This is a genomic window from Staphylococcus sp. EG-SA-15, assembly GCF_017151895.1.
In the GTDB taxonomy this organism is placed as follows: Bacteria; Bacillota; Bacilli; order Staphylococcales; family Staphylococcaceae; genus Staphylococcus; species Staphylococcus aureus.
In genome coordinates this window covers 1-57671 of record NZ_JACVZN010000013.1, presented here as the reverse complement: position 1 = coordinate 57671, position 57671 = coordinate 1, and the positions used below count along the sequence as shown (strand labels likewise).

The following is a 57671-nucleotide window of genomic DNA, read 5'->3' as shown; positions in this document are numbered from 1 at the left end:
TTGGATTGAATTTCTTTAAGCCAACAGAAAAATTTAATGGGAATTGGTCGATCCTAGAAAGTAAAAGTAGAGAATGGGAAAAAATGTACAGAGAACGTTGGAGCCACGATAAAGAAGTAAGAACAACACATGGTGTTAACTGTACAGGCTCATGTTCTTGGAAAGTATTTGTGAAAAATGGTGTGATTACCTGGGAAAATCAACAAACTGACTATCCAAGTTGTGGTCCGGATATGCCTGAATATGAACCGAGAGGATGTCCACGAGGTGCGTCATTCTCTTGGTATGAATACAGTCCGCTTCGAATCAAATATCCATATATTCGTGGAAAACTCTGGGATTTATGGACTGAAGCATTAGAAGAAAACAATGGTAATCGCGTTGCTGCATGGGCGTCTATTGTTGAAAATGAAGACAAAGCCAAACAATATAAGCAAGCCCGAGGTATGGGAGGGCACGTGCGTTCAAATTGGAAAGACGTTACAGAGATAATCGCAGCACAATTACTGTATACAATAAAAAAATATGGTCCAGATCGAATCGCAGGATTTACACCTATTCCAGCGATGTCAATGATTAGTTATGCAGCAGGTGCTCGATTCATCAATTTGCTTGGTGGTGAAATGCTTAGTTTTTATGACTGGTATGCAGATTTACCACCTGCCTCTCCACAAATTTGGGGAGAGCAAACAGATGTGCCTGAATCAAGTGACTGGTATAACGCATCATACATTATTATGTGGGGCTCTAATGTACCTTTAACACGTACTCCGGATGCACATTTTATGACTGAAGTCCGCTATAAAGGTACAAAAGTCATTTCAGTAGCACCAGATTACGCAGAAAATGTGAAATTTGCAGATAACTGGCTAGCACCGAATCCTGGTTCAGATGCTGCAATTGCACAAGGAATGACGCATGTTATTTTACAAGAACATTATGTTAATCAACCTAATGAACGCTTTATAAATTACGCTAAACAATATACAGATATGCCGTTTCTTATCATGCTGGATGAAGATGAAAATGGATATAAAGCGGGTCGATTTTTAAGAGCGAGTGACTTAGGTCAAACAACAGAGCAAGGCGAATGGAAGCCAGTTATTCATGATGCAATCAGCGATAGTTTAGTAGTACCTAATGGCACAATGGGTCAACGTTGGGAAGAAGGTAAGAAGTGGAACTTAAAACTAGAAACAGAAGATGGTTCTAAAATTAACCCTACATTATCAATGGCAGAAGGTGGATACGAATTAGAAACAATTCAATTCCCATACTTTGATAGTGATGGAGATGGGATATTCAATCGTCCAATTCCAACTCGACAAGTCACTTTAGCAAATGGTGACAAAGTCCGTATTGCTACAATTTTTGACTTAATGGCAAGTCAATATGGCGTGCGTCGTTTTGATCATAAATTAGAATCAAAAGGATACGACGATGCAGAATCAAAATATACACCTGCTTGGCAAGAAGCCATTTCAGGCGTAAAACAAAGTGTTGTCATTCAAGTAGCGAAAGAATTTGCGCAAAACGCTATCGATACTGAAGGGCGTTCAATGATTATCATGGGTGCGGGTATTAACCATTGGTTTAACTCAGATACGATTTATCGTTCAATCTTAAACTTAGTTATGTTATGTGGCTGTCAAGGTGTGAATGGTGGCGGTTGGGCTCACTATGTGGGACAAGAAAAATGTCGTCCGATTGAAGGATGGAGTACTGTCGCATTTGCGAAAGACTGGCAAGGACCACCACGTTTGCAAAACGGAACAAGTTGGTTCTATTTTGCAACAGACCAATGGAAATATGAAGAGTCAAATGTAGATCGTTTAAAATCTCCATTAGCTAAAACAGAGGAGTTAAAGCATCAACATCCAGCTGATTATAATGTTTTAGCAGCTAGACTTGGTTGGTTACCATCATATCCACAATTTAATAAAAATAGTTTGTTGTTTGCAGAAGAAGCTAAAGATGAAGGTATAGATTCAAATGAAGCAATTTTAAAACGAGTGATAAATGAAGTTAAGTCAAAACAAACGCAATTTGCGATAGAAGATCCGGATTTGAAAAAGAATCATCCGAAATCACTGTTTATATGGCGCTCAAATCTAATCTCAAGTTCTGCAAAAGGTCAAGAATACTTTATGAAGCATTTACTTGGCACAAAATCAGGGTTATTAGCTACACCAAATGAAAATGAAAAGCCAGAAGAAATTACGTGGCGTGAGGAAACAACAGGGAAATTAGATTTAGTCGTTTCTTTAGATTTCAGAATGACAGCAACACCTTTATATTCTGACATTGTTTTGCCAGCAGCGACTTGGTATGAGAAGCATGATTTGTCATCTACAGATATGCATCCATATGTACATCCTTTTAATCCAGCTATTGATCCATTATGGGAATCGCGTTCAGACTGGGATATTTATAAAACGTTGGCAAAAGCATTTTCAGAAATGGCAAAAGACTATTTACCTGGAACGTTTAAAGATGTTGTGACAACTCCGCTTAGTCATGATACAAAGCAAGAAATTTCAACACCATACGGCGTAGTGAAAGATTGGTCGAAGGGTGAAATTGAAGCGGTACCTGGACGTACAATGCCTAACTTTGCAATTGTAGAACGCGACTACACTAAAATTTACGACAAATATGTCACGCTTGGTCCTGTACTTGAAAAAGGGAAAGTTGGAGCACATGGTGTAAGTTTCGGTGTCAGTGAACAATATGAAGAATTAAAAAGTATGTTAGGTACGTGGAGTGATACAAATGATGATTCTGTGAGAGCGAATCGTCCACGTATTGATACAGCACGTAATGTAGCTGATGCAATACTAAGTATTTCATCTGCTACGAATGGTAAATTATCACAAAAATCATATGAAGATCTCGAAGAACAAACTGGAATGCCGTTAAAAGATATTTCTAGCGAACGTGCAGCTGAGAAAATTTCGTTTTTAAATATAACTTCACAACCACGAGAAGTAATACCGACAGCAGTATTCCCAGGTTCAAATAAACAAGGTCGACGATATTCACCATTTACAACGAATATAGAACGTCTAGTACCTTTTAGAACATTAACAGGACGTCAAAGTTATTATGTGGATCACGAAGTTTTCCAACAATTTGGGGAGAGCTTACCAGTATATAAACCGACATTGCCGCCAATGGTATTTGGGAATAGAGATAAGAAAATTAAAGGTGGTACAGATGCTTTGGTACTGCGTTATTTAACGCCTCATGGAAAATGGAATATACACTCAATGTATCAAGATAATAAGCATATGTTGACACTATTTAGAGGTGGTCCAACGGTTTGGATATCAAATGAAGATGCTGAAAAACACGATATCCAAGATAATGATTGGCTAGAAGTGTATAACCGTAATGGTGTTGTAACGGCAAGAGCAGTTATTTCGCATCGTATGCCTAAAGGTACAATGTTTATGTATCATGCACAAGATAAACATATTCAAACGCCTGGGTCAGAAATTACAGATACACGTGGTGGTTCACACAACGCGCCGACTAGAATCCATTTGAAACCAACACAACTAGTCGGAGGATACGCACAAATTAGTTATCACTTTAATTATTATGGACCAATTGGGAACCAAAGGGATTTATATGTAGCAGTTAGAAAGATGAAGGAGGTTAATTGGCTTGAAGATTAAAGCGCAAGTTGCGATGGTATTAAATTTAGATAAATGCATAGGATGCCATACGTGTAGTGTGACATGTAAAAACACTTGGACAAATCGTCCAGGTGCTGAGTACATGTGGTTCAACAACGTAGAAACGAAGCCAGGTGTAGGGTATCCGAAACGTTGGGAAGACCAAGAACACTACAAAGGTGGTTGGGTACTAAATCGTAAAGGGAAACTTGAATTAAAATCTGGAAGTAGAATTTCAAAAATTGCTTTAGGTAAAATTTTTTATAACCCAGATATGCCATTAATAAAAGATTATTATGAACCATGGAACTATAATTATGAACATTTAACAACTGCGAAATCAGGGAAGCATTCGCCAGTTGCTAGAGCGTATTCAGAAATTACAGGGGATAACATTGAAATTGAATGGGGACCTAACTGGGAAGATGACTTAGCAGGTGGTCATGTTACAGGTCCAAAAGATCCTAACATCCAAAAAATAGAAGAAGATATTAAATTCCAATTTGACGAAACTTTTATGATGTATTTACCACGTTTATGTGAACATTGCTTGAATCCAAGTTGCGTTGCATCGTGTCCTTCAGGTGCTATGTATAAACGTGATGAAGATGGCATTGTATTAGTTGACCAAGACGCATGTCGTGGATGGCGTTACTGTATGACAGGTTGTCCATATAAGAAAGTTTACTTCAATTGGAAAACGAACAAAGCTGAAAAGTGTACTTTCTGTTTCCCGAGAATCGAGGCGGGTATGCCTACGGTATGCTCTGAAACTTGTACAGGACGTATGCGTTACTTAGGTGTTTTATTATATGATGCAGATCGAGTTCATGAAGCAGCTTCAGCAGTAGACGAGAAAGATTTATATGAAAAACAATTAGATATATTCTTAAACCCATTTGACGAAGAAGTCATTGCTCAAGCTGAAAAAGATGGTATTGGTTACGATTGGATTGAAGCTGCACAAAACTCTCCAATTTATAAGTTAGCAATTGAATATAAACTTGCATTTCCGTTACATCCTGAATTTAGAACGATGCCGATGGTTTGGTATTGCCCACCACTTAGCCCAATTATGAGCTATTTTGAAGGTAAAAATACAACTCAAAATCCAGATGCGATTTTCCCAGCCATTGAAGAAATGCGTTTACCTATTGAATACTTAGCTAATATTTTCACTGCAGGAGATACAGAGCCAGTAAAAGGAGCCCTACAACGTATGGCAATGATGAGAAGTTATATGAGATCTCAAGTTACTCAACAGCCATTTGACACGTCTCGATTAGAGCGATTAGGTATAACCGAGCGCCAAACTAAAGACATGTATCGTTTATTAGGACTAGCTAAATATGAAGATCGATTTGTTATTCCAACATCACACAAAGAAACCTATTTAGATACGTATCACGCACAAGGTAGTACAGGATACAATTATGGCGGCGAGCATTTTGGAGATAACTGTGAAGGCTGTGGTGTTGCAGTAGGTTCAGGGAAAACTGGTCAAGAAATTTATAATGAGAATTTCTATGGAGGGATTTTCCGTGATTAATTTCGATAATTTTAAAAAATATCAAGAAAGTTTTGGATATATGGCACAACAGTTATGTTTTCCAGAAAAATTAACTTTTCATCCAAAAACTTTTGAAGAAACAATTTCGACAGATCATCCAGCATATGAAGATTTAGTAGCATTTAGAAATGTAATGATGACATTTTCATTATCAGAAATCAAAGCGATTTATACAGATACATTTGATTTTACGAAAAAAGCGCCATTATATATGACGTATAACAAATTTGATACGCAAAAAGAACGTGGTCAAATGTTAGCTAAATTAAAGGTATTATATGAAATGTTTGGACTAGAAATGGTAGATAATGAACTTTCTGATTATCTACCGTTGATGCTTCAATTTTTGCAAGTGGCAGAATGGCGAAATGATCCAAGAGCTGAAGAGAATATTCAATTAATCATTATGATTATTGAGGATGGAACATATGTGATGGCGAATGTACTTGGTGAAGATAACAATCCATATGCCTATGTGATTCAAGCACTTAGAAAAACATTGAAATTATGTTTGACATCACCAAAAGGAGTGAAACATCATGCTTAATCAGTTTTTATGGGTTATATTTCCGTATTTATGTTTAGTTGTCTTTGTCGCAGGTCATATTGCACGTTATCGTTATGATAAATTTTCGTGGACAGCAAAATCTAGTGAATTAATTGAAAGAAAAAGATTGATGTGGGGTAGTTTATTATTTCACTTAGGTATTATTCCGGTATTTTTTGGACATGTTGTAGGATTATTAATACCGAAATCATGGATGGATGCTGCCGGTGTGTCTGAGCATTTATATCATATTGGTGCTGTTTATATAGGGAGTATCTTTGGTATAATTACATTGGTAGGGATGTTTTTATTAACAGCGAGACGTGTTACTACGAAAAGTATTCGCAGATTAAGTTCAGCGTCCGATATCTTTGTTAACTTCTTATTATTACTTATTGTATTTATGGGATGTTATGCAACATTAGTAACAAACGTACAGCATCCAGATTTTAACTATAGAACTTCATTATCAATTTGGTTTAGACAATTATTTATGTTGAAACCAGATGCATCATTAATGAGTGGTGTACCAATTGCATTTAAAATTCATATATTATTAGGTTTCACTATTATGGCTTGTTGGCCATTCACACGTTTAGTACATGTTTGGAGTGTACCTTTGACATATATAAATCGCAGATATATTATTTACCGTAAGAATAAAGTGTAAGTATAAGAGGTGAAAGGATTTGACACCAGAAGCAATAATTGAAGATCGTAGATTTCAAGAGACATTAGATAAAATACGCAAAGAAGAGGGTTATGATTTTGCGGCAATCGCTTTCTATGAATCTAACAAACCATCATCTCCAATAAAATGGCACTATGTTTCAGGTAATAAAAATAATCGATTTAAATTGATTATTTTAAGAAAAGGTCGTGGATTAGCTGGAACTGTTATGAAAACAGGAAAGCGTATGGTAATAGCCAATGTTGGTTTAGCTTTAGGGCCTGAAGAAAAGATTGACTATCCAATTTTATTAAGCGAATCATTAACAGCAGTTTTAGCAGTGCCGCTTTGGTATAAGAATCAAGTGTATGGCGTACTATTATTTGGTCAAAGAGATGGTCGTCCTTTACCAAAAATATTTGATAATGATGATATTCAACGTAAGTTTGGTATTTTCAATGATGATAAATAATGAGATGAATTAGGGTGTAAGTCATGATTAATGAGGACAGTATACAGTTAGATACTTTATTGAAAAAATATTATGAGCATTCAATCGAAAAGATAGTTTTTGCTGATGATAACGGTAAAATTATTGCAATGAATGATGCTGCTAAAGATATATTATCTGAAGAAGATAATTACAGTGCTGTGGCGAATGCGATTTGTCACAGATGTGAAGGGTATACAAATGCCTATGATGTGCAATCATGTAAAGACTGTTTCTTAGAATCGATGCAAGTACAAGCTACGAATTTCCAAGTATTTATGAAGACGAAAGATCAAAAAGTGATGCCATTTACAGCAACATATCAGTTGATTGATCAAGACAGGGGAATTCATGCATTTACGCTTCAAAATGTTTCATCACAAATTGAACAGCAAGAGAAATTACATCAACAACGTATGATGCGTAAAACAATCTCAGCCCAAGAAAATGAAAGAAAGCGAATTTCTAGAGAGTTACATGATAGTGTGATTCAAGAAATGCTCAATGTAGATGTTCAATTGAGATTATTAAAATATCAAGAAGATACAACTAAGCTTTTGGAAGACGCAGAAAATATTGAATATATTGTCGCTAAATTAATTGATGATATACGTAATATGTCGGTTGAATTAAGACCCGCTTCTTTGGATGATCTAGGCCTTGAAGCAGCTTTTAAATCATATTTTAAACAGTTTGAAGAAAATTATGGAATAAAAATCATATATACATCAAATATTAAAAATACTCGCTTTGATAGTGATATTGAAACGGTTGTTTATCGAGTAGTGCAAGAAGCTATTCTAAATGCGTTGAAATACGCTGATGTAAATGAAATAAATGTAGGTATCCGTCAAACTGGGCGCCATTTGGTAGCAGAAGTGATAGATGCGGGAAATGGTTTTGATCCAAGTTCTAAGCCTAAAGGTTCTGGACTCGGTTTATATGGAATGAATGAGCGAGCTGAGTTAGTCAGCGGTAGCGTCAATATTGAAACGAAAATTGGTGAGGGTACCAATGTTACATTGAACATTCCAATTTGAAACATACATTGGGGGAATAAAATTGAAAATAGTCATTGCCGATGATCACGCTGTTGTCCGTACGGGGTTCTCTATGATTTTAAATTATCAAAATGATATGGAAGTTGTTGCAACGGCTGCAGATGGCGTCGAAGCTTACCAAAAAGTAATGGAATATAAACCTGATGTGTTACTAATGGATTTAAGTATGCCACCAGGTGAGTCAGGTCTTATCGCTACGAGTAAAATTGCTGACAGTTTTCCTGAAACTAAAATACTAATATTAACAATGTTTGATGATGAGGAGTATTTGTTCCATGTGTTGCGTAATGGTGCGAAAGGTTACATATTGAAAAATGCACCTGATGAACAATTATTGTTAGCTATTCGAACTGTATATAAAGGTGAAACATATGTAGATATGAAACTTACAACATCTTTAGTGAATGAATTTGTATCTAATTCAAATCAGGACACTGCAAACACAACAGATCCTTTTAAAATCTTATCAAAACGAGAACTAGAAATATTGCCACTTATTGCCAAAGGTTACGGGAATAAAGAAATTGCAGAGAAATTATTTGTATCTGTGAAAACAGTAGAAGCACATAAGACGCATATTATGACAAAGCTTGGCTTAAAGAGTAAACCTGAGCTAGTTGAATATGCATTGAAAAAGAAATTATTAGAGTTTTAGAGTTTGAAATTAATATAATTCAGTATAAAAGCGCGAGAGGAAATGATTATCTTCTGGCGCTTTTGTATGTTTTATCATTAAATATATGCAGATAGTTATGACTAAGAATTAGGTTGATGAATGGAGAGGATGTTTGAAATTGAAAAGTATGTGAGTGTTCCTAAATAATATGATTAAAATGATGGCGAATAAGTGTCTAAAAGCATCTTAAAGGGACATTGTATAGGGTAAATCACTTCATAAATAAGGGAAAATCCTTATGTTCACTTTTTCACAATCATAATAAAATATATATGTAGTCAATACTTTGTCTATATTGAATGTTTTCATATAAATGAAAGCATTTTTAAATAACATTGACCTCTAATATATAGGCAGAGTATTGATATCTATTAAAAAATAAATGATTTTGATGAAGGTGAAACGTATGTACAAAACAAAAGGTGGCTTTCAACTTACATTACAAACATTAAGTTTAGTGGTTGGGTTTATGGCTTGGAGTATAATTGCGCCATTAATGCCCTTTATTAAACAAGATGTCAATGTTACTGAAGGTCAAATATCAATCATTTTAGCGATACCAGTTATTTTGGGATCGGTGCTCCGTGTGCCATTTGGTTATCTAACAAACATTGTTGGTGCTAAATGGGTATTCTTTACTAGTTTTATCGTATTGTTATTCCCGATATTTTTCTTAAGCCAAGCACAAACACCGGGTATGTTAATGGCGTCAGGATTTTTCCTTGGTGTAGGTGGTGCAATTTTCTCAGTTGGTGTTACATCAGTTCCTAAATATTTCCCTAAAGAAAAAGTAGGTCTAGCAAATGGTATTTATGGTATGGGAAATATCGGTACAGCAGTTTCTTCATTTTTAGCACCGCCAATTGCGGGTATTATTGGTTGGCAAACAACTGTTAGAAGTTACTTAATTATTATCGCTTTATTTGCATTAATTATGTTCATTTTTGGTGACACACAAGAACGTAAAATTAAAGTGCCATTAATGGCTCAAATGAAAACATTATCTAAAAACTACAAATTATATTACTTAAGTTATTGGTATTTTATTACTTTTGGTGCTTTTGTAGCATTTGGTATTTTCTTACCTAACTACTTAGTAAATCATTTTGGAATTGACAAAGTAGATGCTGGTATTCGATCAGGTGTATTCATTGCGCTGGCAACATTCTTAAGACCAATAGGTGGCATTTTAGGTGATAAATTTAATGCAGTTAAAGTATTGATGATTGATTTTGTTGTTATGATTATCGGTGCCATTATTTTAGGTATTTCAGACCATATCGCATTATTCACTGTAGGCTGTTTAACAATAAGTATTTGTGCAGGTATTGGTAACGGCTTAATCTTCAAATTAGTACCATCATACTTCTTAAATGAAGCGGGATCCGCAAATGGTATCGTATCAATGATGGGTGGTTTAGGAGGATTCTTCCCACCACTAGTAATCACGTACGTAGCTAATTTAACAGGATCAAGTCATTTAGCATTTATTTTCTTAGCGGTATTTGGATGTATTGCATTATTTACCATGCGTCATTTATACCAAAAAGAATATGGCTCATTGAAAAACGGTTGATATGTAATACATGACATTCATTTAGTTAAATACAAAGCCTTAATATCATGCGCAATATTCGTAGCATGACATTAAGGCTTTAGTAGTGTATTCATTTTAAATTTAACTATGAAATTGGAATAGATGTTGATGAAGTACTTTCATTGCTTGGTTTGATTTTAGGCAATGTAATGGTTAATAACCCATTTTCAAAACTAGCAGTAATATGTTGCTTATCAACAGCTTCAAAATCAAATTGACGCATTAATGATTCGAAGTTACGCTCATCTAAAATGAGTTGTTCAGATTTGTGTTTTGCGCTTCTAGTAGCTTGAATAGTGAGCGTATTATTATTGAAATCGATACTAATATCTTCTTTATTTACACCTGCTAGTTCAGCTTCTAAGTAATATAATTCGTCTGTTTCATATATATTCGTTACAAATGAAGGTGTTGAAAAGTAATTAAATACTTGTTTACCTAAATCTTTAAATGTATCACTTGGATTACCGTTAAAAAAGTTTTGATTCTCGAATTGATTGAAGTTCAATATCATCACTTCCATTATATAAATTTGTATTACAAAGCCATTATATGAGTAGTATTAAAAAAGATAAAGTAAAAGGGGAGATAAAAAAGTTATAAATGGGTAGATTTGTGCCTGATAAGGAATCAGGGCAAAAGAACTGAGCATCGAGATTTATACAAGCAATAAAGATAATGAATAAACATATCGATGCATACTTCTGCCCATCACCTTATGATAGGGAGTTATTTTTTGTCGGAATAGTCAAAATTTTTAGAAACAAAATTCCGCAAATTATTAATTATATCTGATGCTTCTCGTTCTGAAATGTTGAATTCATTAAAGACCTTAACAGAAATTTCAGCAAGAGGGCTTTTTATTGCTTTACCTTGTTCTGTTAGAGAAATTTGTAGGTTTCTTTCATCTTTCTCTTCACGTGTTCGAACAACGTAATCTTTCTTTTCTAATTTCTTTAGTAATGGTGTCAGTGTTCCAGAATCTAAGAATACACGTTCACCTAATTTTTTGATGTTAAGTTTTTCATCATTTTCAATCGCCATTAAAACAATGTAACCAGTATAGGTTAAATCATATTCCTTAAGATAGTTTGTGTATTTTTTAATTATTTCTTTTGAAGAAACATAAAATAAAAAACACAACTGTTTGCTAAGATAGCTGTTTTCTACATACATCCAATCACTCCTTGTTAAAATAAACAATATTATGAAGTGTAATAGTTGTCAAGTACTGATTTCATCGCAATTATTGAATTGTCTATAATTGAATTTAAATGTTAAATAATGCAAAACATATCGATATCTTAGTATTTTCATCGGTAATTACTGATATGACTGATTTTTTAAATTGAAAAAAATGTAATTGTATCATCCTTAATTGTTAAAAGTAGTCAATTATTTTGATAGATAGTAAAATGAAATTTGTTATTAAATTTTTTAAAAGCATCGTGTATGTAATTCGATTTCTATAATAATATTGAGAATAAAAAAATTTGTTACAATCTGGTAAAAACTCTTTATTAAATAAATTGATTCGTTCATACTGAATAGATAAGCAAAAAGGAGTTACATAATGAAGAAGAAAAAAAACGCGATTAAAGTTATCATTATATTATTTATTTCATTAATTGTTGCAGTAGCATTTTTCTTTGGTCTGAAAACATATCAAGGCCATAAGAATATTCAACTAATTGACAGTTACTTGGAAGAGAAAAATCTAAAAGATAAAATTAAATCAGAAAAAACAGAGTATAGTGCTAAAAAAGGTCTCTTCTATAAGGAAGTTACGTTTAAAGATGAACCTGGTGTAACTTATGTTGTCCAACCAATCAGTACTAATAAAGGATTATTTGTTGAAGGCTTTGATACAGAGACTAAGAAAAGTTTGAAAACTGCAAAGCATAAATATTTCAATCAAAATTATAAACCATCAAAATAGTGAAACGTTAAACTGGTGAAACAGTTTAGTGCCTTCAATTTTAATTATTTGAGGTAAACAGTTTTTGTATGGAAATTAGTGATTTTTGACATCTATAAAAGATAAATATTTTAATTTTTTATAGATAATTATCAATTTTCTGATATAATTGAGTGATGTCAGATGAAGGGGAGTTTGTACTATGGCTCTATTCAAGAGAAAAATTAGCCTACCTATGCAAGTTGTTATTGCATTAGTGTTAGGTGTTGTCGTAGGACTTTTATTATATGGACAAGAAAACGTAGCAAATTACATTAAACCATTTGGTGACGTATTTTTAAATTTAATTAAAATGATCGTTATACCAGTTGTATTTTGCTCACTAGCGCTTTCTATTTCGAACGTTGGGGAATCGAAAACTGTAGGGCGTTATGGCTGGAAAACAATTTTATACTTTGAAATTATTACAACAATCGCAATAGGTTTAGGGATTATCTTCGGTAACCTATTTAAACCAGGTGCTGGATTAGACCCAACAAAATTACCTAAAGGTGATATTTCTAAATATCAATCAACTGCACATGCAGCAGAACAATCTACATATGGAAATCATTTTATTGATACCATTGTACATATTATTCCGACAAACTTTTTTGAAGCTTTAAATAAGGGTGAATTATTACCTATTATCTTCTTCGCAGTATTCTTTGGATTAGGATTAGCTGCTGTAGGTAAAAAAGCAGAACCAGTTAAAGAATTTTTAAGCGGATCGCTTGAAGCTGTGTTCTGGATGATTAATAAAATTTTAAAATTAGCACCACTTGGAGTGTTTGCATTCATTTGTACTACAATTATTACATTTGGTGCATCCGCATTATTACCACTATTAAAATTAGTATTAGTTGTTGTCTTTGCAATGGTGTTCTTTGTATTCGCTATACTAGGACTAGTTGCATGGATGTGTGGTATTAATATCATGAATATTATTAGAATCTTGAAAAGTGAATTGCTTTTAGCATTTTCTACATCAAGTTCGGAAGCTGTACTTCCTGTAATGATGAAGAAAATGGAAAACTTCGGTTCTCCAAAAGAAATTACTTCTTTTGTTATACCAATTGGTTATACGTTTAACTTAGACGGATCAGCACTTTATCAATCTATTGCAGCATTATTCGTTGCACAGATGTATGGAATGCACTTAACATTATCAGAGCAAATTGTGTTGATGTTAACATTAATGATTACGTCTAAAGGTATGGCGGCAGTACCAGGAACTTCAATCGTTGTTTTATTAACAACATTAGGTGCCATGGGCTTACCGGCACAAGGTTTAGCATTAATTATTGGTGTTGACCGTATCTTAGATATGGTACGTACATGTGTAAACGTTATTGGTAACGCATTATCAACAATCGTTATAGCTAAATGGGAAAACGTATATGACAAAGCAAAAGGTCAAGAATATTTAAAATCAATTTAAAAAATACTATCTGACATTTAAAGCCCCTTACAACCTTTGGTTGTTAGGGGCTTTTATGCATGCGCAAAAGCGCAGGCGAACCGAAGCGAAGTGACCTCTGGTTGTTAGGGGCTTTTATGCATGCGCTAAAGCGCAGGCGAACGGCAAGTGGAGCTATTCAATATGAAAGTATTTCAAATATAAAAAGCAGCAGTAAAATGATTCCAAATTGGAAATCAACTTACCGCTGCTTTTACTCGTATATACCTTGATGGCAACTAAAATTTGTAATTTAAATTACAATTAGTGTTTCATGTGCATTTTGCCCATGTCATGAATTTTCATCATTAAACCATGTGGTACATCGTCATGATCAACTTTTTTTACTTTAACAATTTTATCTGAATCTGCTAATTTATAAACAATTACAAAATCACCTTTTTTAACTTTAACATCTGCATCTGAAGGTAATTTAACGTTCTTCTCAATGCTTTCATCTTTTTCACTAATCATTTTTTCAATTGTAGCATTGTCTTTCATAATTCCATAATATGTATCTTTCTTTCCGCCAGTCATCATCATGATTACTAATACAATACATACAATTAACATGATGGCGATTAAACTAATACCAAGACCAAAACCTTTTTTCTTTTTCATGGTTCATCAATCTCCTTAAATGTAGTTAATTCTGTTATACCTAAAAGTGCAACAGTTTGCAAATGCAGTATTTATATTACATAAAATTAATTTAAAAAGACACACCCTAATCACGTTAAATGTGAATAAAGTGTGTCTAAAAAACAATACATTGCAAATTGAATTGTAAACATATTAAACACTTTAATTATAGCGAGTTATTTTAAGTATTTAACATTGTTATATCTAGAATTCATAAAAGTTATTTCCTATATACACTTTGTGTTATAAATCGATTTTGATAGGTGTATCTAATGATTTGTCATTCATCAATTTAACAGATTGTGGTGTCACCTTTAAAACACAAAGTTCTGGATCTTCTTTTGAACTGAAAAAGCTTTTATCTTGAGTCTCCCATAACCAATCGATTACTTTTTGATCAGTAACTACTTCTATCGTGGCTTCCATTTCAACGAAACTGCGAGTTGTCGTATCATTGTAGCCTAACAAAACATATGCTGCTGGATTATCTTTAATTTCTTTGACCTTAGCAGAATGGATATTCGTTTTAGTATATAAAGTAAGACCATCATTATAAAAGACCATATATCTACTATTAGGTTTGTTATTATATGCAGTTGATAATACACCAACTTTTGACGTTGCTAACACGTTTTCAATTGCTTGAATTGCTTGTGAGTTACTCATTACATATCATCTCCTTATGATATAAATAGCCTTTAACGTAAGAAACTAAACACAAGAGGACTGTTAGTATTTAGCTTGGTTTAAAGCAAATATATTTAACCTCGTCGTGATTTAACTTGAGTTCAAATGTACGACCAGTTTCTTCTTGAACTGCAAGCTCCGTTTTAGGGTAATTCGTTTTGTCTAATTCATCTAAAATTTCTTTTTCTATATAAACAAGTTGATCGCTTATTGGAAGCAAATGTTGAATTGAACCATGTTCATGATTCAATGTTTTAATAATCATCAAAGAGTCTTGAGGTAATTCATTATGGAAAATGAAATCTTGTTTTACGTCTGACATATATCGATCATTAATTTTATTGAATAATAAGAAATGGTAGTTATTATCTTTACGACTCAATACATAATTATTTGTAATTTCAATATCTTCATTAACAAAAGGTCTAAACATTTTATATAAATGCATTAATGGTAGGGGGCTACCATATTTGTTGTACAAGGAAATATAATTTGAATGGTCATCTAATAATTGATAGCTAATGCCACCGCCATATCGTAATAATGCGATTAAGTGATACACTATGTCAGATAATTGAATTGGATTCTTACCATCATTAGTATATTTAAATCCGCTTACAGACAGGTTATTATATACAAATTGTGTTGATGATATACCTGAATCTAAAATAAATTTCTTATACTGTTCAAAATGAGTGTCAGTTTGATGATAGTGTTGGTTTTTAGTGATAAGATGTGTTGCAGTTTTTGAATTTTCAATATCAATAAAGTAATAATGGAATTTAAGACGCTGCATGACATCATAAACTTGTTCCACGGTTGAATAAGTTTCTAAAAAGCCATCGACTGTCACACTATATTTAATTTCTTTATTTTTGTTTTTAATTTTAAGATGACATAAATGAATTTCTTCTGCTGTCATAGAATTAGAGCAAAATACGAGCATAAATTTAACTAATTTCTTGCTTGTCTTATAGTCTTGATTGCCTTGTAAAAATGTTAGTATTAATTGCTTCATCGTTTCGAATTGTTGTGTTGATTTAATAGCGATTGCTAAACCTATATTTTTTTCGAAAAGCTTTTCAAAACATCTATTTAACAGGTTGTAATTCGTTTGGCTAATCTCAATATCGTGAATATCGTCAATGAAAACGACAGGTTTTGGTAAGTGCTCAAAGTTAATATCGTAATATTCATTGAAAATAAATTGAAATAGTTCATTGAAATTACTAAATCGAACAAATACTTTGGCACGCTGACTTCGATCTTTTGGATTAAAATCATCTATATGAATATCTGTTGTATTTGTAGCCAGTTGAGCTGTTAAATCAATTGTTGAAATTAACTCAGTGAATTGTGATACGTTATCTTGTTGGAAGTGTATTTGTGGTGGTTCAGTAATCTTGGAAACGAGTGAACGGAACTGTTTAGGACTAAAATGCAAGTAATTCTTAAATTGATTTGCAAAATTTGTATGACTGTTAAAACCGGCCAATTCAGAAACAGTTGTAATAGAATGTTTTGTAGAAAGTAATAAATTGATGGCGTTAACAAGTTTAATACTTGTAAAATAATCTTTAAAATTCATACTCAAATATCGAACAAAAAGATTAGAACAATATGATTCAGAGATGTTGCAATGCATCGCTATATCTTTTAAAGACAAGTGCGCATCAATATTGTCATGAATATAGTTTACACAGTCTATGAACACCGGATTGCTTAAAGCAATATTTGGTAAATATTCATGATCTATTCTTATAAAAGCTTCTTTAAGTAAAGTGTCTATAATACTTTGACCTATATTTTTCCCCATTAAAGAAGAACTTGTTGGTGTACTGATTAAATCGGCAATTAATGACTTAATATAATTACTTGATTGTAATAAATGACGATCTAAATAACCATTAAAGAAATCATCATCTTGTTGATAAAAATAAAAAACGGGTATCATTAATTCGATTATATTTTCGCCGTGGTTAATATTATAAATATCACCATGGTTAATTAAGATAATATAATTACTTACGTCTTTGGTTTCACCATTAATCGTAATATTGAGTTTACTTGTAAGTGAAAATAGCACCATAATATTATTAATATTACGACTGGGTATTGTCGATAATGTATGATGTATTTTAAGTTGGCATGTCATATTTCTCTCTCCTGCCTAATATATATTGAAATCTATCATTTAAATGTAAAACATGGAAATTTTTAAAATCATGGATAGTATACCTATTATAGTTGAATATTTTTGAAAAGGTAATAGTGAAAAATAAAAGAAATTAATGAAAACTCCTAGGAAAACGCTTGTTTTTATGCATTGTGCACAATATAAAAGTAAAATTAGAAAGATAGTAAGCAAAATTTGGAAATTTTCGATAGAGTCTAATTAAATTATTTGGTGCATAATTAATATAGATTTCAAACCTATGTATTTCAAAAAACAATACATAGCCATTTTGAACTAACTTGCTAATCTTTTATTGATATTCAACTATGTTATAAAAAAAGCAAATTGACCAAAATGGAAGTTTGAATCAAAAAACATTAAATGTACCCATGACTTAAATTTTATCGCCATTATTTAAGTTTGGACATACACTTTTGTCATCAAACGCTGAAAATTAGTACGATTGAAATCACTTCTTGTTATAAAAATTCTTAGTAGCCCTGTTACAAAATATTCGCTACAAATTATTCAAATCAACAACAATAACCATCAACTAAGAAATTTTAAACAATCTACTAAAAAATAAAGCGTTTAAAAGTTCTGTTTAGAAAACATCAAGATAAGTATAAACATCTAGAAAAGTGAACATCTAAGAAAATCCATCTAGTTATTGCCGTAACAATTAGAATAATCATTTGAAAAAGTGCATTAGACAACGAAATTCACCATCAAGATAATGAAGCAACAAGAAACAGCACACATCAATGAATTAACACCTTAGATTCATCATGAGAAAATGCATGGCACAACTAGATTTACCATCAAGATAATTCTTAAGCAGCGAAGAATTAATATCTAGAAATGCATAAACATCTTAGATTTTACATCAAGAGATGCGATAACTATAAACAACTAGAAACGTCACCAAGATAGTGCAACAACAAAGAATCAGCATCTTGAAATCGCACTAACATCTAAGAATCAACATCAAGTATTATATTAACATCATAGATAACTTCATCAAGACAGGCATCCACATCTAAGAAACTCATCTAGAATAGCTAACACCTAACATCAAAGAATATTCATCAAGAACAGTATCTAACAGAACTTTTTGACTATATATGAATTAATTATGTTACTAGCTAAATCATCTATTATTAACTTTCACACTCAATTTCTACATCTAATATCAATTTATTAACAATAGAATTAGCAGCAACAAGATATTACTTAAAATTACTCCCCCGAATTTAAAATATAAACAATGTAATAATTAAGGGTATAAATTGATTTATGCTGTAACTAATTAAATGTGTATGGTATCTTCTAACATCATGAAACGCATTTTAATATAGATATGTACATTTAAACCTTGAGAGATAGATTATAGTAAACTTTAGTACAAAGTATGAATTGCTGAACTCCAATGACTACTATTTGTCCGTTACAACTAAAGTTTCAATCTATCTCTTTCTTTTTGTGTTTAAAACACGACTTTGTAGTAAATATTGAACATCATATTTATTAGCAAGTTCTGCTAAAAAATCTAATAAAGTTTGGGTGTCGATCTTACTATTAATAAAATCAGCTTTAAGTAGTTTTGATTGTTTTCTTTCTTCTTCATTCGCACATTTTTTAAAATATCCCCACATATGATCAAAAGCATTACATACACTTCCTATACTCGGTTCAATTAACAAAGCATCATCAATCATTTGTTGGACTTGATGAAGTGATAAATCCGTTTTTAAAGCATTCCTTATCATTTGATAAGACTGTTGACTGTGTAACAATACATGATATTTTTCCTCACGCCAAAGCTGTTCGATATGGCCACGTTCTTTCATAAAATTACCTCCGATAATTAATGTTAATATACATGCATATAGTATAGCAATAAAAATGAATGCGCTATCAAAAATGTTGTAGGTGTTTATATAAAATGATAATAGAGTGTTGCAAATATTTTTGGAACCGGTTACAATAAAGTGGAATAAATGGAACCGGTTCTAATTAGGAGGCTAAATATATGAATTATAAGCAATCCGCAGAAGAAATTTTGAACGCGATAGGCGGAGAAGAGAATTTAGATGCAATGGCGCATTGTGCAACGAGACTACGATTAGTTTTAAATGATGAAAGTTTAGTAAATGAAGAGGCGCTAAACAATATGGATGTAGTTAAAGGGACATTTTCTACTGGGGGACAATACCAAATTATTATTGGGTCTGGTACTGTCAATAAAGTATTTAGTGAACTGGAAAAATTAACTGGAAAAGAAGCATCAACTACTTCGGAAGTCAAAGCACAATCTGCTAAAAATATGAATCCGTTACAGCGATTTGTAAAAATGCTTTCAGATATCTTTGTTCCGATTATACCAGCCATCGTTGCTGGTGGTTTATTAATGGGGTTAAATAACATTTTGACTGCGAAAGATTTATTCTTTTCAGGTAAATCATTGATAGATGTATATAGTCAATTTGCTGGATTAGCTGAAATGATAAATGTTTTTGCGAATGCACCATTTACATTATTACCAATTTTAATTGGATTTAGTGCAGCAAAACGATTTGGTGGCAATCCGTTTTTAGGTGCTGCATTAGGTATGATATTGGTTCATCCATCGCTAATGAGCGCATACGATTTCCCAAAAGCAGTTGAAGCAGGTAAGGCTATTTCATATTGGGATGTATTTGGTTTGCATATTAATCAAGTAGGTTATCAAGGACAAGTGTTACCTATGCTTGTAGCAGCTTATATCTTAGCCTCAATTGAAAAAGGGTTACGCAAAGTTATTCCAACGGTGTTAGATAATTTGTTAACACCATTGTTATCTATTTTTATAACAGCATTTCTAACATTTTCATTTGTAGGTCCAATCACTCGACAATTAGGTTACTGGTTATCAGATGGTTTAACATGGCTTTATGAATTTGGTGGTGCAATTGGTGGATTAATATTCGGATTATTGTATGCTCCGATTGTTATTACAGGTATGCATCATAGCTTTATAGCTGTAGAAACGACATTAATTGCAGATGCCACTAAAACGGGTGGATCATTTATATTCCCGATTGCGACAATGTCTAATGTTGCACAAGGTGGTGCAGCAATTGCAGCGTTCTTTATTATTAAACAAAATAAAAAGTTAAAAGGTGTGGCATCTGCCGCAGGTATTTCAGCATTACTTGGTATTACAGAACCGGCTATGTTTGGTGTTAACTTAAAACTAAGATATCCATTTATTGGTGCTATCGTTGGATCAGGTATTGGTTCAGCATATATTGCTTTCTTCAAGGTTAAAGCAATCGCATTAGGAACTGCTGGATTGCCTGGATTTATTTCAATCAATCCAGTACATGCAGGATGGTTACACTACTTTGTTGGTATGACAATATCATTCATCGTTGCCATAACAGTTACTTTAATTTTATCGAAAAGAAAAGCAAATAAAGAAGTTGTAGAATAAAAAAAGAGGTATGACAGTAATCAAAGTATCAGTCATTGCAAATGCAATAGGATGAAACTTTAAGCTGTCATACCTTTTAATTTAGTTATAATTTCTGTTTACGCCATAAGAAAATACTAACAATTACGACAAGAATTAATGAAATACCTACCACAATAATCCAAGATATATAACTATGGTCATCAATTGGCAACGGCACATTCATACCGAAGAAACTAAATACGAGCGTTGGTAACGTTAATAGTACCGTGAAAAGTGTTAATGTCTTCATAATTGTATTCATATCATTAGATAATAAGGAAGCGTATGATGTTGTGATACTTTCTAAGATACGTTGATGTAATTCTGTTGTTTCGATGGCTTGGTTATTTTCAATGATTAAATCTTCTAGTAATTCTTCATCTTCTTCAAAACGTTTAATTGCAGGTAAACGGAATAACTTTTTAATAATTGTATCGTTACCTTTTAAGGCAGCTAAAAAGTATACTAAACTTTTTTCAACTTCCATTAATTTGAAAAGTTGTTTGTTAGTAATGTTATTTTTTAGTTCTTTCTCAATACGAATTCTACTTTTATTAAGTAATCGTAAGTTACGATTATAATGGTCGGCAATAGTAGTTAAAATTTCTAATGCAAATCTGCTGTGAAATTTTAAATTAATATCACGCTTAGGTAAATTTTCTAAAAATTCATTTTCAGCGTCACAAACTGTTACGATAATACCGTTGCCAATAATAATGCCTAATGGAATCGTTACAAAAGATAGAACGCTACGATTAGTTGAATTGACGATAGGTAAATCAATAATGATTAATGAGTAACCAGTATCTTCGTCATATTCAATACGGGAACTTTCTTCTGAGTCCAAAGGGTCACGTATAAAGTCTTCAGGTATATTATATTGTTCCATAAGATTTTCAATTTCTTCTCGGTCTGGTTCTACTACATTAATCCATGACGCTGTATGATCTAATGGTGTTTTTATAATATGTTTATCTATATCTTCAGAATGTCTGAATGAAGTAATCATGATATATAGTTCCTTTCTAAAGGATTTAGGAAAAGCGAGTATTACTTAAGTTAGTGAATCAAGGTTTGATTTATGCAAACGGTTTTCTGCCATTATTCTTAATGGACCATTAAAAATAATATTATGCACATGTTTAGCTAATTCATCAACTGAAATGGGCTGTTTGTCCATTACCCAGTATTTAATAATTGAAATTGTTGCTCCGGAAACGTAACTGTAAAAATACATCTCTGGAATGCCTCCGATAGAATGATTGATACTAATATAACGTTGCATATTATTTTTAATATGTTCGTTGATTTTCAATTCTAATTGACTCGTGCGTTCCAATTGTAAAATAGTATGATAAAACTCTAAATTATCATGAATATGCTGGAAAATATTTTTGAGTATATTATTTACAAAAGTATTCGCAATGTCTTCAATTGAAGAACCGCGTAACAAATCAAATTGAGTATATGTCGTTAGTTCTGAAATATACTCATCTTCCATATCTGCGAGTAACATATATTTATCCTCGTAATGTAAGTAAAATGTCCCTCTATTGATATCGGCGCGTGTTGTTATGTCACGAATGGTAATCTTTTCTAAATCTTTTTCTTGTAGTAATTTAGTGAATGCTTGTTTAATGGAGGACTTTGTCTTTCTAATTCGCCTATCTTCTTTCAAAAATAAATCAACCTCCTTGTGTTATTGAACAATGTGGGTGTATTTGTCTATTAATAAACGTATTGATGAACATTGTGTATTGTTTATTCCCACTTACATATTATAATAGACAACATGCGAAATATTCAACACATTGTCTAATAAGGAGGTAATTAATAAAATGAATATATTTAAAAATAAATTATTATGGATTGCACCAATAGCAACTATGATTATCTTGGTAATCTTTTCTTTAGCTTTTTATCCTGCATATAATCCTAAACCAAAAGATTTACCAATTGGTATATTAAACGAGGATAAAGGTACAACGATTCAAGATAAAAATGTTAACATTGGTAAAAAATTAGAGGATAAATTATTAGATAGTGATTCTAATAAAATTAAATGGGTTAAGGTTGATAGTGAAAAAGACCTTGAAAAAGATTTGAAAGATCAAAAAATCTTTGGAGTAGCTATTATTGATAAAGACTTTTCAAAAGATGCTATGAGTAAAACACAAAAAGTAGTTATGGATAGTAAAAAAGAAGAAATGCAACAAAAAGTTGCTTCAGGTGAAATTCCGCCACAAGTGGTTCAACAAATGAAACAAAAAATGGGGAATCAACAAGTAGAGGTTAAGCAGGCTAAATTTAAAACGATTGTAAGTGAAGGATCAAGCTTACAAGGTTCACAAATTGCATCATCTGTGTTAACTGGTATGGGTGATAATATTAATGCTCAAATTACGAAGCAAAGTTTGGAAACATTAACGAGTCAAAATGTTAAAGTCAATGCCGCGGACATCAATGGTTTGACGAATCCAGTAAAAGTGGATAATGAAAAACTTAATAAAGTTAAAGATCACCAAGCAGGTGGTAATGCACCATTCCTAATGTTTATGCCAATTTGGATAGGTTCAATCGTAACGTCTATCTTATTGTTCTTTGCATTTAGAACTAGTAACAATATCGTCGTGCAACATCGTATCATTGCTTCAATTGGACAGATGATATTTGCAGTTGTTGCAGCATTTGCAGGTAGCTTTGTTTATATTTATTTCATGCAAGGCGTTCAAGGATTTGATTTTGACCATCCAAATCGTATCGCAATTTTTGTAGCATTTGCGATTCTTGGTTTCGTGGGCCTTATTTTAGGTGTTATGGTATGGCTAGGTATGAAGTCAGTTCCAATTTTCTTCATTTTAATGTTCTTTAGTATGCAACTTGTAACGTTACCTAAACAAATGTTGCCTGAAAGTTATCAAAAATATGTATATGATTGGAATCCATTCACACACTATGCAACAAGTGTAAGAGAACTATTATACTTGAATCATCATATTGAATTAAATAGTACAATGTGGATGTTTATAGGGTTTATGATTTTTGGCGCTGTATCAAGTTTAGTTTCAGCTATTGTTAGAAAACATAGCACAAAACGTACTGAAGTGCCGTCATAATTTAATAAATAGAAATAATAGCTATACAAGACGTTTGTAGCGAGCGTCATGGTATAGCTATTTTATTTGTATAGCGCTTGATGTAAAGTTATTTTAGCTGTCATACTATGTGCTAAACCAAATTCAGTTGTGTCATATCTTCGCTTTTTTGTCACTGTTATAATAGGTATAATCGGATATAATGAAAAGGTGAGGGAGGATTCAAAATGCGTAGGTTATTATATTCATTTCTTTTTTATATGATCATAGGTTTATTTAGTGGCTTTTTCTATAGAGAGCTAACAAAAGCATATGATTTTACTGGTACAACACAATTATCACTTGTACACACACATACACTTATTTTAGGTATGTTTATGTTTTTAATATTATTACCATTGGAGAAGTTATTTAAATTATCAAGTTACTACTTATTTAACTGGTTCTTCTATGTATATAACATAGGTGTTATCGTTACTATAGGTATGATGGTGACAAAAGGATTCTTCCAAGTCACTGGTAAATCATACTCTCCAGAAGCATTTGCAGGCTTTGCAGGTATTGGGCACACAGGTATGCTTGCAGGTTTATTGTTGCTATTTTTCCTTTTAAGACAAGCAATTCTTAAAGAACCACGTGATGAGTCTTTTAAAAAATAATATAACTAGAACTAAAAAATATACACATCTTTCAAAGGAACATTGTTGTTTCTTACTTTGAAAGGTGTGTTTTTATATTGTGATGGGATAGTTATTGATAATTCATGGCTAACTATGCGATTTATTTTAACAATATAAATATTAATAGTATAATGGCTTTAAATGATAATAATTATCAATTTGAGCGCGTTAATGAAAGAAATGAATATAGAGAGTCATAGGAGGCACATAATGAAAGACGTTACAATCATTGGTGGCGGTCCGTCTGGTTTGTATGCAAGCTTTTATGCTGGATTGCGAGATATGTCTGTAAGATTGATAGATGTTCAATCTGAATTAGGGGGTAAGATGAGAATTTACCCTGAAAAAATTATTTGGGATATTGGCGGCATTGCGCCAAAACCTTGTCATGAAATTTTAAAAGATACAATTAAGCAAGGATTATATTTTAAACCGGAAGTTCATTTGAATGAACGTGTGGTAGATATTAGGAAAAAGGCAGAACGTCATTTCGAAGTTGAAACAGAAGCGGGAGAAATATATACATCGAAAGCAGTTATCATTGCAATTGGTGCGGGTATTATTAATCCAAAACAATTAGATGTTAAAGGTGTAGAGAGATATCAATTAACTAATTTACATTATGTTGTACAAAGTTACAGACGTTTCAAAGATAAAGATGTATTAATATCAGGTGGAGGAAATACAGCATTAGATTGGGCGCATGATATTGCCAAGATTGCTAAAAGCGTGACAGTTGTTTATCGAAAAGAAGATGTAAGTGGTCATGAAGCGATGAAAACGTTGGTGACAGATTTAAATGTGAAACTATGCCCAAAAACACGTATTAAATACTTGGTCGGCAATGATGATGAAACGCATATAAGTGAAGTTGTTTTGGAACATGTTGAAAGTGGCGATACGCATACAGTTAAATTTGACGATGTCATTATTAGTCATGGGTTTGATCGTTGTAATACATTATTGAGTGAAACATCTTCAAAGCTAGATATGCATGATGATTGTCGTGTTAAAGGATTTGGTAATACGACAACTAGTATACCTGGTATCTATGCGTGTGGAGATATTGTTTATCATGATGCAAAATCACATCTAATTGCAAGTGCATTTAGTGATGGTGCAAATGCAGCGAACCTTGCTAAAACATATATCCAACCAGATGCGAATGCAGAGGGTTATGTTTCAAGTCATCATGAAGTGTTTAAAGAAGCGAATAAGACTATTGTAAATAAACATTTATACTAGGTTGATATATTGTGTGATGAAAAGTGGGGTAAATAATGGTTAAAGTGACATATGATATTCCGACTTGCGAGGATTATTGCGCATTAAGGATTAATGCAGGTATGAGTCCAAAAACGCGCGAAGCAGCTGAAAAAGGATTACCTAATGCCTTATTTACAGTAACCTTGTATGATAAAGATCGGTTAATTGGTATGGGTAGAGTGATTGGCGATGGAGGAACTGTTTTTCAAATTGTTGATGTTGCAGTTTTGAAAAGTTACCAAGGTCAAGGTTACGGCAGTCAAATTATGGAACATATTATGAAGTATATTAAAAGTGTATCTGTCGAAAGTGCATACGTTAGTCTGATCGCAGACTACCCAGCGGATAAATTATATACAAAATTTGGATTTATACCTACCGAACCAGATTCAGGTGGAATGTATATTAAGTTTTAAAAATAAAAAGACATCTCGCAAAACGGGATGTCTTTTTCATGAATACTATTTATCTACACCGAAATCGATAACAATGCGGCCTTTATTTTCATGATTAATTACTTTGTTAAGTTGTTCTGGAAGTTCATCAAATGTAATAACTTGCTTGATCTCATGTAAATTTTCAGGCTTTAAATCTTTTGCGAGACGACGCCAAACGCGCTGTCTTAATTTCATAGCAGTAAATACTGAGTCAATTCCTAAAATGTTTACGCCTCTTAAAATGTGAGGGAATACAGAATTAGTATAAGTATTGCCGGCAGTCATACCAATAACTGCAATTGATCCACTATGATTTAAACGTTTTGTAACATAATTAATACCTTCGCCACCAACAGGGTCTACACAAGCTTGCCAAGTTGATGATGCGAGTGGCTTTTTATGATCATCTTCAACAGGAAGTCGATCGATAACTTCTTTGGCACCAAGTTCAAGTAATTGATCGCTAACATCTTGTTTACCTGTACTTGCGATAACTTTATAACCAAGTTCATTAAGCATGAGTACTGCTAAAGTACCGACACCACCTGAAGCACCGCGAACGAGTACAGGACCATCTTCAATATTCATTCCAACTTTTTCAAGTCTTTCAATTGCTAAACCGGCAGTATAACCAGCTGTGCCATATATCATTGATTCTTCTAATGTTAAAGTATCAGGAAGCTTGATAATCCATTCTGATTTTACACGCGCATATTCACTAAAACCGCCATAATGGCTAACACCTAGGTCATAACTCGTTACAATTACTTGTTCTCCTTTCTCAAATCCTGGTGCTTCGGATTCAACAATTGTTCCAGCTAAATCTATTCCTGGAATCATAGGATACGATTTTACGACTGCATTATGATCTTGAGTCGCTAAAGCATCTTTATAATTTATACCAGAGTAATGTACTTTAATCAGCACATCTCCTTTAGGTAAATCAGTAGGCGATAATTGTTTGAAAGTTGGTGTTACTTTACCGCTCTCATCTTTATCAATTACAAATGCTTTAAATGTTTCTATCACAACGATACATCCTCTCTTTTTCTCTTTTGAAAATACGGCCATTTTACTGGAATAAATGTATCATTTATTGATGTTACACACAATCAATACAATTTGTAATTGATTTGTGTTAATGTATTTTTAAATAGTTTTGGCTGAAAAATAACATAAGTAATATTTTGATTCGATCACTGTTTATTGGAGGATTTATATGGCTGGGATAATCAAAGAAATTTCAAAACAAGATGCTAGTGAATTAGTTGAATTAGCAACTAGAACATTTTATGACACGTTTGGTTCTTACTATGATGACAAAGATTTTGATCAATTTTTTAAAGACAATTATACTGTAGAAAAATTTACACAAGAGATTAACCATGTAGATTCATTTCATTATTTTTATCAAGAAGATTGTGCGAATGTTGGTTATATAAAGATGAATATTAATAGTGCTCAAACTGAAGAAATGGGGGAGACCTATTTAGAAGTGCAGCGCATATATTTTTTGAAAGACTTTCAAGGTGGCGGAAGAGGTTCACAATTGATAGAATTAGCCGAAAAAATTGCTCAAGAACATAATAAACATAAAATTTGGCTAGGAGTTTGGGAGCATAATCCTCGTGCTCAAGCATTTTATAAACGTCATGGATTTAAAGTGGTTGGTGAACATCATTTTCAAACAGGTGATGTAACGGATACAGATTTAATTATGGAAAAAGAGTTATAATGATTGTTTTTGCAGCAGATAAAATGAAATCATAGTAATAAATATTGTGTATACCTTGAAATGCTAAATGCGTAATGAATTGTTAAAGTAAAATAATTAAAGTTATAGAAAACATAAAATTCACAAAAATTAAATAATAATGAACAAAAATTAGGGTATAATAAAAAGAACCTTAGATTGTAGTTATGGATATTGTGATAATTCAGATCATATTAATGTTGACGTCTTTGGTAACAAGCCATGAAAAGATACACATGGTAGATATGTATTTCAAGATTATTCAATGAATATCGAATTATAGGAGGAGATATGTATGAAAAGATTAGTTACAGGGTTACTAGCATTATCATTATTTTTAGCTGCATGTGGTCAAGATAGTGACCAACAAAAAGACGGTAATAAAGAAAAAGATGATAAAGCGAAAACTGAACAACAAGATAAAAAAACAAATGATTCATCTAAAGATAAGAAAGATAATAAAGATGATAGTAAAGACGTAAACAAAGATAATAAAGATAATAGTGCAAACGATAACCAGCAACAATCTAATTCAAATGCAACAAACAATGACCAAAACCAAACAAATAATAACCAATCAAGTAATAACCAAGCGAATAATAATCAAAAATCAAGTTACGTTGCACCATATTATGGACAAAATGCCGCGCCGGTTGCACGTCAAATTTATCCGTTTAATGGAAATAAAACTCAAGCTTTACAGCAATTGCCAAATTTCCAAACAGCTTTAAATGCGGCTAATAATGAAGCAAATAAATTTGGTAGTAATAATAAAGTGTATAATGATTATTCTATTGAAGAACATAATGGCAACTATAAGTATGTGTTTAGTTTTAAAGACCCAAATGCAAATGGAAAATATTCAATTGTAACGGTTGATTATACTGGACAAGCAATGGTTACTGATCCAAACTACCAACAATAATGTTAATATAACTATGATGCAAGTTAAAAAAATAAAACGGTAAACTCTATAATATGAATTAGGGTTTACCGTTTTTTGCGTATTTTAAAGTATCAAAGTTTACGTTTTATAGTACTTTTAAACCTCATTCACAGCCACTGAGAAATTTAAACACTATTGATTAGATGTCATCTTAGACAATATAAGTTGTGAAATAGATTCTAATGGTTGTTCTTTATGTTGTATTTGTGGATATTTAATCACTGGTATTGCCTGGGAAATTAAATTATTAATTAATAATTGTCGGTCTGTATACCAAATTTTTGATAGATGACGCCAAATATCTTCGTTAACACCTTGAGACTCAATGTATTGACTGTGATTTGGAGTGTATAATGCTACTGTTTTGTCTATAGCCATCGCATCAAATATTATATTTGAGTAATCAGTGATAACGACATCAGACATTAGAATTAAGTCTTGAGCACTAAGATACTTTGGTGCAACAAGCGCCTCTTCTGGTAAGATCGCTTCATCAACACCCTGAACCACAACATGATAGGCTTTGAATAAAGCATCTGATAGTGGTAATTGTTGCGCACTCTCTAATCCAATAGGTGCGTATAATAAAACTGGTTTTTGATCATTTATTTTAAACGATTTCTTATACTGTTGTTGAGTAGTACTTTCGTTACGCTTTTGTAGTAAATATTGGTGTTTAGGATTACCATAAGCCAATACATTTGCTTGGTGACTAGGAAAAGCCGTTTGATAAAAGTGGCTAATATCATCAGCAGAATGTATAACATAATCGAATTGCAACCAGCGATTATACCTTTTAGCACGATAAAAAGGTGTTTCTATATTTTTAATAGGCTCTTTACTATCTAAAAATAATTGCATTATTGGTGTGCCTTGATGTAATTGAATTAAAGTACCGTTTGGTTGTAACGTTTCAGGTATATCATTTTCAACTATAACTACGCGTGCGCTGTTAATCAATTCGTCAGCTTTTTCAGACTTAGGTGATATGAAATGTGGTCCGCGACGATCGTCAGTAACAAAATAACAGGCAGTCATTGGATTATGTTTAACGAAGTAAGTAAATAAATATTTTGAATTACCTATATATTGATGATGATCACCGATAAAAACGATGTGATCTTTTAAAACGTTTGGTTGCTTCGTATACAGGCCGAAGTTTTGTAATTGTTTGTTATCAGCACGTTGCTTTGCTATTTTATATAACCATTTAGGTAGCATAAACTTGGTAGAATACAACCAATTATCTGGCGAATTAAGTTGTTCTGAATCCTCGATAAAAAGGTTGCGAAAAGGTATAGGATGATGATCAATATAAGCCATTTTATTCAAATAAAACTGAGACATCATATCAAAATCTTCAATAGTTTTAATAGTTTCCCATATTGAAGCACTTGTTGCTAAAGGGGCTTTAAAATCAAAAACGACATGACCATCGATTGATAAATCACCTTTCAGAAGTGTCAATAAAGCTAAATCGAAAATCGTTTCTACAGAGTAATAATGTATTAAATCAAGAGTCTGTTGAATCGCATATATCAGGTTAGGATAATAATTATTGTTTTGAGCCCAATCGGCAATGTTGATCGATGATTGACCGAAATAGTGACAATCATTTTTGTATTGTCCATCCACAGTATAATCAACCACGATAGACTTAGGATATAATTGAACCGCATCTAACATAGATTGATAAATCATTATCTCATTGGCATATGGAACGACATGTGTATAACCTTCAGACTGAGCTTTCATTAATTGAGATTCAAACTTTTGCATATTAGAAACATTTATCTGTTTAATCATTGCTATAACTTCCATTTCTCATCGTAGTATCTTCCTTATTTTAGCACGGTCTTATGTAAAATTCATGAATAGTATAAGTTACTTCATTACATTAAGTACAATTCATTTTGATGAACAGATTTAAAATGAAAAATAAAACAATTAAATAGGAAAGTGATATTGTTAATAGTCTGAAAAAATGGTATATTTTAATTGTGAAAAAAATCACATTAATCTCACTGTTCTGTAAAATGTTATCGATAACAAAATGCTATAGCCAGAGCATGATTTTAATGAAGCAATTACACTACTACTTTATGGAAAGAAGAGTCAGCCTATGTTAGTAAATACGTTTAACCCATTTGATAATTTATTATTATCGTCTTTAATTGCAGCAATACCGATTGTACTGTTTTTACTATGTTTAACTGTTTTTAAAATGAAAGGTATTTATGCAGCTATTACAACACTTGTTGTAACATTACTAATTGCAATACCATTTTTCAAATTGCCAGTTGGTATCGCTTCTGGTGCAGTAGTCGAAGGTTTCTTCCAAGGTATCATTCCGATTGGCTATATCGTTATGATGGCAGTATTGTTATACAAAATTACTGTTGAATCTGGACAATTTTTAACAATTCAAGATAGTATTACAAATATTTCACAAGACCAACGTATTCAAGTTTTACTTATTGGATTTGCATTCAACGCATTTTTAGAAGGTGCAGCAGGATTTGGTGTACCAATTGCAATTTGTGCACTTTTATTAACACAATTAGGATTTAATCCATTAAAAGCTGCGATGTTATGTTTAGTCGCAAATGCAGCGTCTGGTGCTTTTGGTGCGATTGGTATCCCTGTAGGTGTTGTAGAAACGTTGAAATTACCTGGAGATGTTTCAGTATTAGGTGTTTCTCAATCAGCAACTTTAACATTGGCAATCATAAATTTCATTATTCCATTCTTACTTATCTTTATTATTGATGGTTTTAGAGGTGTTAAAGAAACATTACCAGCAATTTTAGTAGTTTCAATCACATATACACTTACTCAAGGATTATTAACTGTATTCAGTGGACCTGAATTGGCAGATATTATTCCACCGTTATTAACAATGTTAGCATTAGCAGTATTTTCTAAAAAATTCCAACCAAAACACATTTATCGTGTTAATAAAGATGAAGAAATTGAACCTGCAAAAGCACATTCTGCAAAAGCAGTATTACATGCATGGAGCCCATTCATTGTATTAACAGTCATTGTAATGATTTGGAGTGCGCCATTCTTTAAAAACTTATTCTTACCAAATGGTGCTTTATCATCATTAGTATTTAAATTCAACTTACCTGGAACAATCAGCGAAGTTACGCATAAACCATTAGTATTGACTTTAAATATTATTGGACAAACAGGTACAGCTATTTTATTAACTATTATTATTACAATTTTAATGTCTAAAAAGGTTAACTTTAAAGATGCAGGTAGATTATTCGGCGTTACATTTAAAGAGTTGTGGTTACCAGTTCTTACAATTTGTTTCATCTTAGCAATTTCTAAAATCACAACTTATGGTGGTTTAAGTGCAGCAATGGGTCAAGGTATTGCTAAAGCAGGTAATGTCTTCCCAGTTCTATCACCAATTTTAGGTTGGATAGGTGTGTTTATGACAGGATCAGTTGTAAATAACAACTCATTATTTGCACCAATTCAAGCTTCTGTTGCACAACAAATTGGAACAAGTGGTTCACTTCTTGTATCTGCTAATACAGTTGGTGGTGTAGCGGCAAAATTGATTTCACCACAATCAATTGCAATTGCAACTGCAGCAGTAAAACAAGTTGGTAAGGAATCAGAATTATTAAAAATGACATTGAAATACAGTGTATGTTTACTAATATTCATCTGTATTTGGACTTTCATCTTGTCATTATTATAAAAAAACGTATTTCAAAATATAAATATACAGAAGGTGAGATGTTTTCTAACATCTCATCTTTTTTTTATGGATCATTAATGAAAGAAGTTTGACATTATAATAATGGTAGCGCTTTATGTTAAAATGAATAGTGAGTAATCAGCAATCAAATTAAATTGGTTGATAGCTGTTAAGGTTTGTGGTTTTGTCTTTGTGCTATCGCACATAAAGTATATAATTAAAGTAGTTTCGTTATTATAAAATATTAATATACATAGTAGATAGTAATAGAGCATCACCATGGGAACCTATTGAGACACTTATTGATTTAAAGTGGTATTAATATGTCGTATTTCTCGAACGTTCCATTATTCATTTTAAAAAGGGGGACTGTATTTGTTATGACAACACAACATAGCAAAACAGATGTCATCTTAATTGGTGGCGGTATTATGAGTGCAACATTAGGAACATTACTTAAAGAATTATCACCTGAGAAAAATATTAAAGTGTTTGAAAAATTAGCACAACCTGGCGAAGAGAGTTCAAATGTATGGAATAATGCCGGTACAGGGCATTCAGCACTTTGCGAGTTGAACTATACAAAAGAAGGTAAGGATGGCACAGTTGATTGTAGTAAAGCAATTAAGATAAATGAGCAGTACCAAATTTCAAAACAGTTTTGGGCATATTTAGTTAAAACAGGACAATTAGATAACCCAGATCGCTTTATTCAAGCGGTGCCACACATGAGTTTTGTCATTGGCGAAGATAATGTAGCTTTTATAAAAAGTCGTGTTGCAACGTTAAAGAAAAGTGTTTTATTCGAAAAAATGAAATTATCGCAAGATGAAGAAGAAATGAAATCTTGGGTACCGTTAATGATTGAAGGTCGTAAGTCTGATGAACCAATTGCTTTAACTTATGATGAAACTGGTACAGATGTTAACTTTGGTGCGTTAACTGCAAAGTTATTTGAAAATTTAGAGCAACGTGGTGTGGGAATTCAATATAAGCAGAATGTATTAGACATCAAGAAACAGAAATCTGGGGCATGGCTAGTTAAAGTTAAAGATTTAGAAACTAATGAAACGACAACATATGAATCTGATTTTGTATTTATTGGTGCTGGCGGTGCGAGTTTACCATTACTCCAAAAGACTGGGATTAAACAATCAAAACATATTGGTGGTTTCCCAGTAAGTGGATTATTCCTGCGCTGTACAAATCAAGAAGTGATTGATCGTCATCATGCTAAAGTGTACGGAAAAGCAGCAGTGGGTGCGCCACCAATGTCAGTGCCGCACTTAGATACACGTTTTGTAGACGGCAAGCGTTCATTGTTATTTGGTCCATTTGCAGGTTTCTCACCTAAATTTTTAAAAACAGGTTCACATATGGATTTAATTAAATCGGTTAAACCAAATAATATCGTGACGATGTTATCTGCAGGTATCAAAGAAATGAGTCTTACGAAGTATTTAGTGTCACAATTGATGTTATCTAATGATGAGCGTATGGATGATTTAAGAGTCTTTTTCCCAAATGCTAAAAATGAAGATTGGGAAGTGATTACAGCAGGGCAACGTGTCCAAGTAATCAAGGATACTGAGGATTCTAAAGGTAACTTACAATTTGGTACCGAAGTCATTACGTCAGATGATGGCACATTAGCTGCATTACTTGGTGCATCACCTGGTGCGTCAACAGCTGTAGATATTATGTTTGATGTTTTACAGCGATGCTATCGTGATGAATTCAAAGGGTGGGAACCAAAGATTAAAGAAATGGTGCCGTCATTTGGTTATCGCTTAACAGATCATGAGGATTTATATCACAAAATTAATGAAGAAGTAACTAAGTATTTACAAGTTAAATAATAAATGAAACGGTAATGTCTTTTTTAATGTGATAGACATTACCGTTTTTTAGTTGTTAATGAAAATCATTTTAATTGTTTCAGTTGCTTGTTAATAGTGTCTACGTAGTTCTTATTTTTAAAGAATTGAATTATCCAAATTAATACATAAACCACAATGAAGATAATTGTGAATATGATTAGATAATGCACTGTTAGTGGAAACCAACCGGCAAGCATTGCTAAAGGCAAGAATCCGACATACGTTGTTATGAAATGCATTATAGTTGCTTTAGTAATGCTCCAATCTGTGTATTTAAAGATAAAATCTCCAAGGAAAAAGACGACGCCTATGAGTAACCATAAAATGATAGAAATCAACATTACGGTAGTTTCTGTGAAATGCGTATAATACAATATGCCAATAGTTGATTGTGGGTTCAGTGGATAATATTTGCCGTCTGCAAATAACATACTAAAGAACAGTGAAAGGGACAAACCAATGATTAAGCTAATAAGTAATGAGTTTTTCAAATTTTTCATATTGATAAGCGCTCCTTTATAGATTTTAAATAACGTCTAGAAGAATAGGTGTAGTGTGCATCTTTAAGATACATACGTATAAGTCCATTTGGCTCTAATAATAATTTTTCAATGTAATACTTGTTGACGATTTCTGATTTGGAAATGCGAATGAAATGTTGTGGTAACTGTTTTTCTAGTTCATAAAGTCGTAATTTTAGTTTGAATTTTTGATTGCTTGTAATGGCTGTTACATTTTTATTAATAACTTGGAATGTTATAACATCTGATACATTAATGATATGGATTTCTTTGTCTATGTATCCGACTAATGTATGTGATTTGTCTAAATCATTGACTGCATTAATAATACTTTGAACGTTATCATTCATTTTAGGTGCATGTATATCAATATAAGATTCCGTCTCATTTGCATTGATAAATAAATTGAGTTTCATCATAGGTTAATGCCTCCTTCAAAATTATTAAACCATAAATGACCATCGATATATTTAAATTTTGTTGAATGGTAGAAATTAAATGTTAAGTGGCTAGAAAGCGCTAATCAATATAAAAGATACCTCCTGAAATAAAAACAGAAATGTTTTTTCAGGAGGTAGAGATTAAAGTGAATTATTTGGCAGTGTAATAGTAAAGGTGGTTACATACTCGTTACTTTGTGTGAATTGGATTGTACCATGATGCAATTCAATGATGGATTTTGTAATTGCAAGACCTAAACCATTGCTATTATCATGTTTGCTCACTTTATAAAAACGTTCAAATAAACGTGCTTCAGCTTGTGGACTAATTGGTGAACCATCATTACTTATTGTGAAAATGATATTGTTGTGACTATGTTGCAAAGCGATGTCAATGGCACCACCAACATCTGTATACTTAATAGCATTTATTAATAAATTACTCAATGCTTGATGTAACAAACGTTGATTTCCTAGGAAATTGATTGATTCTAGGTCAGCTAAAATGATTAACGACTTTTCATCAGCAGCAAATTGTTCATGTCGAATGATATCTTTAATGAGTTGATTGACTTGAATCTTATCATCGAATAATAAATGTTGGTGATTATCTAATTCGGATAAGAGCAACAATTCAGTTGTTAATCCGCTCAGCTGCGTTGTAATGGTATAGATATCATTTATATATTGTTGTCTTAATGTTTTATCAGAAGTTTGTTGTAACTCGCTTAATAAATGATGAATATGTGTTAATGGTGTTTTGATTTCATGAGATACATTTTGTACAAAATGCTGCCTCATTTGATCAACTTGTCCCAATGACTCTCTCATCTTATTAAAGTGATACTGTAATGTTCCAATTTCATCTTTGCGTGTTTGTTTGATAGGTGTTTCAAAATCACCATCAATTAAGCGTTCGGTCGCTAGCTTTAACTTTTTTACTGGACGAATGATTGAATAGGTTGATGCGATAACTAATGAAATCGAGATAAATAATAACAACATTAACAAGACGGCTAAGAATGTTCTAAACTCGCTAAATGTTTCTCCAATATCTGGACGCATGAATACTGCTATTGAACCGTCTTTTGTCTTAAAGTTAATACCAACAGTATTATCTGTTACATTGTCGAAAAATCCAGTTACGAATAATGCGAATGGTTTATCTTTAATACCATGGTAATCTTTATTATTTAATACGTTGTTAATAGCATTTTGTGATAAAGTATCTTCTCTAAATGGCTCCCCATAAAATGTCTTATGACCTTTTTGATCAACGGTCATTATTTGGTAATTCATTTGCCCTAAATGTTTGAAATATTGTTGAATGTGCGTTGGTTTAGCTGATTGTTCATATTGTCTTGCTTCTTTAAGCGTCTTCATGATTTTCACGTCATTAGATGCTTTTAAATTATAATGATAGTAAACATTTGTTAATACAAAACTTATTAATGCACTAAATAAAATAACCGTAATGGAATAAATCGCAATTCTAGCATAGAGTGTTTTAAACATGATTCTCCACCTTATAGCCTTGTCCTCTTACTGTTTCAATTGTAAGTGTGGCATTTAATTTTTTTAATCTTTGGCGTAGTCGCTTAATATGAACGTCAACTGTTCGCTCATCTCCTTCATAATCATAGCCCCAAATTTTTTCTATTATTTGTTCACGAGTAAAGATTTGCTTAGGACGTGCTGCAAGCATAAATAATAATTGAAATTCCTTGTTCGGTAACGTCATCGTTTTATTAGATACTTGGAGTTCCAAATAGGATTGGTTTAGCGTTAAGTTGCCAATAGTCATTTCTGAATTTGAATTGATATTATATCGACGTAATACCGCACGAATTCTAAAAATAAGTTCCTTAACCTCAAAGGGTTTGGTTACATAATCGTCAGTACCGCTTATAAACGCACGCTCTTTGTCACTAAGTGCATCCCGCGCTGTTAACATAATAACTGGTATATCATAATCATTTTTTAATGTATTACATAATTGAAAGCCGTCCATACCATCCATCATAATATCTACCACTGCAATATCGACACGCTGTTTTTCTAAAAGTTTTAATGCAGCTTCACCACTTGGTTGTGTATATGCATCAATGTGCTCTGTTTGTAAATGGCTAGCTATATAATTTAGGATTCGAGGATCGTCATCGACAACAAGACATTGCACCATAGCTATAAACTCCCTTATCTTTTTCATTTATTATACATGTAAAATATTTTTGCGTAAAAAAACAATTGTTCATATTGAGTTCATATTTCAACCTTATACTGACGCTAAAGAAGAAATAGGGAGAAGTGAATCGATATGAAATTAGCGATAAAAGAGATTATGTTTTACAAATTTCGTTATATTTTAATCACATTAATCATTCTTTTATTAAGTATTATGGTGTTATTTATTAGTGGTTTAGCTCAAGGGCTTGGTAGGGAGAATATTTCGTTATTTGAACACTTTGATAATGATGAATATGTTGTTCAAAAAATGAAAGAGCCGCAAATTGAGAAATCGCAACTTAGTGATACGCAACAGAATCAAATTAAAAAGGTAATTCATCAAGAACCATATAAAATGAATATTCAAACATTGAAATTATCTAATAAAGAACAAGATGTGATTACAATGAATGACGTTAAACAACAACGCATACAACTTAAAAAAGGTGATTATCCTAAAAATGCTCATGAGGTCGCTATTAATGATAAGTTAGCTGCAGACAACATTAGAGTCGGGGATAGATTACATTTTAAAAATAATTCAACTAGTTATAGAGTTTCTGGTATTTTAAACGACACAATGTATGCGCATAGTTCCATTGTGCTATTGAACGATAACGGATTTAATGCATTGAATAAGGTTAATACGGCATTTTATCCAGTGAAAAATTTAACACAACAACAACGTGATGAGCTTAATAAAATAAATGACGTTCAAGTTGTGAGTGAAAAAGATTTAACAGGTAATATTGCGAGTTATCAAGCAGAGCAAGCACCGTTAAATATGATGATTGTTAGTTTGTTTGCTATTACAGCAATCGTTCTAAGTGCATTTTTCTATGTTATGACGATTCAAAAAATATCACAAATTGGCATTTTGAAAGCAATTGGTATTAAGACAAGACATTTATTGAGTGCGTTAGTTTTACAAATTTTAACACTAACAATAATTGGGGTAGGTATTGCTGTGATCATCATAGTAGGACTATCATTTATGATGCCGGTAACGATGCCTTTTTACTTAACAACGCAAAATATTTTATTAATGGTGGGGATATTTATATTAGTAGCGATTTTAGGTGCCTCACTATCATTTATCAAATTATTTAAAGTGGATCCTATCGAAGCAATTGGAGGTGCAGAATAATGGCATTAGTCGTTAAAGATATCGTCAAAAATTTCGGAGAAGGTTTGTCTGAAACAAAAGTTTTAAAAGGTATTAATTTTGAAGTGGAACAAGGGGAATTTGTCATTTTAAATGGTGCCTCTGGTTCTGGGAAAACAACATTGCTAACGATATTAGGCGGATTGTTAAGTCAAACGAGTGGTACAGTGCTTTACAATGATGCACCATTGTTTGATAAACAGCATCGTCCTAGTGATTTGCGATTGGAAGATATTGGTTTTATTTTTCAATCTTCACATTTAGTTCCTTATTTAAAAGTGATAGAGCAATTGACACTCGTAGGCCAAGAAGCGGGAATGACCAAACAACAAAGTTCAACAAGAGCAATACAACTTTTGAAAAATATTGGGTTAGAAGATCGCTTGAATGTATATCCGCATCAGTTATCTGGCGGTGAAAAGCAACGTGTTGCGATTATGAGAGCATTTATGAATAATCCGAAAATCATTTTAGCAGATGAGCCCACAGCAAGTTTAGATGCCGATAGAGCAACAAAAGTTGTTGAGATGATACGTCAACAAATTAAAGAACAACAAATGATTGGTATTATGATTACACACGATCGAAGATTATTTGAATATGCAGATCGAGTGATTGAATTAGAAGATGGCAAAATAACTGATTAGTGGCTTGTAAAGACGCTAAATGTTAATGATTTAAGACATAGTAGTATAAAAGTTAGATAACAGAATACGATTTGGGTTTACAAAAAAGCGCGTCACTATTATATAAAATGATGACGTGCTTTAGTTTATTTATTTTCAATATAACAATTGTCTAATCAAGGATTAACGAATATTTAAAGATAGTTTGACGCAATATTAGAAACAACCTATAATAATAGTTTGTTTGTGGATTAACTATTATAAATAAAAGCGGCGTAAAGACATATAAACCAACTACTTGAACAATATAATGTTAATAACAATCTATACTGATACATTACGCCTAGATAATCTTTAATGAGCACATGTAAGAAAAAGTGATATGGTGTATGACTTCCGACACCATCGATAGATAAACCTAATTTTTGGGCTAGTCGTAAGGCGCGCAATACATGAAACTGACTTGTTACACAAACAATTTTAACTGCTTCATGATACAAATTGTTGATGATTTGTTTAGAATATAAAAAGTTTGTGTATGTATTTATAGAGTGAGATTCCATTAGTATATCTGTTTTATCAACACCATGTGCAATCAAATAACGTTGCATAGCTAAAGCTTCAGAAATTGGTTCGTCTGGTCCTTGTCCGCCAGATACAATAATCTTTGTTGCTGATGCTTGTTGTTGATAGATATCAAGTGCACGGTCTAAACGCGCTGCAAGCATTGGTGTGACAAATTCGGTAAAAATACCAGCACCTAACACAATTATGATATCAACTTCTTTGTTGTATGATCTATGTCTATATGATACTGTCCAAACGAGATAACAAATAAAGGTTAGTAACAGGGAAAGACATAATATAGCTAACCACATAGACAAACCTTTCACAATAGGTGACTGAATCGTACTTATAAATAAAAGTGCTGATGTGTAGAGTACAAATTTATATGAAAAAGATAATAATTTTTTAATAAATAAGCGACTAGAAGTATGAGAAAATAAATATCTATGTTTGAATAGCATGATAATACTGATTATTATAAATGTTACAAACATAGACCAAGGGAAAGTATAGGTCATGATGCTATAGATGAGTGACAAAAATATCGATATGACAACTAAGATGTAGCATGTTAAATTTAACGTCAGAGTATAGTTGAAAATTAACGGACAAATAACGATAAGTATAAATATTAATAATAAATTCAATAACATACTGACACCTCGCTTATAATAAATATTAAATATAAATGTAGATGATTTAATTTATTAAAGCAAGGAGAACGCAGCAACATGTAAGTCTTAATTTGTTATATTATATATGGGTCAATATTTTTGTGTTTTTTAGATGTGCGATACAATGATTGCTGAGGATACTTTATAAAAATAGTAATTAGGGAGAAATAATTATGGTAAAACATTTACAAGACCATATTCAATTTTTAGAGCAGTTTATAAATAACGTTAACGCATTAACTGCAAAAATGTTGAAAGATTTACAAAATGAATATGAAATTTCATTAGAGCAGTCTAACGTATTAGGTATGTTAAATAAAGAACCTTTGACAATTAGTGAAATCACGCAAAGACAAGGTGTAAATAAGGCCGCAGTAAGCCGACGAATTAAAAAGTTAATCGATGCTAAATTAGTTAAGTTAGATAAACCAAATTTAAATATTGATCAACGTTTGAAATTCATAACCTTAACTGACAAAGGTAGAGCATATTTGAAAGAACGTAATGCGATTATGACAGATATTGCGCAAGATATTACTAATGATTTAAATTCTGAAGATATTGAAAATGTAAGGCAAGTATTAGAAGTCATCAATCATCGCATTAAAACATATAGCAATCATAAATAGGTTTTTGAAGGTGTTCAAATATAAGACTAAATATGTATGTATTGAACACCTTCTTTTTAGTTATAATTGAGAGAGTACTTTCATAAATAATGTAATAAGGTACAATTCTAAAGTAAAGTTAATCATTTCTTGAATTGTATTCTTGGGATAATATTTGTAAAATAATAATGGTAAAATAATGAAATAATTTTTGTGATATACATATAACAATTGAAGAGGAACAGAATTGAGGTGAAAGTATGAAATCTTGCCCGAAGTGCGGACAACAAGCACAAGATGATGTACAGATATGTACACAATGTGGACATAAATTTGATAGTCGTCAAGCATTATATAGAAAGTCAACCGATGAAGATATACAAACTAATAACATCAAGATGAGAAAAATGGTGCCTTGGGCAATTGGTTTTTTCATTTTAATCTTAATTATTATATTGTTCTTTTTACTAAGAAACTTCAATTCACCTGAAGCGCAAACTAAAATATTAGTGAATGCGATTGAGAATAATGATAAACAAAAAGTAGCAACATTATTAAGTACTAAAGATAATAAAGTAGATTCTGAAGAAGCGAAAGTATACATTAACTATATCAAAGATGAAGTTGGGCTTAAGCAATTTGTCAGCGACCTTAAAAATACGGTACATAAATTGAATAAGAGTAAGACCAGCGTAGCTTCTTATATTCAAACCAGATCTGGTCAAAATATATTACGTGTAAGTAAAAATGGCACGCGTTATATCTTTTTCGATAATATGAGCTTTACTGCACCTACCAAGCAACCAATTGTTAAACCGAAAGAAAAAACAAAATATGAGTTTAAATCTGGTGGTAAGAAAAAGATGGTTATAGCTGAAGCAAATAAAGTGACACCAATAGGTAATTTTATACCGGGGACATATAGAATTCCAGCTATGAAATCAACTGAGAACGGTGATTTTGCAGGCTATTTAAAATTTGATTTTAGACAAAGTAATTCTGAAACGGTAGATGTTACTGAAGATTTTGAAGAAGCAAATATAACTGTAACTTTAAAAGGCGATACAAAATTAAATGATAGTTCTAAAAAAGTAACTATAAATGACCGTGAAATGGCATTTTCAAGTTCCAAAACGTATGGTCCATATCCACAAAATAAAGATATTACCATTTCAGCTTCAGGTAAAGCGAAAGGTAAAACATTTACAACACAGACGAAGACGATTAAAGCCAGCGATTTAAAATACAATACAGAAATAACTTTGAATTTTGACAGTGAAGATATCGAAGACTATGTTGAAAAGAAAGAAAAAGAAGAAAACAGCTTGAAGAACAAATTGATAGAATTCTTTGCTGGATATTCTTTAGCGAATAATGCTGCGTTTAATCAGTCAGATTTTGATTTTGTATCGTCATATATAAAAAAAGGATCATCTTTTTATGTTGATGTAAAGAAGCGTGTATCTAAAGGAAGTTTAATGATGATTAGTTCACCACAAATTATAGATGCTGAAAAACATGGTGATAAGATTACCGCAACCGTAAGATTAATAAATGAAAACGGTAAGCAAGTAGATAAAGAATATGAGCTTGAACAAGGCTCGCAAGACCGCTTGCAATTAATCAAGACATCAGAAAAATAGAGTATAAAACTTAAATAAGATGCATGTGTCATGGAATACAAACAACATCCTTTCAAAGTATTTACAATTAGTGTGAATTACTTTGAAGGGATTGTTTTTTGTGGAAAAATTTATGAAGTGCTGAGGTTTATATCATTTTATACCTTTTATAAGTTGTAATGATGTTCATGAAACTTGTGACTAATGCTAATATATAAAAGAGCATATTTAAATTTAGTTTCTGTTCGTGATAGTTATAAACTAATCATTATATAAAGGAGATAGTCATATGAATGATTTAACGCATTTTAACAAGCGTTCACCGATATTTATTATTATTTTAGGATCTTTGACGGCCATTGGAGCATTATCGATAGATATGTTTTTGCCTGGATTACCAGATATTAGACATGATTTTCAAACAACGACGTCTAACGCACAATTAACATTATCGATGTTTATGATTGGTTTAGCGTTTGGTAATTTGTTTGCTGGTCCAATTTCAGATTCAACTGGGCGCAGAAAGCCGCTTATTATAGCTATGATTATTTTTACATTAGCAAGTTTAGGTATTGTTTTTGTACATAATATTTGGCTGATGGTTGCATTAAGATTTCTTCAAGGAGTGACAGGTGGCGCAGCAGCAGTTATTTCAAGAGCTATAGCAAGTGATATGTATAGTGGTAATGAACTAACTAAGTTTATGGCATTATTGATGCTTGTTAATGGTATTGCACCAGTTGTTGCGCCAACAATAGGGGGCATAATTTTAAATTATTCTGTCTGGCGTATGGTCTTTGTCATTCTGACTATCTTTGGCTTCGTCATGGTCATAGGTTCTTTATTAAAAGTACCTGAATCATTAACAGTGACAAATCGTGAGTCAAGTAGTGGATTAAAGACAATGTTTAAAAACTTCAAAATATTATTGAAGACGCCACGTTTTGTATTACCAATGCTCATTCAAGGTATGACATTTGTAATATTATTTACTTATATTTCTGCGTCTCCGTTTATTATTCAAAAAATTTATGGCATGACTGCAATACAATTTAGTTGGATGTTTGCAGGAATTGGTATTACGCTCATTATATCAAGTCAACTTACTGGGTACCTTGTTGATTTTATAGACTCACAAAAATTGATGAGAGGCATGACGATGATTCAGATTATCGGTGTAATTTTAGTGACGATTGTATTGCTTAATCATTGGAACTTTTGGATTTTAGCGATAGGATTTATCATTTTAATAGCACCAGTGACAGGTGTTGCGACACTTGGTTTTACAATAGCTATGGATGAAAGTAGTAGTGGTAGAGGGAGTTCATCAAGTTTATTAGGTTTAGTACAGTTTTTATTTGGTGGTGTTGCATCGCCATTAGTGGGGGTAAAAGGTGAAGATAATCCTATACCTTACATAATTATTATTATAGCTACAGCAGTTATATTAATTATTTTACAGATTTATAATATGAAGGTATTTAAAACAAATCGATGATAAACATAGTTTCTTCTATTATATTGAATTGAAAAATTAAAAAACAAAACTTGAGCTATTCATAGACCTATGAATTTAGCATCAAAAATAAAAATGCCGAGATTATTATGTGGAAATCTCGGCATTTTTATATTGATAGCACCGTTACATATGTACTATTATCTATCCATTTGGTTTAACTTTATCTAGTTGTTTTATAGCATTTCTTTATTAGAATGAAACCGTATTATTAGTTTTGAAGTTTAATCGTATTAGCCAATAAAATGTCAGCAACTTCTTCAGGTGATTCATTACAACCATTCGAAAGCCAATTAATAAACACCCCAGCTTGACCGCCTATGATATATGTAACATAAAGCTGTTTATTGGTTACTGTAGTACTATAGTCATTCATAATTTGTTGATAGTAATCTCTCGCTAAATTTATATAGTCTATGAATAATGTTTTCATTGGATAGGTAACTAAAATGTCTTTGAAAAACTGCTCATTGTGCTTGATATACTTAGCAATAATAATGAAGAATTTATAAAGTTTAAGCTTATCCTGTTTAATATTTTCGAAATTATGATGTAGCGCGCTTAGAAGAAATTGGAATTTTTCCTTATGCTTTGAGTTGATGGTATCCAATAAATCAAATTTATCTTTGTAATAATCATAAAAAGTAGAACGATTAATATTACAATACGCGCAAATCATTTTAGTGGATATTTCTTGAAAAGGATATTCAGCCATCAAATCAACAAGTGCGTTTTGAATTTCTATTTTGGCTTGTCGTTTCATATTGTTACACCTTTGTGAATTTTAACCAACACTCTTATAAAAATTGTTGGTGTTTTTTTAGTTATCATGTCTCTATAATAAATAAAGTGAATTTTAAAAGCAAATAGGAGGAAATGTTTCATGAAAAAGATGATATTAATTAATGTCATTACGGTTGTTGTACTGTTAGCAATTGGGATTGCTGGCTTTTATTTTTGGAATAAAACAACAAGCTATGTAACAACTGATAATGCAAAAGTAAATGGCGATCAAATTAAAATAGCAAGTCCTGCATCTGGACAAATTAAATCACTTAATGTTAAACAAGGTGACAAACTCGATAAAGGTGACAAAGTAGCAATTGTTACTGTACAAGGTCAAGATGGCGAAACGAAAGATATGGATCTTAAAATGCCTCAAAAAGGTACAATTGCCAAATTAGATGGTATGGAAGGTTCAATGGTGCAAGCTGGTAACCCAATCGCTTATGCATACAATTTAGATGATTTATATGTAACAGCAAATATTGACGAAAAAGATATTAAAGATGTTGAAGTAGGTAAAGATGTTGATGTGACTATTGACGGTCAAAAAGCTTCTATTAAAGGTAAAGTTGATAGTATTGGAAAAGCAACTGCTGCAAGCTTTTCATTAATGCCATCATCAAATAGTGATGGTAACTACACTAAAGTTTCTCAAGTAATACCTGTTAAAATCACTCTAGAATCAGAACCGTCTAAACAAGTTGTTCCTGGAATGAACGCTGAAGTAAAAATCCATAAAAATTAAGGGGGTCATTAAATGACTACGACCTTCATTATTAGCTACATTATTTTAGCGCTCATTATTGTTGGGGTTATCAATTTATTTTTAATAAGATCAAGAAAAAAAGGCAAACGCCAACAAAAGGAACAACAATTTACGACACGTCAATCAAATCAATCTAAATTTAAAGCTAGTGATTTAGACAAAACAACTGATCAATCGACACAACGTATGACGCATGAAGAGTTGCGTGTTGACAATCAAGATGATCATAGCCAAGTTAGTCTAAATGGTTACACAAAGGGGTCTGAGAAAGATCAAGAAGCATTCACTAATAATAAGGATGAGGAAGCAGTTGCTGCTAAAAATCCTGAATCAGAAGAATATAAAGTGAATGAAAAAATAAAAAAAGAACATAAAAACTTTATTTTTGGTGAAGGTGTTTCACGCGGTAAAATATTAGCGGCATTATTATTCGGTATGTTTATTGCGATTTTAAACCAAACATTATTAAATGTTGCTTTACCAAAAATTAATACGGAATTTAATATTTCTGCGTCAACAGGGCAATGGTTGATGACGGGATTCATGTTAGTAAACGGTATTTTAATACCAATTACGGCGTATCTATTTAATAAATATTCATATCGAAAATTATTTTTAGTTGCGTTAGTACTCTTTACAATTGGTTCATTAATCTGTGCGATTTCAATGAATTTCCCAATCATGATGGTTGGACGTGTATTACAAGCCATTGGTGCAGGTGTACTAATGCCATTAGGTTCAATTGTTATTATTACAATTTATCCACCTGAAAAACGTGGTGCTGCCATGGGTACAATGGGTATCGCAATGATTTTAGCACCTGCAATTGGTCCAACATTATCAGGTTATATTGTACAAAATTACCATTGGAATGTGATGTTTTACGGTATGTTCATTATCGGGATTATCGCTATTTTAATTGGTTTTGTATGGTTTAAGTTATATCAATATACAACAAACCCTAAAGCTGATATCCCAGGTATCATTTTTAGTACGATTGGTTTTGGTGCTTTGTTATATGGTTTCTCAGAAGCTGGCAACAAAGGTTGGGGTTCAGTAGAGATAGAAACAATGTTTGCGATTGGTATTATCTTTATTATTCTATTCGTTATTAGAGAATTAAGAATGAAATCACCAATGTTGAATTTAGAAGTATTGAAATTCCCAACATTTACATTAACAACAATTATTAATATGGTTGTAATGTTAAGTTTATATGGTGGTATGATTTTATTACCGATTTATTTACAAAATTTACGCGGATTCTCAGCATTAGATTCCGGATTGTTATTATTACCTGGTTCTCTAATTATGGGTCTACTAGGACCATTTGCAGGTAAATTGTTAGATACTATTGGTTTAAAACCATTAGCTATCTTTGGTATTGCTGTAATGACTTATGCAACATGGGAATTAACTAAATTAAATATGGATACACCATATATGACAATCATGGGTATCTATGTACTTCGTTCATTTGGTATGGCATTTATAATGATGCCAATGGTAACTGCAGCTATTAATGCGTTACCGGGACGACTTGCCTCTCATGGTAATGCTTTCTTAAATACGATGCGTCAATTAGCAGGCTCTATAGGTACAGCAATCTTAGTTACTGTAATGACAACACAAACTACACAACACTTATCAGCTTTTGGGGAAGAGTTAGATAAAACGAATCCTGTTGTACAAGATCATATGCGTGAATTAGCATCACAATATGGCGGACAAGAAGGCGCAATGAAAGTGTTACTACAATTTGTAAATAAACTAGCAACGGTTGAAGGTATTAATGATGCATTTATAGTTGCAACGATATTTAGCATCATCGCCTTAATTTTATGTTTATTTTTACAAAGTAATAAAAAAGCAAAAGCTACAGCTCAAAAGTTAGATGCAGATAATAGTATCAATCATGAATAAATAAAATAAATTAATTGAAGTGTGACTAATCAAAAATTATGTTGTGGGGACATGATTTTTAAAGTATCGGTGCCAAATATGGTTATCGATACTTTTTTTATTTGTTGATTTATAGAATGTTAGAGGAATTATATTAAAATTTGGCATTGACGTAGTAGGTCATTAATAAAGAAAAAGCAGGAAGTGGGTCAACGAAATGAATTTTGTGAAAATAACATTTCTGTCCCAATCCCTACTATATAACATTATTTTAAACGAGGCATGCGATTACGGAAGAATAAGCTTATAACAAGTAAACCGATGCTACAGCCAAGTAAAATGATGCCGTTATGAATAGCGTCAGCTTCTGTAATCACTTGATCTGGTGGTACATTTAAATAATATTTTTTGAAAACATCTGCAATTTCTTGTGCGAGTGCTTTAATAATATAACTGAAATACAATGTAATGACTAACATAATTGTTAACACTAAAATATTTACTACTTTTAGAACTGTGCGATTAAATACAATTGTCAGTATTGTTATGACTAGGCTAACGATACATAAAATAAAGAAACCGTTAAAGACTAAAATTAAGCGATCGATTCCTTGTTGTAAATCATTGATATTACCCAAATTAATATTTAATTGATGCATTTTTCCAATTGTCTCGTTAAAATTTTTAATGCCATCAAAATCTACAGATTCTTTGGTGAAGACAATATTAAAAATGGGTTGTTTCCACATGCTGTATCCAGCGATTGCGGTTAATATAACAACAATGATTTGAATAATCATGCTTACCAATGAACGTTTTTTCTTACCATATCGCTTACCACGATGAATATTCGGTTGTTGAAATGTCTCATCAAATGGTTCTAATCGTTGATTTGGATTTGTCATGCAAGGTACCTCCGTATAAAGTTCTTTTCTTTACTTATCAATATGTCTAGTTGTCTGTTATAATGATGAAAAATCACTGTTCAATTGTAGTCTTAAATTTGAAAGTGAAAAAGAAAATATCTTCTACATTATATACTTTTTTTGGCAAAGAATGTAGGGGATAGACAATCATTGGATACATAAAATATATAAAGGTAGGTTAAGACATTGATTAGAAACCGTGTTATGAATAGCGTTGTCAATAAATATTTGCTTCACAATCGCTCGATTATGTTTAAAAATGATCAAGATGTTGAAAGATTTTTTTATAAAAGAGAAATTGAAAATAGAAAAAAACATAAGCAGCCTTCAACATTAAATGTTAAAGCAAATTTAGAAAAATTGTCATTAGATGATATGCAAGTCTTTCGCTTTAATTTCAGACATCAAATTGATAAGAAAATTTTATATATTCACGGTGGATTCAATGCACTACAACCATCACCGTTCCATTGGAGATTGTTGGATAAAATCACTTTAAGTACATTATATGAGGTTGTACTGCCTATCTATCCAAAGACACCAGAGTTTCATATTGACGATACTTTCCAAGCGATACAACGTGTTTATGATCAATTAGTATCTGAAGTAGGACATCAAAATGTCGTAGTCATGGGTGATGGTTCAGGTGGTGCACTGGCATTATCCTTTGTACAATCTCTTTTAGATAATCAACAGCCATTACCGAATAAATTGTATTTAATCTCACCAATTTTAGATGCAACACTATCTAATAAAGATATTTCGGACGCCTTAATCGAACAAGATGCGGTTCTAAGTCAGTTTGGTGTCAATGAGATTATGAAAAAATGGGCGAATGGCCTACCATTAACAGATAAGCGCATATCGCCAATTAATGGCACAATAGAAGGATTGCCACCAGTTTATATGTTTGGTGGTGGACGTGAAATGACACATCCTGATATGAAGCTATTTGAACAAATGATGTTGCAACATCATCAATACATTGAGTTTTATGATTATCCTAAGATGGTACATGATTTTCCAATTTATCCAATTAGACAATCACATAAAGCTATTAAACAAATTGCCAAATCGATAGATGAGGATGTAACACAAAATAACTAATAACATATAAATGACCCAGTTACGATTTCATGCAAGATGATATTTGACATGAAAACGTAATTGGGTTTTGTTTTTGAAAATATAGCAAGGGTTATATAGACTAATTGTTAATGAGCTTCTGAGTGAAAATCACCAATAAGTGTATTGATATGTGTGATGATAAAGTATTGCCCTTTAATTTGATAAAATTGATCTAAAAAATTATCGAATTGACGTGGAATATCACTAAGTTCTGCAAAGTTAGCTGTTTTATCATAATTGCGATGAGCAACCTCATTTTGAAATTTATCATAATGTTCTAGGAAATGTTGATCTTCAAGCTGTTGTTCCACAATAGTCATAATATTATCGATGGCTTGCTTTTGTCCTTGAACATAAGCCATATGCACGCCACGCTTAAGTAGCTGATTTGCTGGTCCGTTAATGTATAACCCTTTTTGTGCATTTAATTCTGTTAATTCAAACTTAACATCATCTAATAAATCTAGTAATTCGATATGAATCTTTTGTTGTAATGCATCTGTCATTTTAATGCTCCTTTGTGTGGAATTGCTATTTTATGTCCTAATTGTTCAGGCCAAGTGATAGTTGATTGATTTTTATAATAGTGTGCTATTTGTGTTGAAAATGATTCAGGAAAAGCATCAGAACGACGTGTGTGCTGATTAATTCCCATCATCATTACTTCATTTGTTGATGCTAGTGTACCATCTTCTTTAGTTAATGTTAAAAATAAATGCAACCGCTTATAATCGTAATCATAAATATATAAAGTAACAGTAAATACATCGCCAAGAGACAATTCTGAGAGGTATGTCGTATGTTCTTCTAGTGTAAATAGCGTATATGCTAAATTTTCGCGTTCTTTTAAAGAAAGACCGTGGCTGTAATTAAAACGATTCACGACGTCACTAAAAATGATATTATAATTTGCATCATGCATATGATTGTTATGGTCAATGAATTCAGATGTTACGGTTTGAGTATGTGTAAAAAGTTGTTTGATAATAACCATCTCCTTAGTGACTATCATACTAAAATAAATTAAGACATACACGTTATTTAATTCATGATAAAATAATAGAGAATTCGTTATTTAGGGGGAGTATCGATGGCTTTAAAGATACGGTATCAAACTACATATGAACCGTTTAAAGTAGTTGATGATATCAAAGAGATACCAAAAGATGCGACTATTGTTTGGTATGATTTTGATGAACCGAATGAACAAGAAAATGAATGGTTTAAAGCACATTTTAATTTTAATGATTTAGAAGTGGATGATGCAATTAACGGTATGCCACGAGCTAAATATAAATCTTATAAAGATTATCAATACTTAGTATTCCATAGTATTATGGGGTCAAACTATTCACCAATAGCACTAAATATTTTTATACAAGACAATGTATTAGTAACATATCATCATCAAACGTTGGAATCATTAAATAAAGTAGTCTATAAGTATATGAATACATTAGATGCAGAATTAGATTGTGCAGATGTCGTCATATTAATTTTAGATATGATGGTTGATAAATATTTCAACTTTGTATATGCACTTGAAGATAGTGTTTATCATTTTGAAGACCGCCATGTAGATGATCGCTTTAATAAAATGGTCATGGATAGTGTCTTTAAGTTACGTTCGGATTTGATTAAAGTAAAACGTGTACTGTTTCCTATGCAAGAGCTAATTGATACAATGAAACAAAATGGTGATTTGATTATAGATAATAAACATTCGCTATACATTCAACATATCGATGACCACTTGATTAAGCAACGTAATATCATTCGTACTGCTCAAGAAATGACAAACGAAATACGAGAAAATTTTGAGTCATACACGTCATTTAGAATGAATAGTATTATGCAAGTATTAACGTTAGTATCAGTTATATTTTCACCGTTAACATTCATAGCTGGGATTTATGGTATGAACTTTGTAAATATGCCGGCATTACATTTACATTATGGATATTATATTTGCTTAGCTGTAATGTTTGTTATAGCTGTCGTATTAATCATCTTTTTCAGACGTAAAAAATGGTTTTAAATTAGAAATGACGAAAAGGTAGGTTTAATCATGAGTGATTTTCAAAGAGAACAGAGAAAAAATGAACATGTTGAAATAGCAATGGCCCAATCTGACGCAATGCATTCAGATTTTGATAAGATGCGTTTTGTGCATCATTCTATCCCATCAATTAATGTAAATGATATCGATTTGACATCACAGACGCCTGACTTAACGATGGCATATCCGGTTTATATTAATGCAATGACGGGTGGTAGCGAGTGGACGAAAAACATCAATGAAAAGCTAGCTGTAGTTGCAAGAGAAACTGGCTTAGCGATGGCAGTTGGATCAACACATGCGGCATTGAGAAATCCACGCATGGCTGAGACGTTTACGATTGCGCGAAAAATGAATCCTGAAGGCATGATTTTTAGCAATGTTGGTGCGGACGTACCAGTAGAAAAGGCTTTGGAAGCAGTTGAATTACTTGAGGCACAAGCGTTACAAATCCATGTTAATTCTCCTCAAGAATTAGTTATGCCTGAAGGGAATCGTGAATTTGTGACTTGGTTAGATAATATAGCGTCGATTGTATCACGAGTGTCTGTTCCAGTCATTATAAAAGAAGTTGGATTTGGTATGAGCAAAGAATTAATGCATGACTTACAACAAATAGGCGTCAAGTATGTCGATGTTAGTGGCAAAGGTGGTACTAACTTTGTAGATATTGAAAATGAACGTCGTGCAAATAAAGATATGGATTACTTATCATCATGGGGACAGTCTACAGTTGAGTCATTACTTGAAACAACGGCTTATCAAAGCGAAATTTCAGTTTTCGCGAGTGGTGGTTTACGTACACCACTCGATGCAATTAAAAGTTTAGCACTTGGTGCAAAGGCAACTGGTATGTCACGTCCGTTTTTAAATCAAGTTGAAAATAATGGCATTGCACATACAGTAGCTTATGTAGAATCATTTATTGAACACATGAAATCAATAATGACGATGTTAGATGCTAAAAATATTGACGACTTAACACAAAAACAAATCGTATTTAGTCCGGAAATATTGTCATGGATAGAACAACGTAACTTGAATATACATCGAGGATAAATAAAAGAGGAGGCGAAGGCCTCCTCTTTTATTTATGAGTTTGGTGTTTAACTAAACCATTGAATGAATCCCATAATGACTATAACACCAATTAAATCGATTAAGAATGCACCAACAATAGGTACAACTAAATATGCTTTAGGTGAGTTTCCATATTTTTTAGTAATAACATCTAAATTTGCCATGGCATTTGGTGTTGCACCAAGCCCATGACCGATAAAACCACCTACCATTACTGCAGCATCATAATCTTTTCCTAAACCTCTAAATAAAATTAAAACAGCAAATAAAATCATAACGACAACTTGAACTAAAACGATAATAATAAGAGGTATAGCAAGTTTATAAATTTCGATTAATTGAATGCTCATTAGCGCAAGAGATAAGAAAATACCTAATGCGACATCGCCAATTTGATTAGTAATTTTTAAATCTACAATATTAAAATTAAAACTTTCAGAGATATTTCGGACAATAACAGCTACAAATAATGAGCCAACGTAAATTGGAACATTAATCCCTGTTTGAGCTGTAAACAAATGACTGAAATAACTTCCAACTGCCATACAGAATACAACGATTGTAAATTGAATGAAGAATACTTCAGTGGCATTAAATTTACTATGTAAATGTTCGTTATATGCTACTTGGCTATAATCTTTAAATGTATCGTCACTATGTTGAGGCTTTAAGTTATAACGTTTGATTAAAAATTTTACAACTGGACCACCGATAAGCCCTCCAAATACAAGACCTAAAGTTGCAGCTGCAAGAGCCGCTGTCAGTGCCGAATCAATACCTAAATCTTGAATTGTCTTACCATAAGCAGCAGCATTACCATGACCGCCTTCCATAGACATGGAACCTGCTGTTAATCCTAACAAAGGTTTAATATTTAATACTTTTGCTAGTGATACACCAACTATGTTTTGAATGACTGAAATGATAGCACAAAACATAAAGTATAATAGCAAGACTTTGCCACCTAATTTAAATAATTTCAATGATGCACCAAGACCGATTGTCGTAAAGAATGCTAACATGAAGAAATCTTGAATGAATGAAGCATCTAATTTAATCTTAACCATGCCAAATGAATCCAAAGCCGCAACTAAAATAGCAAAGATTAAGCCGCCAATCACTGGTGCTGGTATACAAATACGTTTTAAAAAATTAACGTGATTAACGATAGCCTTACCAAGTAAATAAAGGATACAAGCTAAACATAATGTTGTAATTGCATTAAGTTCTATCATTTTCAAATCCCCCTTGTTGAATATCCCTCTCCCTAAATAAGCTTTTATATGTAAGCGTTATAAAAGGGCGCTTTTAACATTATACATGCAACAAATCAATATTTCTAGTTTTTGAAAATAATATCAATAATATTAATGCATCTAAATTTAATAATTATAAATAATTCTATTGTTATATTTTATAATTAAGAACAAGTTCAATAAGAGGAGATGAATCAAAAAATATGATGGATACAAAGAAAAACAATCAACCCATCCGCATGTTGACGGCACGATTGATTGACTTATAAGGAGAGAGATTTCATTTTCATGATAGTAATCAATGAAAGATGGCATTTATTTCCAAGTATCTTCGGGAAACATACAATCTGATTTACGCATGCGAGACACAAATGGATTACCTTTCACTGTGTAACGTAAAGATTTATGTGTCCAATCACCTTTATTTGGAATACCGATTCGTGGACTAGCAATAATATCTTTAGGATATTTACGATTCTTAGTATCAATAGACAATCTACAGTCATTTAACGTAGCGCCATCGATAGCCCGTGGAATGTTAAATGCCTTAGTCCATTTTCCTGGGCCATTCGTTACCTCGTAGCCTTTCTTACCTCTGTTACGGAACATAGCGGATAAACCTTCTTCTGGTTCAATTGCGCGGATAAGTACGCCTTCAGGTATACCTTCAGATTTTGTTACAAAATTAATGAGTAAATGCGTATGCATGACATGTGCATAAATTGTACCACCACGTTTATATAATGACGTGACTTTAGGTGTTATTTTACCGCCATAGCCATGAGCCGCACGATCATTCAAACCTAAGTAAGCTTCCGTTTCCACGATGTAGCCTGTATACGTTTGAGTGGTATCCTGATAAATCACTTTGACACCTAATAAGTTTTTAGCAATTTGTCTTGTATCATTATTAACGAAATCCATAATATTCTCCTCGCAATTATATAATTAATTTAAATAAAAATGAAAAAGATATTTTTATTGTGGTAAATGTTTGATAAAATAGTATTGTTAAGAATTATAAAAATGTAAAGTATATACTTTGTTATGGAATATTTTATTTGCATAGATTGAGACTCTTTTAAACGTGAACATTGCAGTATGACATATTTTTAGTATAGTTAACGAAGCGTTGACTTTCAAATGAGTCTCCATATAGATGTGTACTTGTAGCGGGTTTTCATTTTACTAGTGATGAAATATAAAGTTCATTTTCCAAAGTGATTGACGATTGAAATGAAGTGGCTTGATAATGAATCTTGTAAATTATAACGGTAACAATAATTAAAAATATAAATATGATTAACGAAAGGGAGATTACAATGGAACAATTACCTCAAGTAGGTTTTATGAAATCATTCGTTTTATTTTGGAAAAATTATGTAAATTTTAAGGGGAGATCAAGACGTAGTGAATATTGGTATATGGCACTATGGCATTTGATACTTATGGTTCCAGCTGTGTGTGTGCTAATAATAAACCTATTTCTATTCTTTATTTCTATAGCGGCAGATAACGAAACATTAATAGTTATGAGTATATTGATGATTATCCTTACATCTGTGTATACTTTTGTCTATAGTTTGGCAACGTTTATTCCAAATTTAGCGTTGTGCGTTCGAAGATTTCACGATATATCAAGAACAATGTTATTTCCAATGATTATGACAGTATTCAGTATTATATTTTATATAGTATTACAGATTATCGATAGTTATTATGACAGTGATTTTACATTAATGCCGATGGGTCTTAATATTTTGTTAGTACTTCTTTATTTTGTTTATTTAGGCCTAACAATTGTTATGATAGTATTCCTATGCTTTGACAGTAAGCCGGCAAATAAATATGGCGAAAGCTCAAAATACCCGTCTACAATTAAAAATCAACCAGTGACATCTGAAACACCGGAAAAAGCGTGTACATCTGAAACACCGAAAACACCGGAAGAAACAGATAATCAATTGTAATGATATAAATATCTCGGCACAATGATGCTGGGATATTTTTTTACAAATAAGGCAATAAAGGCATGGAAAAAACATATCTAGTGCTAATGATACTTAACATGCAAAAATGGCACTATTTAAATTTTTCAATTTCAGAAATTTTAAAAATAAATTCATTTTAAAAATATTGCATTTATAGAGAATGGAAATGTTATATTAAGATAAATACATATTTTTTTAGGAGGCAAAGTATGGGACTTGTAATTGAACATGTTACGAAACGTTTTGGCAAGATGACGGCAGTAAATGATATTTCATTAAAGTTAGAATCAGGCAAAATGTTAGGTTTTCTAGGAAGAAATGGTGCAGGTAAAACAACGACATTTCGTATGATTTTAGGCTTAAGTGAACCAACTGAAGGACACATTACGTATAACGGTAAAAAACTAGATAAAACAATGTACAATCGTATTGGTTATTTACCGGAAGAACGCGGTTTACATGGGAAATTGACAGTTGAAGAAGAATTGAAATATTTGGCAACTTTAAAGGGAATGTCAAAAACAGAAATACAACAGCAAATATCGTATTGGCTTGAGCGTTTTGATATTACTGAAAACCGCAAAAAACGAATTGATAGTCTATCAAAAGGGAATCAACAAAAAATTCAGCTGTTAGCAAGTATGTTACATAAACCAGAATTACTAATATTAGATGAGCCTTTCAGTGGTCTAGACCCAGTTAATGTTGAGTTATTAAAAGAAGCAGTTAAAGACTTAAATGATTGGGGCAGTACAATCGTTTATAGTTCTCACCGTATGGAGCATGTTGAAGAATTATGTGATGATGTTTGTATTTTAGATAAAGGTCAACTTGTTGTTTCTGGTGATATCAATCATGTACGTGCATCTAATGGTAACAAGAAAGTTGTCATTGAATCAGAAACAACACTACCAGATTTAACAAACATTAGAGGCATCATTCATAGTGAAAACATGAAGCAAGGTCTTCAGTTGACGATTGAGAATGAAGACGTAGCCAAAGATATTTATCAAGTTGTGGCACATCAAGGTTATGTTAAACGATTCCAAGTTGTAGAACCATCATTACAAGATATATTCATTGAGAAGGTTGGTGGCAAGGATGCATAAGTTTTGGGCGACATTTACTTTGACATATATCAAAAAAATTAAAGCTAAATCATTTGTAATTTTTATGATTATTATTGCTGCCTTAATGATTGGTCTATCTAACATTGATAAGATTATTAACATGTTTGATGATGGTCCAGATAAAATTGGTGTAGCAGCACCGAATGAACAAATCTATAAGGTTTTCAAGCAACAGGCGAATACATTTCATAGTGAT

Annotated in this window: 54 protein-coding genes and 1 pseudogene (1 of these 55 running past the window's edge); 34 read left to right on the top strand and 21 right to left on the bottom strand. The window is 32.1% G+C overall.

Features of this window, described 5'->3' with window-relative positions; all coding sequences use genetic code 11:
* The 8 genes from IDG64_RS07660 to IDG64_RS07625 form a co-directional block, all read left to right on the top strand.
* Nucleotides 1-3680, top strand: the 3' portion of a protein-coding gene (locus IDG64_RS07660; protein ID WP_000514402.1) for a nitrate reductase subunit alpha. The gene continues 10 nt to the left of window position 1, outside the view; 3680 of the gene's 3690 nt are visible here — the last part of the coding sequence; its start codon lies beyond the left edge, outside the window; its stop codon occupies nucleotides 3678-3680.
* Nucleotides 3670-5229: a nitrate reductase subunit beta gene (gene narH, locus IDG64_RS07655; RefSeq protein ID WP_000692645.1), complete on the top strand. Its 1560-nt coding sequence runs from the start codon at nucleotides 3670-3672 to the stop codon at nucleotides 5227-5229. Before IDG64_RS07660 ends, narH begins: the two co-directional genes overlap by 11 nt.
* On the top strand, nucleotides 5222-5797 hold the full coding sequence (narJ, locus tag IDG64_RS07650) for a nitrate reductase molybdenum cofactor assembly chaperone (protein ID WP_000606772.1): 576 nt from the start codon (nucleotides 5222-5224) through the stop codon (nucleotides 5795-5797). Before narH ends, narJ begins: the two co-directional genes overlap by 8 nt.
* Complete coding sequence (gene narI / locus IDG64_RS07645) at nucleotides 5790-6467, top strand: respiratory nitrate reductase subunit gamma (protein WP_000934153.1); 678 nt, start codon at nucleotides 5790-5792, stop codon at nucleotides 6465-6467. The genes narJ and narI overlap by 8 nt, the downstream gene beginning before the upstream one ends.
* 19 nt (nucleotides 6468-6486) lie before the next feature.
* Nucleotides 6487-6939 carry a nitrate respiration regulation accessory nitrate sensor NreA gene (gene nreA, locus IDG64_RS07640; protein ID WP_000186933.1) on the top strand — a complete coding sequence of 151 codons (453 nt, stop codon included), beginning with the start codon at nucleotides 6487-6489 and terminating at the stop codon, nucleotides 6937-6939.
* A gap of 23 nt (nucleotides 6940-6962) precedes the next feature.
* Nucleotides 6963-7997, top strand: a complete 1035-nt coding sequence (nreB, locus tag IDG64_RS07635; RefSeq protein ID WP_000606546.1) for a nitrate respiration regulation sensor histidine kinase NreB — start codon at nucleotides 6963-6965, stop codon at nucleotides 7995-7997.
* Nucleotides 7998-8019: 22 nt separating this feature from the next.
* On the top strand, nucleotides 8020-8673 hold the full coding sequence (gene nreC, locus IDG64_RS07630; RefSeq protein ID WP_000706315.1) for a nitrate respiration regulation response regulator NreC: 654 nt from the start codon (nucleotides 8020-8022) through the stop codon (nucleotides 8671-8673).
* Between the two features lie 427 nt (nucleotides 8674-9100).
* Nucleotides 9101-10270, top strand: coding sequence for a nitrate/nitrite transporter (locus IDG64_RS07625; RefSeq protein WP_000278558.1), 1170 nt, complete (start codon nucleotides 9101-9103; stop codon nucleotides 10268-10270).
* A gap of 106 nt (nucleotides 10271-10376) precedes the next feature.
* Here IDG64_RS07625 and IDG64_RS07620 read toward each other — a convergent pair whose 3' ends face one another.
* A complete protein-coding gene (locus IDG64_RS07620) occupies nucleotides 10377-10805 on the bottom strand; it encodes an Hsp20/alpha crystallin family protein (RefSeq protein ID WP_077477314.1) in 429 nt (142 codons plus the stop codon).
* Nucleotides 10806-11020: 215 nt separating this feature from the next.
* Nucleotides 11021-11467, bottom strand: coding sequence for a MarR family winged helix-turn-helix transcriptional regulator (locus IDG64_RS07615; protein WP_000289213.1), 447 nt, complete (start codon nucleotides 11465-11467; stop codon nucleotides 11021-11023).
* A gap of 397 nt (nucleotides 11468-11864) precedes the next feature.
* On the opposite strand from IDG64_RS07615, the gene IDG64_RS07610 reads away from it, so the two are divergent.
* Nucleotides 11865-12230 carry a DUF3139 domain-containing protein gene (locus IDG64_RS07610; protein ID WP_000727537.1) on the top strand — a complete coding sequence of 122 codons (366 nt, stop codon included), beginning with the start codon at nucleotides 11865-11867 and terminating at the stop codon, nucleotides 12228-12230.
* 181 nt (nucleotides 12231-12411) lie between these two features.
* The gene (locus IDG64_RS07605; RefSeq protein WP_001173165.1) at nucleotides 12412-13689 is read left to right on the top strand and encodes a cation:dicarboxylate symporter family transporter; all 1278 of its coding nucleotides are present in this window, start codon (nucleotides 12412-12414) and stop codon (nucleotides 13687-13689) included.
* Nucleotides 13690-13971: 282 nt separating this feature from the next.
* Here IDG64_RS07605 and IDG64_RS07600 read toward each other — a convergent pair whose 3' ends face one another.
* From IDG64_RS07600 to IDG64_RS07585, 4 genes are all read right to left on the bottom strand, one after another.
* Nucleotides 13972-14328 (bottom strand): DUF4889 domain-containing protein, encoded by a 357-nt coding sequence (locus tag IDG64_RS07600; protein WP_000727323.1) that lies wholly within the window; start codon nucleotides 14326-14328, stop codon nucleotides 13972-13974.
* 264 nt (nucleotides 14329-14592) lie between these two features.
* Complete coding sequence (locus IDG64_RS07595) at nucleotides 14593-15015, bottom strand: pyridoxamine 5'-phosphate oxidase family protein (protein ID WP_000071906.1); 423 nt, start codon at nucleotides 15013-15015, stop codon at nucleotides 14593-14595.
* Between the two features lie 70 nt (nucleotides 15016-15085).
* Nucleotides 15086-17191: an AraC family transcriptional regulator Rsp gene (rsp, locus tag IDG64_RS07590; protein WP_000128366.1), complete on the bottom strand. Its 2106-nt coding sequence runs from the start codon at nucleotides 17189-17191 to the stop codon at nucleotides 15086-15088.
* Between the two features lie 1487 nt (nucleotides 17192-18678).
* Entirely contained in the window at nucleotides 18679-19062 is a 384-nt protein-coding gene (locus IDG64_RS07585; RefSeq protein ID WP_000664361.1) for a YbgA family protein, read from the bottom strand.
* Nucleotides 19063-19244: 182 nt separating this feature from the next.
* Here IDG64_RS07585 and IDG64_RS07580 point away from each other — a divergent pair, with 182 nt between their 5' ends.
* Nucleotides 19245-20687 carry a sucrose-specific PTS transporter subunit IIBC gene (locus IDG64_RS07580; protein WP_001108129.1) on the top strand — a complete coding sequence of 481 codons (1443 nt, stop codon included), beginning with the start codon at nucleotides 19245-19247 and terminating at the stop codon, nucleotides 20685-20687.
* A gap of 85 nt (nucleotides 20688-20772) precedes the next feature.
* Here IDG64_RS07580 and IDG64_RS07575 read toward each other — a convergent pair whose 3' ends face one another.
* Nucleotides 20773-21717 (bottom strand): magnesium transporter CorA family protein, encoded by a 945-nt coding sequence (locus tag IDG64_RS07575; RefSeq protein WP_000633068.1) that lies wholly within the window; start codon nucleotides 21715-21717, stop codon nucleotides 20773-20775.
* 45 nt (nucleotides 21718-21762) lie between these two features.
* Nucleotides 21763-22386, bottom strand: a complete 624-nt coding sequence (locus IDG64_RS07570; protein ID WP_000656766.1) for a TetR/AcrR family transcriptional regulator — start codon at nucleotides 22384-22386, stop codon at nucleotides 21763-21765.
* Nucleotides 22387-22546: 160 nt separating this feature from the next.
* Between IDG64_RS07570 and IDG64_RS07565 the strand changes: the two genes are divergently transcribed.
* The 5 genes from IDG64_RS07565 to IDG64_RS07545 all read left to right on the top strand — a co-directional run bounded on the left by IDG64_RS07565 (nucleotide 22547) and on the right by IDG64_RS07545 (nucleotide 26165).
* Nucleotides 22547-23824 (top strand): YhgE/Pip domain-containing protein, encoded by a 1278-nt coding sequence (locus IDG64_RS07565; protein WP_001020030.1) that lies wholly within the window; start codon nucleotides 22547-22549, stop codon nucleotides 23822-23824.
* Nucleotides 23825-24030: 206 nt separating this feature from the next.
* The gene (locus IDG64_RS07560) at nucleotides 24031-24462 is read left to right on the top strand and encodes a DUF2871 domain-containing protein (RefSeq protein ID WP_001253464.1); all 432 of its coding nucleotides are present in this window, start codon (nucleotides 24031-24033) and stop codon (nucleotides 24460-24462) included.
* Between the two features lie 104 nt (nucleotides 24463-24566).
* The gene (locus tag IDG64_RS07555) at nucleotides 24567-24683 is read left to right on the top strand and encodes a hypothetical protein (RefSeq protein WP_001806771.1); all 117 of its coding nucleotides are present in this window, start codon (nucleotides 24567-24569) and stop codon (nucleotides 24681-24683) included.
* A 10-nt stretch (nucleotides 24684-24693) separates the two neighbouring features.
* A complete protein-coding gene (locus IDG64_RS07550; RefSeq protein ID WP_000655972.1) occupies nucleotides 24694-25728 on the top strand; it encodes an NAD(P)/FAD-dependent oxidoreductase in 1035 nt (344 codons plus the stop codon).
* Nucleotides 25729-25763: 35 nt separating this feature from the next.
* Nucleotides 25764-26165, top strand: coding sequence for a GNAT family N-acetyltransferase (locus IDG64_RS07545; RefSeq protein WP_000241610.1), 402 nt, complete (start codon nucleotides 25764-25766; stop codon nucleotides 26163-26165).
* 45 nt (nucleotides 26166-26210) lie between these two features.
* Here IDG64_RS07545 and IDG64_RS07540 read toward each other — a convergent pair whose 3' ends face one another.
* A complete protein-coding gene (locus IDG64_RS07540; protein WP_000573240.1) occupies nucleotides 26211-27215 on the bottom strand; it encodes an oxidoreductase in 1005 nt (334 codons plus the stop codon).
* A 190-nt stretch (nucleotides 27216-27405) separates the two neighbouring features.
* On the opposite strand from IDG64_RS07540, the gene IDG64_RS07535 reads away from it, so the two are divergent.
* Together IDG64_RS07535 and IDG64_RS07530 are read left to right on the top strand one after the other, a co-directional pair.
* On the top strand, nucleotides 27406-27921 hold the full coding sequence (locus tag IDG64_RS07535; protein ID WP_000907321.1) for a GNAT family N-acetyltransferase: 516 nt from the start codon (nucleotides 27406-27408) through the stop codon (nucleotides 27919-27921).
* 313 nt (nucleotides 27922-28234) lie between these two features.
* Nucleotides 28235-28864, top strand: a complete 630-nt coding sequence (locus IDG64_RS07530; protein WP_000827001.1) for a hypothetical protein — start codon at nucleotides 28235-28237, stop codon at nucleotides 28862-28864.
* 153 nt (nucleotides 28865-29017) lie between these two features.
* Here IDG64_RS07530 and IDG64_RS07525 read toward each other — a convergent pair whose 3' ends face one another.
* The gene (locus tag IDG64_RS07525; protein WP_024936894.1) at nucleotides 29018-30691 is read right to left on the bottom strand and encodes a CDP-glycerol glycerophosphotransferase family protein; all 1674 of its coding nucleotides are present in this window, start codon (nucleotides 30689-30691) and stop codon (nucleotides 29018-29020) included.
* Between the two features lie 316 nt (nucleotides 30692-31007).
* On the opposite strand from IDG64_RS07525, the gene IDG64_RS07520 reads away from it, so the two are divergent.
* Both IDG64_RS07520 and mqo read left to right on the top strand, forming a co-directional pair.
* On the top strand, nucleotides 31008-32606 hold the full coding sequence (locus IDG64_RS07520; RefSeq protein WP_000960854.1) for an L-lactate permease: 1599 nt from the start codon (nucleotides 31008-31010) through the stop codon (nucleotides 32604-32606).
* 380 nt (nucleotides 32607-32986) lie between these two features.
* Nucleotides 32987-34465 carry a malate dehydrogenase (quinone) gene (gene mqo / locus IDG64_RS07515; protein WP_000211366.1) on the top strand — a complete coding sequence of 493 codons (1479 nt, stop codon included), beginning with the start codon at nucleotides 32987-32989 and terminating at the stop codon, nucleotides 34463-34465.
* Between the two features lie 65 nt (nucleotides 34466-34530).
* Here the strand turns inward: mqo and IDG64_RS07510 are convergent, their stop codons facing one another.
* From IDG64_RS07510 to hssR, 4 genes are all read right to left on the bottom strand, one after another.
* Entirely contained in the window at nucleotides 34531-34986 is a 456-nt protein-coding gene (locus tag IDG64_RS07510; protein WP_000793175.1) for a DUF3021 domain-containing protein, read from the bottom strand.
* Nucleotides 34983-35426: a LytTR family DNA-binding domain-containing protein gene (locus tag IDG64_RS07505; protein ID WP_000977037.1), complete on the bottom strand. Its 444-nt coding sequence runs from the start codon at nucleotides 35424-35426 to the stop codon at nucleotides 34983-34985. The genes IDG64_RS07510 and IDG64_RS07505 overlap by 4 nt, the downstream gene beginning before the upstream one ends.
* 162 nt (nucleotides 35427-35588) lie before the next feature.
* Nucleotides 35589-36962, bottom strand: coding sequence for a heme sensor histidine kinase HssS (hssS, locus tag IDG64_RS07500; protein WP_000477348.1), 1374 nt, complete (start codon nucleotides 36960-36962; stop codon nucleotides 35589-35591).
* Nucleotides 36955-37629 (bottom strand): DNA-binding heme response regulator HssR, encoded by a 675-nt coding sequence (hssR, locus tag IDG64_RS07495; RefSeq protein WP_000249497.1) that lies wholly within the window; start codon nucleotides 37627-37629, stop codon nucleotides 36955-36957. Before hssR ends, hssS begins: the two co-directional genes overlap by 8 nt.
* 135 nt (nucleotides 37630-37764) lie before the next feature.
* Between hssR and IDG64_RS07490 the strand changes: the two genes are divergently transcribed.
* Nucleotides 37765-38820 carry an ABC transporter permease gene (locus tag IDG64_RS07490; RefSeq protein WP_000761395.1) on the top strand — a complete coding sequence of 352 codons (1056 nt, stop codon included), beginning with the start codon at nucleotides 37765-37767 and terminating at the stop codon, nucleotides 38818-38820.
* A complete protein-coding gene (locus IDG64_RS07485) occupies nucleotides 38820-39485 on the top strand; it encodes an ABC transporter ATP-binding protein (RefSeq protein WP_001229920.1) in 666 nt (221 codons plus the stop codon). Before IDG64_RS07490 ends, IDG64_RS07485 begins: the two co-directional genes overlap by 1 nt.
* Nucleotides 39486-39715: 230 nt before the next feature.
* Here the strand turns inward: IDG64_RS07485 and IDG64_RS07480 are convergent, their stop codons facing one another.
* Entirely contained in the window at nucleotides 39716-40684 is a 969-nt protein-coding gene (locus IDG64_RS07480) for a YdcF family protein (protein WP_001549718.1), read from the bottom strand.
* A 194-nt stretch (nucleotides 40685-40878) separates the two neighbouring features.
* On the opposite strand from IDG64_RS07480, the gene IDG64_RS07475 reads away from it, so the two are divergent.
* From IDG64_RS07475 to IDG64_RS07460, 4 genes are all read left to right on the top strand, one after another.
* Complete coding sequence (locus IDG64_RS07475; protein WP_000238542.1) at nucleotides 40879-41334, top strand: MarR family transcriptional regulator TcaR; 456 nt, start codon at nucleotides 40879-40881, stop codon at nucleotides 41332-41334.
* Between the two features lie 239 nt (nucleotides 41335-41573).
* On the top strand, nucleotides 41574-42956 hold the full coding sequence (gene tcaA, locus IDG64_RS07470) for a glycopeptide resistance protein TcaA (RefSeq protein ID WP_000833810.1): 1383 nt from the start codon (nucleotides 41574-41576) through the stop codon (nucleotides 42954-42956).
* A gap of 30 nt (nucleotides 42957-42986) precedes the next feature.
* Entirely contained in the window at nucleotides 42987-43115 is a 129-nt protein-coding gene (locus IDG64_RS07465; RefSeq protein WP_001790052.1) for a hypothetical protein, read from the top strand.
* A 109-nt stretch (nucleotides 43116-43224) separates the two neighbouring features.
* A complete protein-coding gene (locus IDG64_RS07460) occupies nucleotides 43225-44433 on the top strand; it encodes a putative multidrug effflux MFS transporter TcaB (protein WP_000999131.1) in 1209 nt (402 codons plus the stop codon).
* 229 nt (nucleotides 44434-44662) lie between these two features.
* Here the strand turns inward: IDG64_RS07460 and IDG64_RS07455 are convergent, their stop codons facing one another.
* Nucleotides 44663-45214: a TetR/AcrR family transcriptional regulator gene (locus IDG64_RS07455; RefSeq protein WP_000828570.1), complete on the bottom strand. Its 552-nt coding sequence runs from the start codon at nucleotides 45212-45214 to the stop codon at nucleotides 44663-44665.
* 120 nt (nucleotides 45215-45334) lie between these two features.
* Between IDG64_RS07455 and IDG64_RS07450 the strand changes: the two genes are divergently transcribed.
* Both IDG64_RS07450 and IDG64_RS07445 read left to right on the top strand, forming a co-directional pair.
* Nucleotides 45335-45982, top strand: a complete 648-nt coding sequence (locus IDG64_RS07450; RefSeq protein WP_000738247.1) for an HlyD family secretion protein — start codon at nucleotides 45335-45337, stop codon at nucleotides 45980-45982.
* A 12-nt stretch (nucleotides 45983-45994) separates the two neighbouring features.
* Complete coding sequence (locus IDG64_RS07445) at nucleotides 45995-47926, top strand: DHA2 family efflux MFS transporter permease subunit (protein WP_000213874.1); 1932 nt, start codon at nucleotides 45995-45997, stop codon at nucleotides 47924-47926.
* Between the two features lie 245 nt (nucleotides 47927-48171).
* Here IDG64_RS07445 and IDG64_RS07440 read toward each other — a convergent pair whose 3' ends face one another.
* Nucleotides 48172-48810: a hypothetical protein gene (locus IDG64_RS07440; protein WP_000184227.1), complete on the bottom strand. Its 639-nt coding sequence runs from the start codon at nucleotides 48808-48810 to the stop codon at nucleotides 48172-48174.
* Between the two features lie 207 nt (nucleotides 48811-49017).
* Between IDG64_RS07440 and IDG64_RS07435 the strand changes: the two genes are divergently transcribed.
* Entirely contained in the window at nucleotides 49018-49938 is a 921-nt protein-coding gene (locus tag IDG64_RS07435; protein WP_000620864.1) for an alpha/beta hydrolase fold domain-containing protein, read from the top strand.
* 107 nt (nucleotides 49939-50045) lie between these two features.
* Here the strand turns inward: IDG64_RS07435 and IDG64_RS07430 are convergent, their stop codons facing one another.
* Both IDG64_RS07430 and IDG64_RS07425 read right to left on the bottom strand, forming a co-directional pair.
* Nucleotides 50046-50465 (bottom strand): hypothetical protein, encoded by a 420-nt coding sequence (locus tag IDG64_RS07430; RefSeq protein ID WP_000128656.1) that lies wholly within the window; start codon nucleotides 50463-50465, stop codon nucleotides 50046-50048.
* Nucleotides 50462-50953, bottom strand: a complete 492-nt coding sequence (locus IDG64_RS07425) for a thioesterase family protein (protein WP_000234728.1) — start codon at nucleotides 50951-50953, stop codon at nucleotides 50462-50464. Before IDG64_RS07425 ends, IDG64_RS07430 begins: the two co-directional genes overlap by 4 nt.
* Before the next feature lie 96 nt (nucleotides 50954-51049).
* On the opposite strand from IDG64_RS07425, the gene corA reads away from it, so the two are divergent.
* Entirely contained in the window at nucleotides 51050-51997 is a 948-nt protein-coding gene (gene corA, locus IDG64_RS07420; RefSeq protein ID WP_001185431.1) for a magnesium/cobalt transporter CorA, read from the top strand.
* Between the two features lie 30 nt (nucleotides 51998-52027).
* Nucleotides 52028-53077 carry a type 2 isopentenyl-diphosphate Delta-isomerase gene (gene fni, locus IDG64_RS07415; RefSeq protein ID WP_001279381.1) on the top strand — a complete coding sequence of 350 codons (1050 nt, stop codon included), beginning with the start codon at nucleotides 52028-52030 and terminating at the stop codon, nucleotides 53075-53077.
* A gap of 47 nt (nucleotides 53078-53124) precedes the next feature.
* Here fni and gltS read toward each other — a convergent pair whose 3' ends face one another.
* On the bottom strand, nucleotides 53125-54333 hold the full coding sequence (gltS, locus tag IDG64_RS07410) for a sodium/glutamate symporter (protein WP_000571584.1): 1209 nt from the start codon (nucleotides 54331-54333) through the stop codon (nucleotides 53125-53127).
* Nucleotides 54334-54669: 336 nt separating this feature from the next.
* Nucleotides 54670-55278: a DNA-3-methyladenine glycosylase gene (locus IDG64_RS07405; RefSeq protein WP_000348300.1), complete on the bottom strand. Its 609-nt coding sequence runs from the start codon at nucleotides 55276-55278 to the stop codon at nucleotides 54670-54672.
* Nucleotides 55279-55676: 398 nt separating this feature from the next.
* Between IDG64_RS07405 and IDG64_RS07400 the strand changes: the two genes are divergently transcribed.
* From IDG64_RS07400 to IDG64_RS07390, 3 genes and pseudogenes are all read left to right on the top strand, one after another.
* Complete coding sequence (locus tag IDG64_RS07400) at nucleotides 55677-56324, top strand: DUF805 domain-containing protein (protein WP_206171297.1); 648 nt, start codon at nucleotides 55677-55679, stop codon at nucleotides 56322-56324.
* 230 nt (nucleotides 56325-56554) lie between these two features.
* On the top strand, nucleotides 56555-57454 hold the full coding sequence (locus IDG64_RS07395; protein WP_000524836.1) for an ABC transporter ATP-binding protein: 900 nt from the start codon (nucleotides 56555-56557) through the stop codon (nucleotides 57452-57454).
* Nucleotides 57447-57671: pseudogene (locus IDG64_RS07390) on the top strand (ABC transporter permease); the annotation flags it as partial. The gene IDG64_RS07395 and the pseudogene IDG64_RS07390, both read left to right, overlap by 8 nt.

Bases quoted from the DNA above. Each gene is read 5' to 3' on its own strand.
- IDG64_RS07445 (WP_000213874.1), top strand. From the start codon at position 45,995: ATGACTACGACCTTCATTATTAGCTACATTATTTTAGCGCTCATTATT.
- IDG64_RS07440 (WP_000184227.1), bottom strand. From the start codon at position 48,810: ATGACAAATCCAAATCAACGATTAGAACCATTTGATGAGACATTTCAA.
- IDG64_RS07510 (WP_000793175.1), bottom strand. From the start codon at position 34,986: ATGAAAAATTTGAAAAACTCATTACTTATTAGCTTAATCATTGGTTTG.
- IDG64_RS07595 (WP_000071906.1), bottom strand. From the start codon at position 15,015: ATGAGTAACTCACAAGCAATTCAAGCAATTGAAAACGTGTTAGCAACG.
- hssR (WP_000249497.1), bottom strand. From the start codon at position 37,629: ATGGTGCAATGTCTTGTTGTCGATGACGATCCTCGAATCCTAAATTAT.
- IDG64_RS07475 (WP_000238542.1), top strand. From the start codon at position 40,879: ATGGTAAAACATTTACAAGACCATATTCAATTTTTAGAGCAGTTTATA.
- IDG64_RS07610 (WP_000727537.1), top strand. From the start codon at position 11,865: ATGAAGAAGAAAAAAAACGCGATTAAAGTTATCATTATATTATTTATT.
- IDG64_RS07455 (WP_000828570.1), bottom strand. From the start codon at position 45,214: ATGAAACGACAAGCCAAAATAGAAATTCAAAACGCACTTGTTGATTTG.
- hssS (WP_000477348.1), bottom strand. From the start codon at position 36,962: ATGTTTAAAACACTCTATGCTAGAATTGCGATTTATTCCATTACGGTT.
- IDG64_RS07425 (WP_000234728.1), bottom strand. From the start codon at position 50,953: ATGGTTATTATCAAACAACTTTTTACACATACTCAAACCGTAACATCT.
- tcaA (WP_000833810.1), top strand. From the start codon at position 41,574: ATGAAATCTTGCCCGAAGTGCGGACAACAAGCACAAGATGATGTACAG.
- IDG64_RS07400 (WP_206171297.1), top strand. From the start codon at position 55,677: ATGGAACAATTACCTCAAGTAGGTTTTATGAAATCATTCGTTTTATTT.
- gltS (WP_000571584.1), bottom strand. From the start codon at position 54,333: ATGATAGAACTTAATGCAATTACAACATTATGTTTAGCTTGTATCCTT.
- IDG64_RS07505 (WP_000977037.1), bottom strand. From the start codon at position 35,426: ATGATGAAACTCAATTTATTTATCAATGCAAATGAGACGGAATCTTAT.
- IDG64_RS07395 (WP_000524836.1), top strand. From the start codon at position 56,555: ATGGGACTTGTAATTGAACATGTTACGAAACGTTTTGGCAAGATGACG.
- nreB (WP_000606546.1), top strand. From the start codon at position 6,963: ATGATTAATGAGGACAGTATACAGTTAGATACTTTATTGAAAAAATAT.
- IDG64_RS07530 (WP_000827001.1), top strand. From the start codon at position 28,235: ATGAAAAGATTAGTTACAGGGTTACTAGCATTATCATTATTTTTAGCT.
- IDG64_RS07615 (WP_000289213.1), bottom strand. From the start codon at position 11,467: ATGTATGTAGAAAACAGCTATCTTAGCAAACAGTTGTGTTTTTTATTT.
- IDG64_RS07545 (WP_000241610.1), top strand. From the start codon at position 25,764: ATGGTTAAAGTGACATATGATATTCCGACTTGCGAGGATTATTGCGCA.
- IDG64_RS07620 (WP_077477314.1), bottom strand. From the start codon at position 10,805: ATGATATTGAACTTCAATCAATTCGAGAATCAAAACTTTTTTAACGGT.
- IDG64_RS07520 (WP_000960854.1), top strand. From the start codon at position 31,008: ATGTTAGTAAATACGTTTAACCCATTTGATAATTTATTATTATCGTCT.
- IDG64_RS07560 (WP_001253464.1), top strand. From the start codon at position 24,031: ATGCGTAGGTTATTATATTCATTTCTTTTTTATATGATCATAGGTTTA.
- IDG64_RS07550 (WP_000655972.1), top strand. From the start codon at position 24,694: ATGAAAGACGTTACAATCATTGGTGGCGGTCCGTCTGGTTTGTATGCA.
- IDG64_RS07480 (WP_001549718.1), bottom strand. From the start codon at position 40,684: ATGTTATTGAATTTATTATTAATATTTATACTTATCGTTATTTGTCCG.
- narI (WP_000934153.1), top strand. From the start codon at position 5,790: ATGCTTAATCAGTTTTTATGGGTTATATTTCCGTATTTATGTTTAGTT.
- IDG64_RS07585 (WP_000664361.1), bottom strand. From the start codon at position 19,062: ATGAAAGAACGTGGCCATATCGAACAGCTTTGGCGTGAGGAAAAATAT.
- IDG64_RS07555 (WP_001806771.1), top strand. From the start codon at position 24,567: ATGGCTAACTATGCGATTTATTTTAACAATATAAATATTAATAGTATA.
- IDG64_RS07405 (WP_000348300.1), bottom strand. From the start codon at position 55,278: ATGGATTTCGTTAATAATGATACAAGACAAATTGCTAAAAACTTATTA.
- IDG64_RS07490 (WP_000761395.1), top strand. From the start codon at position 37,765: ATGAAATTAGCGATAAAAGAGATTATGTTTTACAAATTTCGTTATATT.
- IDG64_RS07575 (WP_000633068.1), bottom strand. From the start codon at position 21,717: ATGATTACTTCATTCAGACATTCTGAAGATATAGATAAACATATTATA.
- IDG64_RS07430 (WP_000128656.1), bottom strand. From the start codon at position 50,465: ATGACAGATGCATTACAACAAAAGATTCATATCGAATTACTAGATTTA.
- IDG64_RS07625 (WP_000278558.1), top strand. From the start codon at position 9,101: ATGTACAAAACAAAAGGTGGCTTTCAACTTACATTACAAACATTAAGT.
- IDG64_RS07565 (WP_001020030.1), top strand. From the start codon at position 22,547: ATGAATATATTTAAAAATAAATTATTATGGATTGCACCAATAGCAACT.
- IDG64_RS07460 (WP_000999131.1), top strand. From the start codon at position 43,225: ATGAATGATTTAACGCATTTTAACAAGCGTTCACCGATATTTATTATT.
- IDG64_RS07580 (WP_001108129.1), top strand. From the start codon at position 19,245: ATGAATTATAAGCAATCCGCAGAAGAAATTTTGAACGCGATAGGCGGA.
- IDG64_RS07485 (WP_001229920.1), top strand. From the start codon at position 38,820: ATGGCATTAGTCGTTAAAGATATCGTCAAAAATTTCGGAGAAGGTTTG.
- fni (WP_001279381.1), top strand. From the start codon at position 52,028: ATGAGTGATTTTCAAAGAGAACAGAGAAAAAATGAACATGTTGAAATA.
- mqo (WP_000211366.1), top strand. From the start codon at position 32,987: ATGACAACACAACATAGCAAAACAGATGTCATCTTAATTGGTGGCGGT.
- IDG64_RS07525 (WP_024936894.1), bottom strand. From the start codon at position 30,691: ATGATTAAACAGATAAATGTTTCTAATATGCAAAAGTTTGAATCTCAA.
- IDG64_RS07535 (WP_000907321.1), top strand. From the start codon at position 27,406: ATGGCTGGGATAATCAAAGAAATTTCAAAACAAGATGCTAGTGAATTA.
- corA (WP_001185431.1), top strand. From the start codon at position 51,050: ATGGCTTTAAAGATACGGTATCAAACTACATATGAACCGTTTAAAGTA.
- IDG64_RS07465 (WP_001790052.1), top strand. From the start codon at position 42,987: ATGGAATACAAACAACATCCTTTCAAAGTATTTACAATTAGTGTGAAT.
- IDG64_RS07605 (WP_001173165.1), top strand. From the start codon at position 12,412: ATGGCTCTATTCAAGAGAAAAATTAGCCTACCTATGCAAGTTGTTATT.
- rsp (WP_000128366.1), bottom strand. From the start codon at position 17,191: ATGACATGCCAACTTAAAATACATCATACATTATCGACAATACCCAGT.
- IDG64_RS07600 (WP_000727323.1), bottom strand. From the start codon at position 14,328: ATGAAAAAGAAAAAAGGTTTTGGTCTTGGTATTAGTTTAATCGCCATC.
- IDG64_RS07450 (WP_000738247.1), top strand. From the start codon at position 45,335: ATGAAAAAGATGATATTAATTAATGTCATTACGGTTGTTGTACTGTTA.